Source organism: uncultured Microbulbifer sp. (assembly GCF_947489355.1).
GTDB lineage: Bacteria > Pseudomonadota > Gammaproteobacteria > Pseudomonadales > Cellvibrionaceae > Microbulbifer.
Genome location: NZ_CANLDD010000009.1, coordinates 1 through 57,262, shown reverse-complemented (window position 1 = coordinate 57,262; position 57,262 = coordinate 1). Strand labels below are relative to the sequence as shown.

Below are 57,262 nucleotides of genomic sequence, written 5' to 3'. Positions count from 1 at the left end.
TCTGGCCAAAATCGACAAAATCAAACTGCCAAATACCAAGATCAAGCTGTTACAGAAATTGTTGGAAAAAGCCATCGGCGAGGTGGCCAAAACCAATAAGATGCAAAGCGTCGACTTTTCCAAGAAATTCAAGGCGCTGGTAGAAAAGTACAATGAGCGTAAGGAAGAGGATGTACTGGTCAGCAGTGTACTGGAGGACTTCTCCAACGAGATTATCGATCTCTACCGGGATCTGAAAACCGAAATGACCTCCTTTGCGGATATGGGGATTGATTATGAGGAAAAAGCGTTTTTCGATATCCTGAAATCGCTCTCGATCAAGTACGATTTCTCCTATCCAAAGGACAGGATGATCGAGCTTGCCAAGCGGGCCAAACAGGAAGTCGAAAGCGTTGCCAGATTTCCAGATTGGAACCGGCGGGAGGATATTAAGGCCAAACTACAAGTAAAGCTTATTCTGTTGTTGGCCGAGTTTGGCTACCCGCCTATCGCCAATGATGAGGTTTTCAAGGATATTTTGGAGCAGGCGGAGAACTTCAAAAAGCATCAGGTGGCTTAGGGGGTGTGATTTTTCGTACTGGGAGCCTTGCGGGTATCATCCACTGCGAGGCCAGACAAGGATAATACTATTATTCGCGGATCACTCAAATGCGAGAGGGGCAACCCCTGTGTATTCACTGGCACAAGCGTGCAGAGTGCATCAATGGCATTTTTACCTGGCTGGGCATGGCCCAACAATCGGTAACTGTAGGATCAAGCCTGAACGACATACTACCCGCTGCGCGGGTGATTGCGGATTGCCGTATTCATACTTTTCTCGATATCGTTGTCTGGTTCACGCCTACAAGCTCCGTAATCCCTGTTTGTATAAAACCGCTTTTCTTGAGTGCCTCAATCTGGCATCTTTGTTTATAGTTCAGCTGCTTGCAGTGTCTCATGGCATATCTCTTGTGGGAGAAAAAGCGCGCAGCCTGCGGGCAACTGCCGCCTTTTCGAGCAGTATTAAGCTATGCACTCACAAGTTGAATCTAGGGATTTATATAAAAAGTCATAAAGGGAAAATTAGCAATGAAGCATCTAATAGGCATTACCTGTACTTTAGCCATGGCAATGAGTGCCCAGGCTGCTGATCGTATCCCCGTCATCCCGGATATGCTCCTACCACAGGCTCTGACAGCGGTTGCAGGGCCTGATATGGCGCTTGTGAAAGTGCATGAGCGCACTCTCGGAAATGGCACAACCGTCGCCCGCTACCAACAGACCCACAGGGGTATTGCTGTTTGGGGCCAGACGATAACCAGCTCTAGCCAGGGCCTGATGACTGAAGTCCATAACCATGTTCTCACCGGGCTTGAGCTCGAAGTCCCCAATGTACGCGCAGGCATCAATGCCAGCAATGCTGTTAGGCGTGCTATGAGCCATCAGGTAGCCATGCGAGCCCAGCAAGGGATGATCCAGGGCGCACGCTCACTTCCTGCCATCAAGCTCGGCGCACAGAACCAGGAACAAGCGCTGTATGTCTACATCAATGAGCAGGATGAAGCGCGCTTGGCTTATCTGGTGAACTGGGTGGAGTACGGAGAAGCGCCAACCCGTCCGTTCTACTTTATCGACGCCATGACCGGTGAAGTGATCAAGCACTGGGACGGTCTGGCTTTCCGGGATGGCTTCGGCCCCGGCGGCAATGAAAAGACCGGGCGCTATGAATATGGTATCGATTTCCCTGCGATGGAAGTAACCAGCAACTGCCGCATGGATACGGTGAATGTTGAAACTGTAAACATGAATCACTCCACTAGTGACGGCAACGTTTTCGACTTTCCCAAGTGCTTCACCACACATCCAGCCCGCAATACCTTCAAGCAAATCAACGGCGCCTATTCTCCGCTGAATGATGCCCATTTCTTTGGCAATGTTGTCTTCGATATGTTTGACGACTGGTATGATACTTCACCGCTGAGCCAGAAGTTGCGCCTGCGGGTACACTTCAGCAAAAACTATGAGGGCGCCTTCTGGGATGGCAGGCAGATGACCTTTGGCGACGGTCTTACCACCTACTACCCACTGGTCAGCCTGGATGTTATTGCCCATGAAGCCAGCCATGGCTTTACCGAGAAAAATTCAAACCTCATCTATCATGACCAGCCGGGGGGGATCAACGAATCTTTCTCTGATATTGCCGGCGAGGCTGCAGAGTATTTCTTAACAGGCAGCAATGACTGGCTGGCTGGCGAGCAGATTAAAAAAGGCAGTGGCGCCCTGCGTTACTTTCAAAACCCCACTGCCGATGGCTACTCTATCGATCATGCCAGTAACTATCGAAGTGGCATGAGTGTGCACAACAGCTCCGGTGTCTTCAACCGGGCTTTTTACCTGCTGGCCAACACGCCTGGCTGGAATACTCGCACAGCGTTTGATGCCTTTGTCCTTGCCAACCAGATGTATTGGAGCCCAGTCACCGGATATAACCAGGGTGCCTGTGGCGTAATCTCTGCGGCAGGGGACTTGGGATACAATACGGCAGACGTTACTGCCAGCTTCAATAGAGTGGGTGTTACCTGTCCATAGTGGCCCCATTTATCGAACCCGGAGTTTGCACGACTTCAGAGTCAAAACGGCGGAAAGTCTTATCATTGCGGGTGTTTAACACCGTTGAATAAGAAATTCCGCCGTGCCAAAAGGCTGCCAGCTTGAACTCAGTGTTTCATCCCTTTCCCGCCGCTAAATCATCGTAGATTCCACTGGTGGTAATTTGACCTCCAATGCCGGCCTGCTACCCCTGAGAGAGTGCGACCAGCGCCTGGGCTTGGCTCGCTCCAAGGCAGAGGTTGCCCATGATCCGCGAGACCCTGCCCGGGTTGAACACAGCACTGAACAACGGGTGCCACTGAGACTGCTGGCAAAGCCGCTTTGTTATTTAAGGGCAGAGGTTTTGCTGTTTGTATTACCAGGTGCGGGTTTGCATTTTTTGTGCGCTTTATGCCCGGATGCCGATGAGGTCTTTATTTGGCGGATTGGTGCAGTGACTTTTTGCAGGGTGTTGCTGTAAAGTATCTGTGTGCAATTTGAGCACTGGAAATTTTGGCGTTGATGCCCCTGATGGAAGCGGGGATGGAGTGATGTTGATAGGTTCGTGAAGGTTTGCCTGTTACTACCGGGCCGGAAGGAAAGAAAACCCCTCTCCCAGGACACGCTGTGATTACATCCTTGTAGGCTCGTAATCGGCATCCATGCCTCATACGATCCTGGGAGAGGGGTATTCTTCCCTCCTGCTTTACTAGTATGCTGGCCAGAACTTGTGTCGAGGTGTTTTGAAAGGGTAGGGGGAATTGATGAGAGTGCTCTTAGCGGCTGTGTTGGCAGTACTGGTTGCCGCCGGAGGTGCTTTGGCTTTTGCAGGTGAGGGTGAAGGTGAGACTGTCACTGTTGTCACACCTGAGGGCTATAAGGTGGCATCCACTAAGCAGGAGAAGGGGCTGATCGTTCATCAGATGATTCCGGAAGGGGAGACCCTTGACAACTGGCAGGAAATGCTGGTTGTGCAGATTTTCCCTTTTGGCGGAGTCGAGATGCTTGAATATGAGGCATTTTACAGGCAGCGTAAGCTTCCCATGTGCGATGAAACCAGTACCACGCTTGTGCAAAAGGGGCGGGAATATGGCTATGATTTTGCGCTGTTTAATACCTCCTGCAGCACTGCCCCCGCTGCCAGGCGCGAGACGGTGCTGATCAAGGCGATACTCGGGAAGGACAGGACCTTCGTTGTCGCGAAGACCTGGCGCTTCGCAGCGGGTGAGGCGGAAATGGCTACCTGGACCCAATATCTGGAAGGGGTGTCCCTGTGTGACAGCCGTATTGCCGGGGTGGAGTGTCCAGAAAACGGAATGGGTGGCAGCTAACGAGTGTCCCGTGTGCGTTGTTGCTGAAAGCAGGTTCAGCTACTCGCCCCTGCCCGCCAAACTCAACGCGGATTCTACGGCGTTTTATAGCCGGCAAGTCGGTGGGTTCTTGGTACACTTTCGTCACGGCGGTTCTTTTTTGTGTTTTTGTGTTTTTGTGTCGCGCTTGGATTTTAAGGAAAAGAACCGCCATTCTGATTTCGGTGAAATCTTCGGACTAGCCAGGTGATGCGCTTCAGATTGGAGCCTAAGCCAGTAACACTACGCGTGTTACGGATAATCACTTTTAATGATTTTGCCATTTTCTATCTCAACGTATTCACCGTGCTCTTCATCCCAGGCGCACCGAAATTCAAATATGGGGCCGTGCTGCCGGGTTGGTATCACGATGCTTTCCAGGCACAGTAAGCGGGTCATAAATGTTCTCTGGGTAAAGCTCTTTTTCTCAAGCAATTCTGCCGTCTGGAGTGCATAGTTGTAATGCTTGCCCTCTGCATGGGAGCCGCCATCCCCGAAAGTATAGTGTATAAAAAAGTCAAGCAGCTTTTCTTCATAAGAGGCCGCATTCTGGACTAAATCCATCAGACTTGAGGCGTCAAGCAGATCCTCTTTTTTAGCCCGGTAATCATGACAGACTGAAATAGTTGGTGTGTGGGGGAGCGGCTTTTCAAAGCGGTGAAGATGTTCGGAGTTATCTAAGCCATACTCAGTATATTCTGGACTTTCAGTATCTTCAAAATTTTCAGGATTGCCCAGGTCATAATATTGCTTCCAGTTTTTGCAAATAAAATTCTCTATTTTCGCTTCGTCATCCAAGTCTTTTTTGATTGCGGCATCCAGTTTCATAAAGAAATCGGGATCAGTTGTCAATAATGTTTCATTCATTGGTTTTTCCTATACAAAATCGAAAAACACGGGTGCTGTGCACTGACTAGCATGAACTGCTTCACGCGGGTAAACTGCATGATAACAAATTGGTTCCCTGGAGGCAGTAGCGCGAAGGCAGAGCAAAGGAGGTATGTGTTGTATGCTCCAGTAAAAGTGGAGGCTCTTAGGTAGACTCTGTTAAGGAGCTTAGGAGCCGTCCGGTTGAGATGGATTTGGGTGATCATGCATAGTGCCTGGAAGCCCTCACGTCGGGTGGTGCGGTCTATTTTTTGAGCAAAATAGCGTACTAAGCCTGAAGTCTGTACATTGTTTTAAACAAAAGGGCAGGCTTCCTGAGCGCTGATCAAACAGCAAAAGCTTCATGCAACCGCCCGAGCCGCTCTGTTACTGCATAAGAAGGAATTGTACCTAAGCCTTTTCAATATGATTGCTCAGACAAAGTCGGAGCATTTGGTTGAGAAGCGCCCTTTTGCCAAGTAATGACTTCCACGATGGCTAAATTAATCGCCATGGCAATGAGTCGGTCATAATTATGATGAAAAGTCAGTAAGATTTCATAAATTCCCTCCCACGGGCTAAACACAAGATGTAATAAGGCACCAGTAAACAGTGGTGTGACTGCTGCTAAAGAAAGTGCTACGGCACGTATCATCCATTTTTTATGCAGTGCAATACGCCTTTTTTTCACATGCACAATGGCAACACAAAAAGCGGTGCAAATAGCTGTACTCATAATGAGCAAAAAAACAAAACGCCCGCCTAGCTCATGTGGTGAAAGCATCCAGTGCATCCACACCCCTGACACAGCCATAATACAGCCCGAGGTAACAGCCAGTTGCCCGCTTACTTTATGCCATACCGGTCGACGCACTCTAAAGCGAGGTGAAAACTGCCAAGGCATAGTCAAAAAGAATAATGCGCCAGCCGTGGCATGCGTCAGTATCGCCGCAGGTGTGGCAAAGTACTGTGCATTGATGACATCCGACACCCCCGCCACAGCACCGCTGCCAAGCAGGACCAAAGCCAGGATAAACATTGCAGGGATACCAGGTATGGCAGCTATCAGTAATAACCCGGCCACTACGGGCCAGTTGAACTTAATAACCTGTTTAGTATGCTGAGTTTGTGCTGTCACTGGTTACTCTCTTTTCCGTTTGATGAAGCTTGAGCACAGTATGTGGCAAGCCTGAAAAGACATCGTCCAACCTTATTGGCAAGGACCATTTTCGCCTGAATAGCGCACTCAAAAAGCACCATAAATTCAAGAAAGGACTTGTAAAATAAACTTATTTCAAATATAAAAACAAAACCAAGGAGCCCACTGATGAGTGACCAGCCGATTCTCTTTTCTCTCAATATTGCGACGCTTTGCATCATCCTTTTTAGCACTCATCAACTGGTTTTGCGTGCACGTAGCAGACAAGTGTACTGGCCACTGGCACTGTGCTTAATGTCTATTGGTATGGTCATTTGCATGCCTTCAGTTCAGCGACTGTTACCGCAGTTTCAAGTGACCAGCTTGATACTTTCATTGCCTGCACTACTGTTGATTGCCCCTTGCTTATGGCTGTTTACCAAGGGGCTGACCAGCCACATACCATGGCAACTTAAACCAAAGGACGGTAAGCATTTAGCGCCCGCAGCTTTTGGTTGTTTGATTGCTTTGGTCGCGCTTTGCTTACCAGTGCAGTACTTAAATGCGATATTAGTCACAGAAGAGCTCAGTGCTGTTGAACAAGCACCCAGTCTTGTTCGCAATACCCTCTATGGCTTGCTGATCTGTGCGTTTCTGAGTGTGTTAGGCTGGGTATTGCAGTCTACTTGGTACGCCTACAAAATCGTCGTGAGGCTACGAGTTTATCGCGCTCAACTTCAGGATGTATTTGCCTCTACCGAACAAAAAGAACTGCGTTGGTTAAACTGGCTACTGATAGTAGTGGGCGGAGTTTGGATGTTTACCGCGTTCAACTTAGTGCTCGACAACCTTTTCAGTCCAATACACTTTGATGCTCGGCTTTATGCCTTGATGATTTTTATGGTGATCTATAGCCTCGCACTTTGGGGGCTAAGACAAAAACCAGGTTTTGCAGAACTTTATGCCGCATCGCCCCCTGCCGACAGCAACTCTATCGAACTAAAATCCATCAGTGGAGGATCGGATAACGCCGAACAAAAATACCAACGCAGTGCTTTGAGCGCGACACAGGCGACTAAAATTGCAGAAAAAATAGAGCTTGCCATGAAGAGTGATCACCTCTACCTTGATGCAGCTTTATCACTCCCAAAACTCGCTGCACATATCCACACTTCACAAAACTATATATCACAAACGTTAAACGAAACGTTGGGCATGCGTTTTTTCGACTACGTAAATCAGTATCGAGTATCAGCAGCTAAGGCACAGCTAAGAGACACGGACTCCACGATACTCGAAGTAGCCATGGCAGTTGGCTTCAACTCAAAGTCGGCATTTTATGCCGCGTTTAAGAAGCACGCCAAAATTACGCCCAGCCAATACAAAAAGCAATATCAACCAGCCAAATAGTAAAGCAGGCGGGTATGTTTTATTTAAGCCAGCAGTGTTAAAAAATGCCCATCCCCTTTTGGCAAATGGTCGACTAAGATTAATTATTATTAGATTTCAAAAAAGTGGATAGCTTTTCAAGTAAACCAATAACATTCCAGGAAAATTGGAAAATTGGAAAATTGGAAAATTGGAAAATTGGAAAATTGGAAAATTGGAAAAATGCGGATACACTCAATTTGTGATCACCCCGGAAGACACGCTCAGGAGGTCAGAACAACAGTGGGCAGCCCTGCGCGCGCAGTGGTTTGGTGCTGTGCATAGCCCGGGCAGGATCTCGCGAATCATGAATAACATCGACCAGGGCGTGGGACAAGACCAGGTGGCAGTCACACACTTGCAGGAATATCGGGCCGGTATTGGAGGTCAATCCACCGCCAGTACAACCTGTGGGTCTTATACCGTGGGTGTGGGGTGAGAAATGGCATTTGGGCGGATAACCGTTTGTCGCGGTTCAAACTTGATATTAGGTTGTTTTAAGTGCCAGTCATAGTACGAGCTTCCCCGGTTCCCGTATCGGTTGCAGTGAACAACCCTGGTTGAAGTGCGATTGTTTTCATTATCGTGGTATCTTTGCATCTACTCAGCAGACCTCCAATTCTGAGATTCTACATTCGGAAAAACCAGTAAAATCAGGAGCAGTTATGAAAACTTATATCATTGCGATACTACTTATTTTTATTCCAACAGCAGGATTTTCATCGGCAGAACTCACAGGTAATCCCGATGAGCTGAGAAGGCTTCTTCATCCAAAAGAAAAAGTGATAACTTTATATGCAAACGCCAAAAAGAAAGCCTATACCGATAAGGCAACCGTGAGTTTGATTGTCACAACAGAAGATAAGCTCCTTTCTGTTGCCATCACAGAAAATGCCGACTTAAGGGCCTCCATCTCCGAATCCCTGATTAAGGCTGGCATATCCGGTGATAGTATAAAAAGCGCTAAATTCTCCACCTCTCCCCAGTACGGTTGGCTTGGGAAAAAACCCAGTAGTTATAGCGTTGTGAATCGTATGGCTGTCAGCATTACTGATGAATCCCAGCTGAGGGAAGTTGCGGCGGTTGCTGATGCCAAAAAAGAAGTTGAATTTTCCAATACATTCTTTGAGCATACCAAAAAAGAGGCGTTCGAACAGCAGGTAACCGAGTTGGCACTTCAAAAACTATTAGATAAAAAAACGTTTTTTGAAACCAATCTTGGCATGCAGCTGACTCCGGTTGATATTAGGCTGTTTGAGATTGAAGAAGAAGAGGTGATTGTCACGGGCAGCAGGATTGGCAGCGCCAAACAAGCGGGTGAAGTTAGCTATACCAGGGAAAGTTCCTTTGATGAAATTGAATATGAAGCCGGTATTTCAATTGATTTTATCGTAGATAATGCTGCCAACCATTAATCTGGTAAAAAATATGGGTGGATTAATCAGGAGGTATAAAGCAGTGCTGCCAATGAAGTTGGGATGGCGATAGTCGAGGGAAATCAAGCAGCGATACGTAATATGGGCTGGGTTTTCTTGGCTGGCGTTTAAATATACTGAAATGCGGTGTTTGATCTCCGGGTTGGTGGAGGCACAATTTTCAGAGTTTCGGTATTTTATCCCTCTCTCTGGGGGCTGATTCGGATGTGGCATCAATTATCAGGCCCAGTGGGATATTATTTTAGCGGCTTGTGATTCATCTGAGTATTGCGGAAGCGGGTTGCCAGCAGGAAAATCTTGTTTACGCACTGGAGGCCAAAGCGATTGACTAATGAGCTGTTCCTTCCGGCCCGGTAGTCTGTGTCAAATATCGGGAAATATACTATTAGCCCGGGAGAGCCTGGGCTGGTGTCGGGTGGCTCATATCAAGCCCAGCAAATACTGGGCTTTCGCATTGAGACGACGTTTACTCTTCGGTCGTCTCTTGGCTATTACAGTGGCACGACCTTGTTTGCGCAAGGACCTTTCTGGCCTTGTCCAACTTCGAATTCAACCTTTTGGCCATCGGCCAATGTTGCGTATCCACCGCCCGCTTGAATTTCTGAATGATGAACAAACAAATCTTTACTACCGTCATCCGGTGTAATGAAGCCGAAGCCTTTGTCGGCATTGAACCACTTAACGGTACCTTTTCTCATTCTCTCTGCTCTTGATTGTTGCTAAAAGGCCAATTATACCCGAATTCACCGGCTATAAATATACCTGCGAGGTATCGTGGCGAGGGAATTGAGTGAGCGTTTTTTGAGCAATAAGTTCGCTTTTAAGCCTGTTTGTTAGCACAAGGAAGAGGTAAAGACGGCGATCATGTGAATATCGAGCGGTTTTTGGGCTTATAGGGGAAGGGAGGGATCTCAGGGGGTGCTTAACGCAAATTTCATGCCAAACCTGTCTTGCGTGCTTACCACAGGTGGGATTTCCGGGTGGCTGGCGATCTGGTTACCGGGCTGAGTCACTTTTACTGGTCCATCATGGCGTCCTGCCTAACTGAATTAACCGTGCCTCTTTTCAGCCGTTCGCTACCTGCCACAGCTCAGCTTAACAGCAGCATTCAGCTCCCGCTCTGCAGGCTCGAATTTGGCGCAGAGAGCACCCACAACGTGGCAGTTTTGTCTGCTATGAAATTTCCAGCCAGGATATGTAATGGTTTGCTGTGAATGGCGACTAAGTTAGTGATGTAACCGATGACGGTTGAGTGGTCTCCCGCCCCTTTATATTGAGGATATGATTGGTATGAAAGTTCTCCACTGGTTTCTTCCCGCACTACTTGTCACTTCACTACTGCTAGTCGTACCCCAGGTATCAGCGGGGGAGGCATTTTCCAAAGCGCGCTTCACGGAACTGCAGCTTGCCAAGCAGCCGGTTTTGATTGATGTGCGAGCAGACTGGTGTCCTACCTGCAAAAAGCAAAAGCAGATTCTCACGCAGTTCCAGAAGGAGAATCCCCAGTGCGGTTTGACAATTCTGGAGGTGAACTTCGACCAACAGAAAGAATGGGTCAAGCATTTCCGCGCGCCTCGGCAGTCGACCTTGCTGCTTTACCGGGGGGCGGAGCAGGTTTGGTTCAGCGTTGCTGAAACACGCCCCGATGTCATTCGCCAGAATATCTTTAATTCCGTGAAGGCCTGCGCCAAGCATGTTTGAGTTCAGTGCGATTCCGCTGGCCCTGCTTGCGGGTACGCTTAGTATTCTCTCGCCCTGTGTCTGGCCCCTGGTGCCAATGGTGGTTGGCGCCTCTAGCAGTGCCGGGCGCTGGGGCCCTTATGCGCTTGCCACAGGGCTCAGCCTGTCGTTCGCTCTGGCAGGCACAGTGCTGAGTTTCCTGTTGGTCTCCCTGGGATTGGACCCCGAGCTGTTTCGCTATATTGCAGCGATTCTGCTTATTGTTGTTGCTCTTGTGCTATTGATCAAGCCACTTTCCGATTGGTTGACATTGCGCTTATCGAAGATCACAGCCGGTGCGGGCATTGCCGGTGACGGTGCCTGGGCGGGGCAATTTGGTATTGGCTTTCTCACGGGAATGATCTGGTTGCCCTGTGTTGGTCCCACTCTGGGGGCTGCTATTGCGCTCGCTTCCATGGGGCAGCAATTGGGTCAGTCGTTTATGGTGATGTTCTCTTTCGGGGTGGGTACTGGCGCAGCACTGCTTATCGCCGGAGGCCTGTCACGGAAAATCTACAGTCGCCTCTCGCCGTCGATTGGGGTATTTGCAATCGGCGGCAAGGTGCTACTCGGCATCATACTGTTGCTGCTTGGCATCATGGTGCTGAGTGGATTTGACAAAGTACTGGAGACTTGGGCATTGAATTGGATGCCCGAGTGGACGCTGAGCCTGTAACAGCCCCTCATCTTAGGCCGAAGTTCAAAACCGCTGGCTTGGCAGTTTTGAATTCGGCAGTCGCGGAATCAATCTACTCTGTGGGCATGGTTACGGTTGTTCTGTTGCCAGTTCACTCAGCCACTGAGCTACGGGCACGGGGCGGGTAAACAGGGTTTCGATCAATTCGCGCTGGGCGGGGGCCTGGCGCACAAGGGCATTGACAAAATCCACAGAGCTGGCGGGTGGGGCAGGGTAGCCATGCTTTTTGTTCAGCTCGCCAAGGGCGGCGAGGATAGGGGTATCACCCACGGTCTGGCGCAGCCGGGCAAAGGCCAGGGTAGCGCGGGCATACTGATCATGGGGAGAGTCGGCGCTGACCAGGCTGAGCAGGGCTTGGCGGTTATGGCCCTCGGCAGTTTCATAACGTGCGCGCTCATAGGCGACCAGTGCCAACATGGCAGCCTTGCCCCGATAACGTTCCAGCATCACCAGCTCTACGTACTTGGCCAGGGATTCCACCAGGAAGGCGCTGTCTTGCGCAATACCATTGCCAAACCAATGACCGAACCATTGGTGCGCGGTTTCATGCACGGCGCGCCGATAGGCCTGGCTGTAGGGCAATTCCGTATTCTGCAAGGCGCGAAAGCCGACCCCACTGCCGATAAGCAATAATTGCGGCAGGGCGTAGCCGGTGGGGCCCATATCCGGCTTTTCTACCAGGGTCAGGGTATGGCCATTATAGGGGCCAATATGTGTGGATAAAAAACTGACTGTTTGCGCCATGGCATCCAGCGTCATTTCCACATTGGTCTGGTGTTGCGGCAAATAGGCCACTTGTAATTTTGCCCCGTCCAAGTGCCGGGTGCTCAGTTTCAATGGCGCGGCGATAAATCCCTGCAGGTTGCGCACCGGCTGCTGGGTGACGAACCGGCGGAACTGGCGCTTATCCTGCTGCCAGCTTTTCACCAGCTCGCCCTGGGTAAAACTCTGATAACCCAAGGGGGTCGAGATCTGAGTTTCCATTAGCGACCAGTCGTAGCCATCCTTGTTTTTATCCCTTGAGGCCAGGGCCAGTTCCACAGACTGCTGCGGTTTTTCCGGCAGATCAAATTGGCGGCGCAAGTCCTCGCTGCCAAGTTCGCGTATTGGCAGATAGCCGATAACCGGGAAGTAGGGAATAGCGCGCAGATAGCTGAAATCTTCAGTGAGTATCTTATGCGTGGGCAGCGGCTGATAACCGTTTTGTACCAGCACCAGGCTGAAATCCAGACTCAGGGATTGCCCCGGGTGCAGTGGCGTTGCCAATTGATATAACCGCTGGCCCAGCTTGCGGTTGTATTCCAATTCGGCTTTTGCATCCAGGCTGATATGGCTTAACGGGGTTTGCCAGTATTCACCGATCAACAGGGTTCGTACAGCCTGGGCGTGCGGGTTTTCCAAATGATATTGCCCACTAACCCGCACTTGGCGCTGCTTGGGAAAGAAATCCACCCGGGTGTTGACCCGGGCAATTACCGGCATGGGCAGCTCGGCAAAAGACCGATAACCTTTTTCGTAGTCAGCCAGCATGGCGGCGCGGCTGTCCGGGTCCAAGTTGCGACCATTGGCATCTAGGCCGGTCTGGATGTCTGTCCCTTGCTGCACCAGCAAGCTGGCCAGTGCGGCAAGGCCCAGCAAGGCCGGAATGTTTCGCCAGTGAACGCCGCTTTTTCGGCCCTGCCGGTTTGCCAGAATGGCGGTGAGCAGCAGCAGTGCTGCCAGCAGCCACCAGAACAGGGTAAAAGCCCGGAAACCGTCCAGATTGGCACTATAGCCAATATACCCATCTGCAGGCATCAGCGGTGTTGCAAACGGGCGCAGCAAAGGGTGATGCAGACCCAGCAGGTCGGCAAGGGGGGTAAAGCGCAGGATCAACAGCAGAAAACAGAGTAACAGTGCAGCGAGCCGGTTCTGTATAACCGCCTGAATGGCCACAAACACCGTCCCCAGGGCTGCCAGTGGCAGTCCCGCGTAGAGGATAAAACGCCCGTAGTCACCCAGCCCGATGGGGCTTTGTTTCAGCCATTGGCACACTATGGATGCCAGGGCGGTCAGCAGCAAAAATGCCAGGAGCAGGGTGAGCAGGCTGACCACTCTGGCCGGGAGCACGGCAGATGGGGAGAGGGGCAGGGCATGAAGAATACCCGTGAAATGCAACCGCTGATCGCGCCGGGTAAGCCAATCACTGAAATACAGCAGCAGCATTGAGCCAAACAGCGGCACCAGATCCCACATAAAACGGTTGATGGCATCCAGACTTAGCCCGGCCAGCAGTGCGCCTGGCTCTGCCTGGTTGAGAGACGGGTAAGTTTCACCAAGGACCACAAAACACCAGACCAGGCCCAGTAGCCACACCATCGGGCGCTTAAAAGCTTGCGCACATTGCAGGCGCGCCAGGGCTGTAAACTGTACAAAACCCTGTGGTTTAACCGCAGTAAAGGCAAACACGGCTGGCGTGCGCGCGCGCTGTTGGGCTGGACGCTGTGATGCGGGTTTTGCCCAAGACGTGAAACAGCGCCCGGCCAGGTGAAAAGCGGTAAAGGCTATGGTGAAGGCGGCAAGCAATACCAGTATCCTGTTTGCCCCAAGCAGGATCAAATCAGGCTGTTTGGCCATCAGCACCGAAAGACCAAACCAATCCAGGTACCCCATCGTGTTTAATAACCAGGGGGTGGGGGTTTGGGAACTCGCCATCAGCGGCGAGCCGCTGGCACTGGCCAGCAGCATATAACTGATAAACCACAACAAGCCGCCCAGATAAACCAGCAGCGGCGATGGGCTTAGGTTGCGCAGCAGCCAGAAGACTGACACAAACAACAATACTGCCGGTATACCGATCAGCAGTTGCAAGCCCTGTAATTTTAATCCCGCAATCAGCAGGCCAAGTATATCCGGCAGCTTTTCGGCGCTGCTGATCAGGCCAGCTTGCACACCAAGCGCTGCCAGTATGCCAAGCAGGATCAGCACCAGACAGAGGCCGGTGGCCTGAATGGCCTGCTGCCTGGCCTGTGATAGCGGAGTCGCGAGGGTTAACTCGTACATCTGATGGCCAGTGGCGCGATACAGGGCGAAACCGGCCAGCAGGCAGGTTGCCCAGGGCAGCGCCATCATGCACAGGGCCCCCACCAGATGTAGCAGGTGTGGATCACTGAACAGTTCTGCCTGGCGAACGTGGATGCCCCGACCGACAAAAAATCCGAACAGCCCCGCCAATGGTGCCAGTATCCAGCAAAGCGGTTGACGCAGGTTAAGTTGCACCTCGTTGATAATGCGCGCGCCAGCCATCAGGCAATCTCTCCCGTGTGCTTTTGCAGAGTCAGAAAGTAGCGGTCCTGCAGGCTGGGCGGAACGGGTTCAAATTCCGCAGCCGGGCACTGCTCGCTGAAAAGGCGCACCACCGGCCTGCCATAATGCAGGCGCTGGCTAAGCAGTTGCGTATTGCAGGGCAAGGGGTCTTTGGGCGGGCCCTGCCAAATCTTCCCGTCCAGGTTGCTAAATAAGGCGCGGGTATGACCGCTGGCGACAATCGCACCGCCGAGCAATAGGGCGGTGTGCCCGGCCAAATGCTCGATATCTTCAACAATGTGGGTGGAGAACAGCACCAGGCGTGTTTGGGCAATATCGTGCAATAGTTGGTGCAGGCGCAATCGTTCGGCCGGGTCCAGTCCTTCGGTGGGTTCATCGAAAATCAGAATCTGCGGGTTGCCCAAAAGGGCCTGGGCTACGCCGAAGCGCTGCAGCAGTCCACCGGAAAAATGGCTCGGCTGCCGGGTTGCATGTCCGGTGAGGTTAGTCAGCGCCAACACCTGATCAATCTGTCGGCGGCGCTGTGGTTTGTCTTTCACGCCTTTCAGCATCGCCAGGTGCTCGAGCAGGGCGTAGCAGGAAATATGCGGGTAGACACCGAAGTGCTGGGGCAGGTAACCCAGCCTGCTGCGCAACAGATGCGGTTCTTGACCCACATCCCGCCCTTCAAACAGGATATGGCCGCTGTCCGGCGCCTGTATGGTGGCAATAGTGCGCATCAGGCTGGACTTGCCCGCCCCGTTGGGACCGAGCAGGCCCAGCATGCCTGTGCCCAACTGCAGCGAGATGTTTTTAAGGGCCTGGGTGCCATCCCGGTAGGTTTTGTGGATATTGTGGAGCTGTAGCATCACTTCATTCCGCGGCTTTTTTATCAGGCTAAATCTCGCCGTATACGGCATAAAGGCTTTGATGATGAAGCGGATGGTTTTTGTGACATAATGGATTCAGCAGGGTAAATTGTCGTTTATCAGTAAAAACGACGGGTTTGTCATAATTTGACTGACAGGCCCTGACAGCCAGCCAAAAATTGGCATTTACGCTTTGCGAGCAGGTTTCCCCAGCATGGCGAGATTGGTCAGTTCCCCCGCGCGCCGGCAAGCCCTGTTGCCACTGTTGCCGGTATTGGTAGCGGTCTTGGCGGAAACGGTAATCCGCCTGCACCGCGAAACACTACAAAACCACAGCTACTACTTCGGCGTTCACGATGTTTGGAGGCTCTATTGGTCGCCGGCACTGCAACTGCTGGTAGAGAGCCTGCCGCTGTTGATTGCGCAGTTTCTCATGCCGTCTTTATCTGGCTGGCGGCGTTACCTGTATTGGTTATTGGGATTTGTTGCCTATCCGGCTTGCAGCCTGGCGGTGCAGGAAAGGCTGCCGGGAAATGGGGAATTGATGCTGGGTGGACCGTTTTGGAGCTTGGCAGCGGGGCTGTCGCTGATGTATTGGTTGCACCAGGCCTACCAGCGAGCACCGGGCACCCGTGGCGGGCCATCCTGGTGGCGCAATCTGCTGTCGCTGGATGCGGCCCTGCTGCTGTGTCTTGGGGGTTGGGTCATGCTGATGAGCGGTATCTTTGTGTATAACCCTGACCCCATGCACAACCAGCCGTTGGAACCCAGATTCGATATTGGCCAGATGCTCAGGCAATGGCCGCTGAGTCTGTATTACCTGTGGCAATTTTTGCTGATGGCATTGGTGGTGTTTACCTACTATTGGGTCAATCGTTATTTGCTGGTCCGAAAGGTGTTGGCGGGCCAGGGTATCTATTTATTTTTGCTATGCAGTGCTGGCTGGTTGTTATTGTCTTATCCGCTGTTCGGCGCTCTGGTATTGCAATTGCCCTTGAATATTGCCGAACTGAGCCTGTTGCCCTCGGAAAACCATAACCCCTTCGATACCCTGAATCTGCTTGTGGCGACCATTATCTGGGCGGTCAGTTTGCCTTTGATTCTGGCCTTTGAACGCCAGCAAAGCGCCCGTGAACTGGCCGAACTCACCCGGGAACAGGCCCGGGCTGAGCTTAAAATGCTGCAACAGCAGGTTAACCCGCACTTTTTGTTCAATACCCTAAACAGTCTGTATGCCCTGTGCCTGGCACAATCGGCCCAGGCCGCGCCTATGGTGTTGAAACTGTCTGACCTGCTGCGTTATGTGGTTTACCAGGGGCAAAAACCCAGAGTGTCGCTGGAGGATGATTTGGTCTATTTGCAAAACTACCTGGAATTACAGCAGGTGCGGACAGGGCGTCGCTGCCGAATCGAAACGGATTTCCAGGTGCCTGATGGCAAGTGGCAGATTGCCCCTTTGCTGTTGATTATGCTGGTGGAAAATGCCTTTAAACACGGGGTAGCGGCCAGCCGGGATGAGTGCTATATCCGGCTCTCCCTGCGGATGCAAGACACTGAGCTGGTGTTTGAATGCAGTAACAGTCTGCCCGGGCAGACTGCCAACCAGGATTTGGGCGGCATAGGCCTGGCAAACCTGAAGCGCCGCCTGCAATTAAGTTACCCGCAGCGCTTTACCTTGCTAAGCGAAGCACAAGGGCAGCACTGGCACGCCCGTCTTAGGTTACAACTGTGAACACCCTGATCATTGACGATGAACCCCTGGCCCATGAAGTGCTGCTGCACCATAGTCGCGCCCACGCCGATATTGAAATAGTGGGGCAGTGTTATAACGCCGCTGAAGCCCTGGCTTTTCAGGCCAAACTGCCGGTGGATCTGATCCTGCTGGATATCCATATGCCGGTGCTGTCTGGCCTGGATATGCTGAAGGTACTGCTTGGCCGGCCACAGGTGGTCCTGTGCACTGCCTACCAGGAGTATGCGCTGGAAGGCTTTGAATTGGATGCGACCGACTATCTGCTGAAACCCGTCAGTGCCGAGCGCTTTGCCCAGGCGCTGGATAAGGTGCGACGCCGCGCTGGAGAAACGGCAATACCCGTGGAGCCGGTCGCGCCGAGCCATATTGTGATTCGGGTGGATAGGGCGTATCGCAAAATCGAACTGGACAAGGTGCAGTGCTTTGAAGCCTACGGCAATTACGTCAAGGTCTGGCTGGAGGATTCTTGCCTGCTTACCGCCGCCACCCTTAAATATTTTGCCGAAACCCTGCCCAGCGACCGGTTTATACAGGTGCATAAATCCTTTTTGGTGAATAAGGACAAGGTAGTTGCACAGGACAGGGAAAAAGTCAGGTTGGCGGGCGAAAAGCTGGTGAAGATTGGTAATGCTTTCCGGCGGAATCTTGTGGGACTATGGCAATAGTGTCTTGTTCTCCTGCAAACAGACGGCTCAAATCAACAGGGAAACCAGGTAGAGAGTGCCGCGATTCAATCTGGAGCGAGTTTATTCACCAAGTACACCGCTTTGTGTTGCGCATTTGGTGCCCGGTCTGCAATCTCTCAACCCTTGTGAACATAAGGGGCCCCTATTTTGGGCACTGTTGGCGATACAGTCGTCAGTATTGTGTTGCCGAGGGCTGGATAAGAGATAGCTATTTTTGAAAAACACAACCAGCATGGCACACAATCGTATACGCCTGGGCTGGCGGCTGTTGGAAACGAGTGGGCAGTGTTCGCTGATGCCACGATATTGACCTTTCTGAATACGGCTACCAGACACCGGGACAGGCCCGGTTAAGCGGATTGGTTTTTTGTTGGAGTGTTGTATGGATAGAGATACAGCCTGTAGCCAGAAGGCCAAACAGGACAAGCCATTGGCTGAAGCAATGTGTCAAATTGCCAAGGCAGAGACAGGGGTATTCTTTTTGTCGCAAAAAAGGACATTATGGTATTGAAAAACAATCTGTATATATTTACAGTATTCAGCTCTGTGGTCTGAACTGATGAATGTGCCGGTGTATTGCGTGATGGACACTCTATATAATCCAGGAAGCTCTGTATGAGAAGACTGAAAGCAAACCTACTATTGTTACTCTCGATACAATTTGGTTTCAGTGCATTTGCCAGCGATTTTAAAAGTAAGGAGCAGGTTATGTCAGCGTCAGGAGAATTTGAGATCCAACTGGACCCCCAAAAAGAGGATGCTGTCCCGGCAGGGAGGATGATTCTCTCAAAAAAATATACAGGTGGGCTTGTTGGTAACGGTGCCGGGCAAATGCTGAGCAAAAGAACGGATGGTGGTATTGCGGTATATACAGCCATTGAGGAATTTAATGGCAGTCTGGATGGACAGAATGGGTCCTTTACCCTTGTCCACAATGGGTATATGTCTGGAGAGACGCAACGATTAGAGATTAATATTCTTCAAGGCTCCGGGAAAGGCGCATTGAAAAATATCTCGGGTTCTATGCAAATAATTCGGGAAAAAGATCAGCATAATTATGTGCTCACCTATCAGTTGTAATGCATATGCTAGGATAACGATGGGCGTTTATTCTGAGTTTTCTCCCGGGAAATGGCAGTAAAGATAATAATGATTCTGGTAATCACCAGATCAAGTGAAACAATCAGGAGATATATCGATGTTTGACCATTTAAGCACGTACTCAACCGATTATGCGGCAACCAAGGAATTCTACGAAGGTGCCATGGCCTCTCTTGGCTATGCAATGCAAATGGAATTTGTAGCAGAGTGGAATGCAGAGTTCCCCATGCAAAGAATGTGTGCATTTGGCCCAGAGGGGAAGCCTGCCTTTTGGATTATTGAGGTGAAAGAAAACTACACGCCAAGACACATTGCTTTCTCGGCTGCCAATAGGGAGGCAGTAAATTTATTTTATCAGGCAGCCATTGAAAGTGGCGGCAAGGATAACGGTAAGCCCGGCTTACGCCCTACCTACCATGAACATTACTATGGCGCTTTCACGATAGACCCTGATGGTAACAATGTTGAGGCAGTGTGCCACCTACCTGAATAAATCGTTGAATTGGGGAAAAGACCCTGTAGTCTCCCCCTCCTCCAGGGGTAAAGCCGAGATGATTCATTCCAGGCCATACGTCTAAATTTGATCGGAAAATCCGCCAACACCATACAAATGGGCACAGAGAGCAGCGTTTTCTGATTCCAATATTGGAATCACTGTGTCCGAAGATCTCGTACAGTCGCCACCACAGCAGCACATTTTCTTCCATTGCGTTCCTATGCTTGATGTCGCCAAGGTCGAGGATTTGGCTATCCCTACAGCCGAATTCGTTCAGCAGTTTTTTGGTGAGAGATTTGACTGCTTCATCATTACTGCTGACAAATACAGTATGCATGTCTTCATTTGTTCACTCAGTGCGTCAGTATTTATAAAATTCTGAAAAATTACATAGAAGACAGAAATATAAAACGGAGGTATAAAAGTCTGACACCAGTCCATGCAATAAAAGTGAATAGTTCACTTCCAGTTAGACTTCACTGAAGTTCTAAAGTAAGCCAACACTAGTGGCGGCAACAAGGGTATTGGCCGTAGGAATGGTTACACTAATGACCCAGGCAGCATCGCACTGACTTCCGACTTGCTCGGACGCATCACCCGCCAGAGCGATCGCATCGCCGGGCACGGTTTAGCACCAGCCACCGTTAGGACAGCGAAGAGCGGGTGACTGAATTCCTGTATTCCACGATGGGTACCCGTCTATGCTGTTAGAGTTATTGCCGATAGGGGTCAGGACTACTATGCTGAGCACTATCTGATTTTGGCATAGAAATTGGTGAGCACATAATAGTAGATTTTTTTGGCATTTCGCCACAACATCGCAGATTTTCTTGAATTTGATGAACGAAGTGTCTTCGAATGAAAAATGCTATTCCGGTCATAAATAACCTCAGTGGCCAGTTCGGCTTCTGCACTTCAATGACTTCTGAAATTAAATGAGCTGGTTATGATTGAGCGTCTTTTCTTTGGTGTTGTTGGTGCGCTGCTGTCCTCCATAGGGTTGGCCACTGAAATTAGTAATGCTAAGTTGATGACGAGTTATTGGGTGGATGACAGCGAGGGTCTGGGTATTTCTGGTTTGAGCTTTTGTGACGGCAAACTACTCACTGTTTCCGATAAAAAATCAGATACAATTTATACCCTTGAGCTGGAAAATAAGCGTGCCAAGGTGGTGCCTTATCTAGAGATTTCTGGGCTCAGACCGCCAAAGAAAGACAAGCCCACAAATCTTTGGTACTTCTTCTTGGATTTAACACGGCTGCCTTCCGTAATGGACTTTGAAGGAATCAGCTGTAAAGATAACGCTATTTATATACTGAGCGAACGCTTCAACCGTATTGCCAAAGTAGACAAGCAGGGCAAAGCCCATTGGCTGGAAAAAAACTGGTCGATGGAGGCAAAAGCCCAGGGTTACCTGCGTGGGTTCAATCTCTCCAGCGAAGGAATAGTCAAAGTGAAGGATGATTTTTGGATAGCGTTAGAGAGAGAACCCCGTGGCTTGGTAAAGCTCAGCCCCAATGGGAGTGTCCGGATTTTTAAGTTGCCGCCTGTCGCGGGGCTTAAATTTCAAGGGGGCTCCGAAGATCTGACGGCCTTGGATTATTTTAACGGGGCCCTGTTTACCTTGGAGCGCAGCGCCCACGCCGTGTGCAAAAGAACTCTGCCCAGCCTGCAAGCGGAATGGTGCCTGGATTATCAGGCATTTGAGGAATCGCCGGAGCTAGGATATGAGGGGGCTCACACCGGTGGGATGGGCGATGGATTGGCTGTCGGCGAACAGGGTATTTTTATATTGTTCGACAACAACAATATCAGCCGTATCCAGGACCCCGACGATCGCCGTGCGCTCTTGTTGCAACTGGCCTTCCCTGAGAGTGTTCATTAGTGAGTTGAGTCCTTGGTGTTCCACATGGAAAGGTAACAGACTGGCTCACGAAGTTTTCCACCCATTCAAATCAGCCGAGAGTAAGTCCTGGCTAACAACACTCAACTACTGGCTTCTTCAATATACATAACGATTGGAGGCTATCGCGGCAATCCCAATCCATCCACTTTATCGAGGACGACGGCCTGTTTATCACAGGCTCGAAGGGGACAGGAGTGTAGTGAGTGCCATTTTTATGGCATAATTCAGGAGTATCTATTATTCAGCAATGCCCCATAACTAGGACTATCGGCCGCTCCTATTGGCAAGCACTATGCCTTTTTGTTTATAATTTGTACAGATGTCGCACATAATTCGTACAAATGTCGCAAGAATGTCGTAACTAATTAAGGCTGATCCACTGAAAATATAGGTTCAATTTTCAGAGGACAGAAAAATGGAAGTGAAAGTAAATACAAAGAAAATCATCAGCCTGAGAACTACGCGGGCATGGAGCCAACAGCAGCTGGCTGAAGTAGCATCAGTGAGCTTAAGAACCATACAGAGAATTGAGAAAAGTGGAAATGCTTCTCACGTCAAATCAATTTCTTCTGCATTTTCTGTTAAGCCTGATGATATCCTTGTTCAAGAGAAACAAAAGTTTTCCGTCACAAAGCGGGTTAAAAAATATCTCTCGGCAATGCTGGCATTTGGTAGTGCATCATTACTGTATGCGTCCCTCTCCGTAGCATCACCAATAATGCTCAAGGTGGATGCCAGTTCAAATAACGAACAGTTAGCATCTATTCACCTTCTGAATGAAGAGGGCGGTGAGAGCGAAATGCGTATTGATAATATGCTTAAATTTGAGGTTTCTGCTCAACAAACTCCAAAGAATCAAATTCGTTTAAAAACTAAAGTATATGAGTTCAAAGGGGCTATCGGCTTTGTGCACGTCTCAAGCCCGATTTTACTGACAGAATTTAATAAGTCCGCGGGTATTAAATTTACGACCTCAAATGGGATTCCCCTTGAAATCCAGGTCACTCCAGAGAACTAGGCCTAATCGGGTAAAGGCCGGTTTCTAGCCCGCCCTCCCTCATCTTCTGTGCAGTTACACTGGGTTGTTTACGCAACCCATGTGCTCGTGGCACATAGTCATCTGCGTAATGGGCAAACTACGGCTGACAGCCTGCTGGATCACGCGGTCGTGTACCGTGAGTATCCTCATAAGGTAGTAATGCCTCACTCTTTGTTGAATGTCCGGGCCAGCTGACATTATGTCCTCCCCAGTCAGAGTCTTCTCTTGCTGTCGCATTTAGCACTACAATTATCTTTCTTATACCCGCCCTCTGCGCGACCTCCTGTGCTTGCCCTCGTTGACCAGGTAGCTATAAAAACTCCGGATAATCCGGCTGTGAATTGTCCCCGAGAGTGTTGCCATATACAGGGTGGCCTTGATCTGCACACGACCTCCCTGGATTCGGCGCTTGCCCCTTAATATCCCTCTGTCGCACTTGAAGGGTGTAACCCGATCAAGGCAGCTAGTTCTTTAGGGTTGAGGTTTCCCGGCTCGGGAAGCCCTGTGATCAACGCAGGGGTCAGTAACTTGCCGGCACCTGGAAACCATTGTGCAGAGAGAACCATGGCCCAGTATGCGCTGACATTTAAACCGAACTACTTCGGAGGGCTGATCATCGGGAAAAGGTCAAAAGTCCTGTCTAATTGCCTGGCAGCGGCAATACAAAAAACCCCGCTGGAGGGCGGGGTCACAAGGGTTGTTGAAATCAGCTCTGCTTACTTAGCCGGTTCAAAAATGATTTTCAGCTTTTTCTTGCCCCAGGCACGGGCTTTCTTGATATCTTTTTCCATCCACACGTCGATGCGGTTTCTGAATCGCTTGTTCATACGGTCGCGCACAGTATAGGTACCCGGCAGTCCTTCAATCTTTACCTTGGCACCGTTGGTCAGGCCGTGTTTTTCCAGATCACGGGATACGGCGATCACTTTATCACCCGGGCGCAAGCGGTTGTTCCAGGCCGCTACCCAGGGGTCGCTGTCGGTCTGGCCGGGTACGGAATTGTAAGCGGTTGCGTCCACGACCATGGTTTTCTTGATCGCCGCCGATGCATTGACACTCATACCAATGGCGAGAAAAGCAGCCACAAAGAAGAAGGTATTACGCAGAGTCTGTTTCATCATGTCCCCTCCAGGAGTAAAATGATCACAAGCCAAAAGGTGCTTATGAAGTTTAAGTATCCTTAGGAATAATTGATCAATATTTAATCAACGCTGGTTATATTACAGGCGGTGGCAGACCGATCAACTTTTTCTGTAAAACCACAATAACCCGTATGAAATGGCTTTTTTTTTCTCAAAAATAATCTTAAATACCTTTTCTTCGTTTTTTTCCGCAACAAGTTTGCGCTGTATGCTTTTTGTGCAGTTGAGGTTGGCGCTGACCCGCTCGCCCTTGGTAAATGATTTCCGGCAGAGAAAAAAAAGATGACAGCGATGTCATCCTAAGAGAAGGGAGTCCCCCGTCTGGGATGGACTGCTCGGACACAGAGGAGAAAGTAAAAAATTTCTCCGTAATTATTTGTGACTGGCCATTCAAAGCTGCTGAATCACTGGGGAAATTGCCTGGCAGGACGGAGAAACCATGTAGTCACAGGCTAGCTGGTAAACTCACACTGCGTTCAGAGGGAGGTTTCCGTATGCTGCACAATTGGCTGGATCTGCCGGCGCAGTGCAGAAAGGTAGTTGCTATCCTCTTCCAGGTCGGGAAACCCGTACCGAAAATCCAATTGTACAGCCTTATCCAGCCAGGTGATGGCTTCCGGAAGGTTGCCCTGCCATTCACAGACCTGGCCCAGATTGAAATAGGTAATGGCGAGGTTGTGCCATTCCCCCTGTTCCACCAGTCCAGCCACAGCACCCTTATAGAGGAGGTAGGCTGTGTTCAGCAGGTGAGTGCGCTGGGTGGTTGTGAGTTCGCTGGCGGCCTGCTGATGATAGGTGTGCGCCAGGGCAGAGCGGACCCTGGCGGCCGAGTGCTGTAATTTGGCACCGGAATCCAGATAGTCGAGTACGGATTGAAACTGGGCGCGGGCCAGCAAATACAGGTCTGGACGTGATTCGGCGCCCAGGGCATTCAAAATGATGCCATAACGGTAGCGCAGGGGCTGCTGCCTGGATGGATATGGCGCTAGGGCAGCAATGGCTTTTTCATAGAGGGGCAGAGCGTCGTGGTAGTTGCCGCTGCGGGCGAGGGCTTCGGCCTTATTGACCCATGCCATGGGGTTCTGGATACCGTTCCTGCCAAGTGTCGCGTCTTTGCGCCAGGCGTTTTGCACTGTAAACATAACAAGAAGCAGTATCGCCATGCCGAGGAGCACGTAAAAAAAGATCGGTAAATTGGCTGGGCCTTTGTGCACTGGGACTTCCCGCGGGCTGCTTTGGGTGGACGATTCAGGGGCGCACTTTTGCCGGCCCCTTACGTCAGTTAATCCCTAATTTTTGAGTTGTGCCAGCAGTCCCTGCAGAGGGTGGCGCAGACTAACACCCGCAAAGCGGTTTGCCTGGCAGCGGCAGGAGTAGCCGGTGGCGAGTTGGTTGCCCTCACCGCGGCTGAGTTTGGTGGCCCAGGACTGCTGGAAGATCACGCGCGAGGTCTCCTTGTGTACAGCCTCGTGACCGTAGGTGCCGGCCATGCCGCAACAGCCAAGGTTTTCGGTTTGCAGCTCAAGGCCAAGAGCGGAGAATACTGTTTGCCAGTCTTTCAACGAGGCGGTGGCAATGGTCTGCTCCGTGCAGTGCGGCAGCAACTGAAAACTGCCGGGACGCACCCGTTCGCGTTGTTGTGTCAGGTGATCCTGCTGCTCAGCCAGCCACTCTTGCAGCAGCTGGACTTTTGGCGCCCGTTCACCGAGGAGTTTTTTGTATTCCGAACGGTAGGTGAGGGTCATGGAGGGGTCTATGCCTACCAGGGGAATGCCACGTGCCGCCAGATCGTTGAGCATTTCGCTGTTGCCCTGAGCCACCCGCTGGAACTGGCGCAGGAATCCGTATACATGTAGTGGCTTGCCGTTGGCCCGGTAGGGCGCCAACAGGGGTACGAAATCCAGATGCTTGAGCAGGCGCAGTATGTCCGATACCACTTTGGCGTCAAAATAACTGGTAAAGGCGTCCTGCACGATAATCACTGCGCGACTGCACTGGGTGGGGCCCAGGGCCTCCAGGCAGGCTTTGCTGGCGGTGGGCACACCCAGTTCCCGCACCCTGGCCTTCAGTGTTACCTGTGAGAGCCGCGGGCTGTCCACCATGCCGAAAGCGCTCTCCATCAGGGCGGTTACCGGCTTCAGCTGCAACGGCCAGTTATAGAGCTGCGGCAGCTTTGCCAATTGCGGCATCAAAAATTCCAACCCGGCCACGGCATAGTCCCTCAATGGGCGCAGGTAGCGGCTGTAATACAGCTCGAGGAACTTGCTGCGAAACTCCGGCACATCCACTTTGATAGGGCATTGACCCACACAGGATTTACATGCCAGGCAGCCCTGCATGGCTTCATTCACTTCGTGGTTGAAATCGTACTCGCCACGCATTTTGGCAAGGGAGTTCACGATGCGTTTGGGCAGGCCGACAAAAAAGGAGCGTTCCCGGTATTTGCGTGCGCTGGCTATCGCATTCACATCGTGCCCGCTCAACAGACGCAGCCATTCCCGCATGAGTGAGGCGCGCCCCTTGGGTGAGTGAATCCGGTTGCGTGTGGCTTTGTAGGAGGGACACATGGCGTCGTCGGGGTTCCAGTTGAAACAGGCGCCATTGCCGTTGCAGTGTACCCCTTCGCTGTAGCCCTCCCATACCTGGGCGGGAATCTGCCGGTCGTATTCACCGCGTATCGCCACCGCGTCAATTTTCAACAGGTTGGTGCTGTCGTCGGGCGTGGCAATTTTGCCGGGGTTTAGCTGGTTGCGCGGGTCGAATGCGGCTTTGATTTTTTGTAGCTCGGGGTAGAGTTCCCCAAAAAATTCCGGCGCATATTCAGACCTGACTCCCTTGCCGTGTTCACCCCACAACAACCCCTGGTATTTCTGCGTGAGGGCCACCACCCGATCAGTGATGGGGCGTATGTGTGCCGCCTGCTGCGGGTCTTTCATATCGATGGCTGGGCGCACGTGTAATACCCCTGCATCCACATGGCCGAACATGCCGTAATCAAGGCCCGCTTCATCCAGAATCGCACGAAATTCGGCAATAAAGTCCGCCAGCTGTTCCGGGGGTACCGCAGTATCTTCCACAAACGGAATCGGGCGCTTTTCCCCCGGGGCATTGCCCAGCAGACCCACTGCCCGTTTGCGCATGGCCCAGATGCGATTGACCTCTGCGTGGCCGCGGGCGATGGAGTAGCCGAAGCTCTTGCCCGGCTGACCGATCACTTCGCCTATTTGTGTGGTGAATCTTGTCAGTGCACTTTCCAATTCCTCTTCGGAATTCGCTGCGTACTCCACCAGGTTGATTCCTTTGACCGGCCTGTCCTCTGTGGGGAAAAACCCGCTCACGCTGTGCCACACGATATCCTCCATGGCCAGCTGCAGTACCTTGCTGTCCACCGTTTCGATAGACATGGGACCGGCGTCCATCAAGTGCTTGGCGTCGCGCAGGGCATCCCGGAAGTGGTCGTATTTCAGGTTCACCAGCGCTACGCACTCGGGAATCGGCAGCAGGTTGAGTTTTGCCTCTGCCACAAAGCCGAGGGTGCCCTCGGAACCGCACAGCACACTGTTGAGGTTAAAGCACCCGTTCTCGCGGATATGGGCCAGATCGTAGCCGGTGAGGCAGCGGTTCAGCTTGGGAAATTTCTGCTCGATCAAATCTGCCTTTTGTCGCGCGATTTCGTCGCAGGTTTTGTGCACTTTGGCCGAGCGCTTATCGCCACCGCTGATTTCCCGCAACCGCGCTTCGTCTATGGATGAGGATTGCCACAGTTCGCCGCCTATGAGCACGGTATGCAGTTCCAGCACGTGGTCGCGGGTCTTGCCGTAGACACAGGAGCCCTGGCCCGAGGCATCGGTATTGATCATACCGCCAATAGTGGCGCGGTTGCTGGTGGAGAGTTCCGGGGCAAAGAACAGGTCGTGGTGTTTGAGTGCGGCATTCAGCTGGTCCTTGACGACGCCCGCCTGTACGCGCACCCAGCGTTGCTCCACATTGATTTCCAGAATCTGGTTCATATGGCGGGAGATATCCACCACCAGTCCGTCGCTGAGGGACTGGCCATTGGTGCCGGTACCACCGCCTCTGGGGGAGAGTACCACGGAGTGGAAGTCCTCCCGGTCGGCCAGTCGCGCCAGTAACTGCAGGTCACGATTGTCGCGGGGGTATACCACTGCCTGGGGCAGTACTTGATAAATGGAGTTGTCTGTCGCAAGAACCATGCGGTTGGCATAACTGGGGGTGATGTCACCGCGAAACCCCGCGTCTGCCAGCGCCTGCAAAAACTGCAAATACAGCGCCTGAACCTCGTCAACTTCGCGCAATGCTGGAATCATGGGCTAATCCGTAGTTTCGGGTAGGTAGAGACCGCACAGATGACCGGTGGAAGCGGTGAAGTAAAGCCTCGCTGCCCAGCTGCCTGGTAAAAATGTGACCCCGCATTGTAGCTGTGATGTGGGTGGGCGCAAGCGCGGTGTAGCCGAAGCCCTGGTGCCAGAAAGCTGTACAAAAGTAGTCCTTGTATAACTAAACGCGGCAGGCTATAAAAAAGAAACAGGTATTTTCCGCGCCTTAAAACCATGCATATCCAGTTGTTGCCTCACAAGATCCCGGTGGGAATCAGCCGTTGCGCGGTGGGTGATCCGGTGCGTTACAACGGCAGTCACAAGCACAGTAAAGTCTGCACCGAATTATTGGGCCACTGTTTTGACCTGCGCGCCTATTGCCCGGAGGTGGCGATTGGCATGGGCGTGCCGCGACCACCCATCCACCTGATTGTGAGCGACCGCCTGCGGGCGGTAGGGCGGGAGGATTCCGCTATAGAGGTTACCGAGGCATTGGAGGCTTATGCGGACCAGATTGTGCCAGAAGTGGAAAACCTGCGCGGTTTTATTCTGATGCAGAGGTCCCCAAGTTGCGGTGTGCGCACCACACCGCATTACAAAGCGGATGGAAAGGGCATTCTGGCCCACGATTCAGGGCTGTTTGCTGCGCGTCTGCGTCATCATTTCCCGCACCTGCCCCTGGAGGAAGTGGGGCGCCTGAATGCCAGCGGCCTTCGTGAAAACTTCCTCACCCGTGTATTTGCCTACGATGCCTGGCACCGCTATGTGGCCCCCGATCTGCGTCCGGCGCGGGTGATCGAATTCTATACTGCCTACAAATATCTTCTGCTCGCACACAGCCAACCCCTGACCCGCGCGCTCGGCCAGTTTATCGCCAATGTCCGTGTGTTGGGACCGAAGCAATTTGCCTGTGAAGTGCGGGGGAAAATGATGGAAATTCTTGCGCACCAGGCCAGCCGCGAGGACCGAACCAATGCCCTGATGCACAGCCAGGGGCACTTGAAGGGATATTTAAACAGGGCAGAGCGGGCGGAGCTGGCACAACTTATTGAAGCATATCGCCAGGGGCATAAACCCCTGTCTGCGGTGCTCACCATGCTGCGCCACTATTTGCCGCGCAGCCCGCACCATTTTATTCACAGCCAGGTTCTGCTCGCCGCGGAGCCGGCCGAACTGGGTTTGTGCGAATTCCGCTGAAAGCCACTATGGTTGACACTGCAATTCCTAAAGCGGCCCACCTGCCACTTCGCGAAGTGGCTCACCACGCGGTTCACTCGGTGACATTACGGGACTGAAAGCGCTGCCAGGGCCTGCTGTCCCCGCCTCGTATTTGCAAAGGCTACTGGGCATATCCACAACACTTTTTCGCAAAGGGGTTACCGAATTCGACACAGAGGCTTGACAAACCCCTCTGGCTGAGAGGAGGATTTTATTGAAATGCAGCGCGCTGGTCCGGATGAATTGGGGAAATTAGCCATTTTCGCTGTACTGCCGGTCGCCAAAGAGAGCGCGATTGCGCAACTGCGGGAGCCGCTGAAATAATGCGCCGAAAACTGTCCCTGGAGCGCGGTTTGGTATGGCTTCGCAGTGACCTGCGTATGCACGATAACTCGGCGCTGTACCACGCCAGTCAGTGTTGTCAACAATTGGCCGCAGTCTTTATTGCCTGCCCCGCCAGTTGGAAAAATCACGATGAGGGCAATACACTGGTGACCTTTCGCATGGCCTGTCTGCACGAATTGCAGACCCGGTTGCAAACCCGCAATATTCCCCTGTATTTCCTCCATATTTCCACCTTCTCCCAGGTACCCAAAGCCCTGCAGCATGTTGCGCTGCGCCTGAAAATCGATGGTGTATTTGCCAATGCGGAGTATCCAATTGATGAACAGCGCCGGGACACTGCCGTGCGGGATATATTGTGCGAGCGTGGTATTCAAGTCGAGTACTATAGCGACCGCACCCTGCTGTCGCCGGGATCGGTTAGAACCGGCAATGGCGAACCCTATAAGGTGTTTACCCCCTTTAAGCGTACCCTTATTCAATTGTGCGCGGAAAGTGCGGTTAATCCTTTGCCGGTGCCGCGAAAAATGCCTGTGCCCGAAGGGGGCTCGCATTGGCCAAAATGGCTGGAAATGGGAGGGGGGGCCAGGCTGACCCAGAAAATACCCGGCCAGTTGCCGCACTATTCAATCGATAGCGCCGTGACGGGGGTGGTGAGGGGTTGGAGGGCTGGGGAGAAGGCGGCGCAGAAGCGTCTGAAGGTTTTTAGTGAGAGGATCACCAAATATCAGGCCGAGCGGGATTTCCCTGCATTCGACAGCACTTCTCGATTATCCCCCTATTTAAACAGCGGAGCCATTTCCATTCGCCAGTGCACCCATATGGCCCTCAGCTTAAATGATGGTTGTTGGCAGGGAGGCAGCGAGGGCATTGCCTGCTGGATCAGTGAGCTGATTTGGCGTGAGTTCTACACCCATCTGTTGGTGGACTTCCCTCGCCTGAGTATGGGACAGCCCTTTAAGGTGGAGACAGAGGGGGTTCCCTGGGTTTATAACCAAGATCTTTTTAACCGTTGGAGTCGCGGCGCAACCGGGGTCCCTATTGTGGATGCCGCCATGTGCCAATTAAATGAAAGTGCCTGGATGCACAATCGCCTGCGCATGATTGTGGCCTCATTCCTTAGCAAGAATATGCTGATCGACTGGCGTTGGGGCGAGCGCTATTTTATGCAGCACCTCATCGACGGCGATTTCGCCTCTAACAATGGCGGCTGGCAGTGGACGGCCTCCACAGGCACCGATGCCGCCCCCTATTTCCGCGTCTTCAATCCCTACAGCCAATCGCAGAGATTTGATCCAGACGGCACGTTTATCCGTCGGTATATCCCGGAGCTGGCCCCACTCAATGACAGGGAAATTCACAACCCACCTCCTGTTCCAGGTTATCCCCAGGTCATTTGTGATGTGGGGGCTGGGCGCAAGCGTGCGATTGCGGTTTTTGCCAGTCTAAAATAGGCATGGGGGTTTGGTTCCTCCAAACACTTGGGGGCTGGGAGATTAGATACTTGGCAGGGTGGGTGCTGGAAGGGCAGCCCACTTTCCAAAAAAATCCGCGTTTTATCCCCAAAAACAGATCCAGGCTAGTTGTTATACTGGCTCCGGGGCTGGACTGTCGGTCTCATCACCTGTCCAGCTCCCAAAGCTCCGGTATCCGGTTATGCCAGTAATGCTAACCTATTGAAAAAACCGTTCGAGCGCCATTAAACGTCAGTAGAATCAGTGGAATGTTGGATAAAAGGAAAACGAAAAAGCGCAATTCAATTTTATTGCCCAGTGCCTGGATCAGGCTGTGCAGAATTCTCAAGGCAACATAAGTCCATGCGGCAAGAATATTGATAGTAGCCGAATCACCAATAACAGCCAGAGAGAGCGCGATGGCATAAAATATCGTTGGCTGCTCCATCAAGTGATTGTAGTTATCCGCTTTCCAGCGGACCTTCGCCGGTAGTTTTGACATCTGATCGCCGGCTGGGGCATCGGGGTCCATCGGCATTTTCGCTGCTGCAATGGCTGGCAGGCGGGTCACATACATCCATGCCCACATTACCAGTGACCAGATAACCAGCGCAACAACGGGTTGAATCATTAGCATTTTGGTATCCATATCTGCTCCCAAGACTATCCAGAATTATTATTTCTTATTCAACAATACCACACCAGGGCGGGTATGAGGGAAGTGCATCGTTAAAGCAGGGAAGAGACATTTACCCGGTGATGACTGAATCCCCAGTATCAACACCACAGGCGCGCTCAACAGCAAGGTTTTATCTCTATCTGAGCTTGCCATAATAGGGCATCCCAATTGGAATGCTGGAACGATGATGCCAGAAGCCCTCTATTTCTATTGTATTCATGCCAGGCTGAGTGCCGAATCTGCACTATAGGCGTGTACACAGTTTGGGATGGAGATAGAGTATGCCACGCATTATTGTTTACGCGCCTCGCCTGTCCAGAGAGAGAAAAGTTGCCTGTATCGCGGTACTAATCCGGGCTTTTTAAGAAAGTACAGAGCTGGGTGCCAACCTGCTTACAATCCATATTGAAGCGCATCCCTACGATAACACTGGTGTAGGCGGGCAACTGTTAACCGATACCTGCCCTGAAATTTCGGAACGTGAAAAACAATTTTTGAATATCGGTGCTTAACCTCCCATAGGAAAAGGTATTTGGGGAGACAGGCGTCTACTCGCGAGATCAGTTGCACCGCTGCAATTGCAGGCAGGATACTGAATTCAAGGATCATTTGGCTATTGCAGAAGCGGTTGGCCATATCAGAAACTTAACGTTTATTGAACGCGGCTTTGGTTCTACGGGAAGCAGGGCGCCCGGTCAACGGGGATAGCCTCTTTGATCGCCGCTTCGGCCAATAGGCAGTTGGAGTTGAGTGTTGGAATTGATGAATTACTATTGTCGATAATTAATGGAATCTCTGTACAACCAAGAATAACGCTATCGCATCCCGCATCTTCCAGATCATTAATGATCTCCTGAAAGTATCGAACAGTTTCTGGCTTGAAAATTCCATAGACTAATTCGCACATAATCAGTTGGCCTATGTTTTCTATCGCTTTCTTCGGCGGGCGCTGCCAACTGAGCCCGGCAGTTGCTATCTTTGCCGGATACACATCGCTTTCTACCAGCCACTGGGTGCCCAGTATGCCGAGTTTTTTGTATCCGAGTGCCTGTGCTGCCGCAACCACACAATCGCTGATATGGAGCCAGGGCAGGGGGGATCTTTGTGCAACATAGTCGAAAGCCTGGTGGATTGTATTGTCCGGACAGGCGAGAAAGTCTGCCCCCTGTGCTTTGAGCTTGTTGGCAGAAGAGAGCATCAGGTCGCCAACCCCCCGCAGGTCATTTGCCTCAAGGCATTTCACATAACGGGCCAAAGAATGGGTGTGCATGGAGATCTCGGGGTGGGCATGTTCACCGAGATATTTTCTGCTCTCTGTACAGATAGTTTTATAGCAGAGAGCTGCGCCTTCGGCGGAGCAGCCAACAATGCCAATATGCTTTGTGTTCCGCTGATCTTTCACAGTCTATTTCTTTTGAAGGTGAAGGGTTTGGTTATTGTTGAGATGGCTGTGTTTTTCCGTCAGCTGCCTCAATTTTTCATGAATTTCTTTCAGTTGCTCAAGGTTTTGGGTGGATTTCTTTAGTTGCTCCAGGGATAACTGATACGCAGTATTCAATGCATCCCTCCTTGGAACCTTAATATCCGGCAATACCCCGACACCTTCCCAATTACCTTTAGTGATGGGATTTACTGCCTTTGCAATGGGGATCGAGATTTTAAACCCCATGTCGATGTTCAGGAATTGTATGGGGTGTGCTCCTCCTTTAGTGGTTTCGCCAACGATGGTGGCTCGCTTAAGATGTTTCAGGTAGTAGGCGAATGACTCGGCGGCAGAGAAGGTGTCTGCGCTGGTAAGAATATAAACGGGCGTATTTGGTTTTTTCTTGCCGTTGATCTGTTCGAGTGTCCAGAATTCCGTAGTGTCATCGGTAAATTTCCAGTAAATACTATTTAGATGGGTGGGTTTGTCAAACAGGTAGCTGCTGATCAACTGCCCCATATTGCCATCACCGCCGCCATTGTTTATGAGATCAAAGATAATGGCATCGGTATCTTCAATCAAAGTCATTGCGGCCTCGACACGTTTTTGGGATTTTTCGTTGACATGATCGAAACCCCAGAAATCGATATAGCCAATATTCCCCTCCAGGACTGAGACCCGCGTAAACCCTGAATTTTTTCTGCCGAGTTTGGTGAACCAGCCCTCAGGGCTGGGTCGGGCCTGAGAGGACTTAGGGTCATGCCATCGCACACCGAAATGCTTATCGTGCGGCTCCAGCACGGTTGTCAGTAGCTCTGCGATTGCTTGGGGCGTATTGGCTTCTCGCATCGCATCCGACTGGGAGGCCTGTTGTAAACTTTCTCTAATAGCGGGAATATTTTCAAGAAGCACGTAGCGGGAGGATATTTCCTTGTCGATGGCGCTGATCAGAATATTTTTCTGCTCAGCTGAAAAGGTTGCGGTGAAACCGAAAGTTGGGATAAGCAGTAACAGAGTGACAAGGTGTTGTTTCATAGCATCTTAAGCCTAATTTTTTATTGATCTGTAGATGATGTAGTTCCATCTTCAAATGGCGATTGTGCGGCTTCCCGTCACAGCATGGTTGGCTGAACTAACTTATTTAAGTGGGGTGCGCAGCCGCATAAAAAATGGTAGACAATTTTTTATGCACTTGGATATCAGGCGCAACCTGTGACATTTCGATGTCGATACAGGTGGGGTGTGGAGCGGGCCTGAACTTCAAAACCTGTATCGGGTTTGCCCTGAAAAACCTGCCTTGCCAGTCAGGGCTGTGACCGTGCTGGCTGAGCCGGGGGTTTTGTCTTCAAAAGTTATCCCTCGTTCCACACTACCCACTGCGGATCAGGTGTCAATCCCTGGCCGGAGACTGCCATAGGGCGAACGCCCACAGAATTTTCTGCGGTAATGGACCCGAAAACTCCTGGGTAATGCGAAATCTACGCTGATATAGAGCCAACGATTACCTCTGTGGCCGCTATCTTAGCGGCATAAATGGAAGAGAAGTAGTGGAAAACGTGACAGATTTTACTCCCCGATTCAGTCTGCAAAGCGAAGCCCTGGCTTGTGAAGACTCCAATGTCTGGGCCGTCAGTGATCGGGCCCACAGTTTGGCCAGGAAGGGGGAAGATGTCATCTTTCTCTGTGTGGGGGACCCCAATTTCGATACCCCCGAGCCCATTCTGGACTTTGCCCGTGCCCGCCTGGGCGTGGGACGCACGCACTATTCACCCGCCGCCGGTGAGCCCATGTTGCAACGCGCTATAGCGGATATTGAGAGCAGGGTGTCGCCACATCCCTGCAGTCCCGATGATGTGGTGGTGTTTCCCGGCGGGACTAACGCCATTTATGCTGTGCTCTCCTGCCTGCTCAACCCCGGTGAGGAGATAGTGATCCCCGAGCCGATGTATATCGGTTATGTGCCCATCTGCGACAATCTCAGGCTATCGGTGAAACGGGTGGCCTGCCCGGCAGAGAAGGACTTTGCCTTTGATGTGGAGGGGATCAAGGCGGCCATCAGCGAGCAAACCCGGGTGGTGATGATTAATACTCCGGTCAACCCCACCGGTGCCATGGCGACACCGGCGCAGCTGCGTGCGCTTGCGGCCTACTGTCGCAAGCGGGCTATCTGGCTGGTGTGCGATGAGATGTACTCCATGATCACCTTTGCTCGCCGGCACACTTCGCTACGCACGGCGGCGGAAGCGCTGGACAATATTGTCGTGATTGATGGCCTGTCCAAATCCCACGCCATGAGTGGTTGGCGTCTGGGTTGGGCCGTGGCGCGGGGGCCTTTGGTGGATCGACTGGCACAGTTTGCCGGTGCCACTATCTTTGGCTGCCCGCAGTTTATCCAGGAAGCGGCCGCGTTTGCCCTGGAGTTTGACAGTTACTTTGTCAAGCAGATGTGCGATGCCTACGAGCGGCGCCGCGACCTGATTGTGGCACGCATTGGCAGGATACCGGGCCTCGGCTGCTATAGCCCAGAGGCAGGTATGTTCGTGATGGTGGATGTGTCCGATGTGGCCGCCTCGGGGCAGGAGTTTGCCGAGGCCCTGCTGGATGCCGAACGGGTTTCCGTGCTGCCCGGCGCGCCATTCGGCCAGAGTGCAGTGAACCATGTGCGCCTGACGCTTGCCGCAGATGAGGTAGTGTTGACCCGTGCACTGGACCGCATTGAGCGTTTTGTTACCCACAGGTGCCGCCAGGTCGGCTGAGCGGACGACTGCTCATTTCCCCCGGCCACCCTTGCCGAGGCGAGAAGTTCTACCCGACCACGGGGATAGAGTGTTTCAGCCACCGGCGAATACCGCTATCCTTGCCTCCTTTCAGACTCAAAAGAAACCAACTTCGTGAAAATTGACCGGCATAATTTGCGTATTTTGCAAGCACTGCAAACTAACGCCCGTATTAGCAACCTGAATTTGAGTGAACAGATTGGATTGTCAGAGAGTGCCTGTCTGGCCCGGGTGAAGCGCCTGACCAGTGAGCGTTATATCCGCGCATTCCTTGCTGAGATAAACCTGGATAAGGTGCGCCATGCTGAATTTTATGTGAATGTGGCACTGAAACGCCAGGATGCGCGGACCAGTGAAAATTTCCGCCATATTATCAATGATATCCCTCAGATTGTTTCCTGTGTGAAAATGTCCGGGGAGTTTGACTATATGCTGCGATTTATATGTCCGGACGCAACGGACTTCAATTTAGTATCTGAACAACTGCTGGCCAATGAAGCAGCGGCCATATCCCGTATGACTTCGCATTTGGTGATTGAGAAAACCCAGCGGTTCACCGGATATCCCCTCGAACTGCTCTTCAAAGATTAAATGTTATTTCAGGTGCCGGCACAGAATCCGGTTTTTTGTATCAACCGGGGACACATGATCATCCGGTGAATATTAGGGCTTTTGGCGGCTGGAGCCTCATATATACTGTAGTCACACTCTAGTCGAGCCGTAGGACCTTTGGGGCCGATTGCAAGAAATGTTCGATTACTACGGTTGGAGGGGAATAAGCGTTGAAATACTTTGGAAGGATTTACCTGGCTTGCAATGCGTTGATTTTTGCGTTTGTGGGTCTGGGGGCATTACTTAACCCGCAAGCTTTCGCCGCTGTGATCGGGATCACATTCAATAACCCTGCTGCAATGCCTGGATTTCTCGCTACTTACGGCGGTTTTACACTGGCAATCGCTGTAGTTCTGCTGATTGCGCAGGCATTGCGGCGGTATCGCAGGGTGGCTTATGCGGCACTTTCGATCGCCTATATCGGCTTTGCGCTCGGCCGGTTGTACGCCATGCTGTTCGTCAGTGGATTTGACGAGCGCAACCTGCTGTTTTTCTTTTTGGAAGTGGTAATGGTGGCCTGGGGGCTTTTTTGCTACCGCGAATCTCGCTGGCTGCCTCTCCAGCACGGTCATTAGTTTACCCCCGGCAATCCTATAGAAGGCTATAAACTGTCCGCTATTGCCTTTGAGGTACCGCTGCAATTGCGTATGGCCGCCCCGATTCCAAAGGCTTGTGTCAGCCTATGGCCAGTGGCGGTCCCCGCCTGTAGGGATTAGCAATCAACTTTCGCTTATGAATGTTGCCCACAGCTAACGGGTTGCGTCCTGGTGCGTTTGGCCAGCTGCGGGCCGGATGGGTCAGGCCGGTATATTACCGCTAGGGCTTAAGTTAATATGGGTGCCGGATGCCTTCTCTTGCGCTGCGCCATACTGCTTCCCGTCTACCGCCCGGCGAAAAGCGAGTTTGTAGTCTTTGAATTCCGTACCCATCCAACGGTCCCACCAAGTAAAGTAGAAGCCGTAGTTGCCCTGGAAACGCTGGTGATGTAGGTCGTGGTGGGTGGTGGTGGTCATATTGTCCAATGGGCCGTCCACCCAGCTGCGCGGATGGAACTCGCAGCCCGTATGCAGCATGGCGTTGCGGAAAATCATGATAAACACGAAAGAGAGCCAAATAGTCGGGTGTAAGGGAATCATGAGGACGATCAGTGGGGAGAAGAGTCCATTTAGTGCGGCCTCACCCACGGAAAAGCTGTAGGCCGTCCAGGGCGTGGGGGTTCGGGACAGGTGGTGCAGGCGGTGGAAGTGCTTGAACACTTTTGGGTGGTGCATTCCCCGGTGAGTCCAGTAAAAGTACGCATCGTGCAAAAGGATTAGCACCGGCAGGCTGGCGATATTCCACCACATGGGGTAGTCGCTCCATTGCCAATATAATTTTGTCAGCCCCATCTCTTCAAGCAGGCTGACAATGGTGCCGATTACGGTAAAAACACACACGGTCAGCATGGAGAAGCTGACCTCGCGGCGTATATCCTTCCACCCCGCACGGTGCTTTTGAATACGGCGCCGGTGCATCCAGGTGCGAAACAACCAGCCTGCGCAGATACTCATGACAGAGGCTGCCAGCACATAGCGAAACAGGGTCAATTGAAAGTGTTTGGCTCCGTATTGGGCCAGGTCCATTAGAAAATCCATACACTCACCATCAATTTTGTATTGGGAATGGAGACGTCGTATCCCTGCTATATAACCCGGCAAACGGATCGGTTTGTCATGACCATTGTTAATGGTTGCCCTTAAAATACTGGCGAAACGTGTACCAAATTGCCTGAATCTCAAAGGCGCCCGCCGCCCTGTGATTGACGGTGGCACCATTCCGTACAGCACTGTCGCACAAACCTGTTTGGTTGCCGTGACAGCATATCGGGATACCGTGTACCACCCTTATCAGGGTGCTACTTGCAGTGGTGCTCCCAGTCTGGAGAGATTTCCATGGCGCGGCTTGCGGAAAGTGAAAAACTTCTAACGGATTTCGAACCCGCACCGATTCAGGTAGGTAACTTTTGCCGGCGGTACTCAGTTGGGGTCAGGTTGTGACGGCGCTTGAAGGCGGCGTTGAAAGGGCTCAATGAACGGTAACCAATATCCAGGGCGATGGTGAGTACCGGCAGGTGGGCTTGCTCGGGATTGGCCAGGCGTGCGCTGGCCTCATCGATACGGAACTGGTTCAGATATTCGTTGAAATTGCGATAACCCAGATGGCGGTTGATCAGGATGCGCAATAGATGCTCGCGGGTATCCAGTTGCTCAGCCAATTCACGGATAGTGAGCCCTGTCTGGCGATAGCCCCCGTTATGCATATGTGCCCGCAGCTTTCTCATTTGCGCCAGCTGTTGTTCATCCGGAGAGGGCACTTGAGTTGGAGCGGGAGCCGCCTCTTCGACGGGGGCGGCCGACGGGGGCAGGGACTCCCCCAAAGCACTGGGTGACAGTGCCAGCAACCATAGGCAGGCGGCGAGGGAGAGCAGGCTGGCGAGTAGCGCATGCAGGGTTGGCACTCCGTTGGGTACGGGGCGGTAGGTAAACAGGGATTCGGCGCCGATCACAATCAACATGTAGACACCCACTGCAATCAACAAAATGGCGCGCAGCCGCCGGCGTTCCTCTACCAAGTCCGAGTGGAATTGCCCCAGCAGCGTCAGCATGCCGGCGCCAACCAGGCCCATGCTGAGTAGCTGGGATAGGTTAAAGAGCAAGGCCTGGATCCCCGAAGCCAGGGAAACTGGCGCGTACCTTACAAAAATACTCGATGCAATAGAGAGGCCGATAGGTATCCAGCCCCAGCGCGGGAAGGGCTCTTCCTCCCGGCAAAGCAGGTGGGTAAAGAGCCAGAATGCTGCGGGCACAAGGATAACCGGCAGGTTGACCAGGAACGCGCCTGTCAAAGGCATTGGCGGCAGTGTCGGCCACAGCAAATAGCAGATGACGCCAACCAGCACCAGTATCAGCCAGCGTCCGGCGGCCAGTCGGTGGTGATTCAAAGACACTTTTGCCGCTGCCAGCACTAGCAGTGCACAGGCGCCGCCGGAGAAAAATAAATAACCGGCGGTCATGGCTTATCTCCAGCGTGTTGCCCAGGCATCCAGAACCTTGCGGCTATAGGTATGGCGACCGTAGCTGCCATTGTAATAGGCAAGGGCGTTAGCGAGGTTGCCTTTGGCCTTTTCGATATAGTGCTTGAGGATGGTGCAGCCATAGCGCAGGTTGGTATCCATATTGATCAGGTTGTCATCCGGGCGCCCGATTTCCTTTTTCCAGAAAGGCATGACCTGCATCATGCCCCGGGCACCGACACGGGAGACTGCGTAGGGATCGAAGGCACTCTCTACCTGGATTACGGCGAGTACGATCTCCGGGCGCAGGCCGGCCCGGGTGGCTTCCCGGTGCACTGCCTTTAACACCTGCATACGCTCTTTCGGGTCTTTGATATAGCGGGAAAGTGGTTGGGATTTTGACATCAGCCACACTTCGGCATCGAAGCGATCCACAAAGCTGCCCGCCTGGGTGATGGCTTCCTGTAACGCGAGGCGCAACTCAGGGTCGACCTCCACAGTGGGACTTTGGGATTCGGCACTGCTCCAGGCCAGGCAGAGCAGCAGAGCAGCAGTAGCTTTTCTCATCATGCCAGGGATTTTACGAAAAGCCTGAGAAAATGGGCAGTCCCTATTTTGACGGGTGGTATCACCCACTTTGGCTACCGCTTCCCCGGTAAGCGGGACCTCCGGCCCAAACTTCGGCGGACCGGAATACGGGGTGTCAGTAGTCAATTTTCTCCAGCAGCACGGCCTCCAACTGAGAGAGGGCAAATTCTTGGGCCTCAATATCGGCGCGGCCCTTGTACTCTGCCACGCCCTTTTCCAGGCCGCGATCGCCAATAACAATGCGGTGGGGAATACCCAGCAGCTCAATATCCGCCAACATGGCGCCGAGGCGCGCCTTGGGCTCGTCCATCAGCAGCACATCAATGCCTCTACTGCGCAGGGATTCGTACAGGTGTTCGCACTTGTCCCGGACCGCGTCGCTCTTGTGCATATTGATGGGCACAATTGCCAGTTGGAAGGGGGCAATGGCGTCGGGCCAGAGAATACCGGCACTGTCGTGGTTCTGCTCGATGGCTGCGGCCACAATACGGGACACACCGATGCCGTAGCAACCCATGGTCATCCGCTGCTCTTTGCCGTTCTCATTGAGGATGGTGGCGTTCATGGCGCGGCTGTACTTGTCGCCCAACTGGAAAATGTGGCCCACTTCGATACCGCGCTTGACTTCCAGGGTGCCCAGGCCATCCGGGCTGGGATCACCGGTGACGATATTGCGCAAATCCTCGACGCGGCCGAGTTTCACATCGCGGCCCCAATTTACGCCGGTGTAGTGATAGTCGTCGCGATTGGCACCACAGATAAAGTCCGCCAGATGGGCAGCGGACCTGTCCACAATGGTTTCAATCTGCATACCCACCGGGCCCAGTGAGCCGACAGTACAGCGCAATTCTTCAGCGATACGCGGCTCGGGGGCAAACTGCAACGGGCTGGCGACACCGGTCAGTTTTTCCGCCTTGAGTGTATTCAGGTCGTGATCACCGCGCAGTATCAAGGCAATGAGCGGTGCGCTTTCGCCCTGTTCACATTCACCCAGAACGATCAGTGTTTTCACGGAGTGTGCCGGGTCTGCCGTGAGAAAGTCACTTACCGCAGCGATGGATTTTTGACCCGGGGTATACGCCTCCCGCATCTCCCGACTGGGTTCGGGCCGGGCCCCGGCAGGCGCGACGGCTTCCGCCAGCTCCACATTGGCGGCGTAGCGGGAATCCGTGGAGAAGGCGATATCGTCCTCACCGCTCTGCGCCAGGACGTGGAACTCGTGGGAGCTTGAGCCACCGATAGCGCCGGTATCCGCCAGCACCGGGCGATAGTCCAGGCCAATGCGCTCAAAAATACGGCAGTAGGCGTTGTACATAACATCGTAGGTCTCCTGCAGGGAATCCGCGCTGGCGTGGAAGGAGTAGGCATCCTTCATGGTGAATTCACGCGCGCGCATCACGCCGAAGCGGGGACGAATCTCGTCGCGGAATTTGGTCTGCACCTGATAGAAATTGGCCGGTAGCTGCTTGTAACTGTTGATTTCGTTGCGGATCAGGTCTGTGATCACCTCCTCGTGGGTTGGCCCCAGACAGAATGCATTGCCGTGGCGGTCGCGGATGCGCAGCAGCTCGGGGCCGTACTGCTGCCAGCGCCCGGACTCTTCCCACAACTCGGCCGGCTGTACCACCGGCATCAGCACCTCGAGCGCGCCGGCGCGCTCCATTTCCTCGCGGACGATGCGCTCGACCTTGCGCAACACGCGCAGTCCCGTGGGCAACCAGGTGTAGAGGCCCGACGCCAAGCGGCGGATCATGCCCGCGCGCAGCATCAGTTGATGGCTGATGACTACGGCATCGTTGGGTGTTTCTTTTTGGGATGCAGTGAGATAACGGGATGCGCGCATAAGGATTAACTGGGGTGTATTAGCTGTAAACCGGGTATTTTACGCTATTTACCGCACAATAAATATTCCTGCGGCGGCTTTGCGGTATGGGGCGTTGCCAGCGATAGAACGCGGCGGTTGTTGCCGGTGGCACGGGCAAGTCCGCCTGGTGATATCCCGGCAAAAAAAACCCCGCGTATGCGGGGTTTTCAGCTCTGGGGCCGGCGGAGGATCAGGTCTCGGCCATTTCCTTCAGTTTTTTCAGCGGGCGGACTTTCACCTGAATGCTCGCCGGCTTGGCCTTGAACATGGTCTCTTCGCCAGTGAAGGGATTGATGCCTTTGCGGGCCTTTTTAGCTGGTTTCTTCACCGTGGTGATTTTCAGCAGACCCGGCAGGGCAAATTCGCCAACAGCGCGCTTCTTGATGTGGCCTTCGATGATATCACCTAATTCATCCAGAACGGACTGGACCTGTTTGCGAGACAGTTCGGTATTTTCAGCAATCTGGTTCAGAACCTGGGTCTTGGTGTACTTCTCCTTGATAGCCTTTACTTTCTTGGCCGGTGGTGCGGCTTTCTTAGCCGGAGCCTTTTTGGCAGCGGCTTTTTTGGGAGCAGCTTTCCTGGTAGCCATGGCTGGTTTCCTTCTTTGTTGTTCGGTGTAAGTCCGGTAAGTGTGTTTCTACTCCCGCTGCACTGCGTCCAAAAACGGTGGTCTCAGCGGGTGCTAACGGGAAGTATATATAGTTTTTGCAAGATCGTACGAGGAAATACTGGAAAAATAGTGCTTTTCTGTGTTTTTTAACCTTTGAACCGGTCCCTGGGAGCCTCTTGGCTGGCCGATAGGGCGGAGCCGCTTCTTCCCTCTGTAGGGCTCATGTATACTCTCTTCCCTTTTTCAAGCACCGGGTACTGAGTAATGCCGATCTATGAATACCAGTGCAATGCCTGCGGCCACGAGATGGAGGCCCTGCAGCGCATGAGCGATGACCCGCTCAAGGATTGTCCAGTTTGCAGTAAGGCCGAGTTGAGCAAGAAAATTTCAGCAGTCGGATTTCGCCTAAAGGGAGGTGGTTGGTACGAGACGGACTTCAAGACGGGCAAGAAGAAAAACCTGGCCGGCGATGCGGCCAACAGCGGTAAGGCCAAGGGCGACAAAGCCGCGAAAGCGGCTGGAAAGACGGCCTAGGCCCGCGATGTGTACGCTCAGTTAACCATTTCACCATCGATAACGGGAATTTTTATCCATGCGCAGCGACTACTGTGGCGTTCTTCGTTCCGCGGACATTGATCGTATAGTAACCCTTTGTGGCTGGGTCGATCGCCGCCGCGACCACGGCGGTGTGATTTTCATTGATCTGCGTGATCGGGAGGGCATCGTTCAGGTGGTATTCGACCCGGATGCTGCCGAGTATTTTGAGTTGGCTGATCGCGTGCGTGGCGAGTATGTGCTGAAGGTCACAGGCCGGGTGCGCGCCCGCGCTGCGGAGGCCTTGAACCCCAATATGGATACCGGTGAGGTGGAGGTCTACGGGACCGAGCTGGAGATCCTCAACAGTGCCGAAACCGTCCCCTTCCAACTGGACGAGCACACCGAAGTGGGAGAGGACGTTCGTCTCAAATACCGCTACCTGGATTTGCGCCGCAACGAGATGCAACACAATCTGCGCTTTCGTTCCAGGCTTACCACAGCGATTCGCAACTACCTGGATGCGCACGAATTTCTGGATATCGAGACCCCGATCCTCACACGCGCCACGCCGGAGGGCGCGCGCGATTATCTGGTACCGAGCCGCACCCACGAAGGCAAGTTCTTCGCCCTGCCGCAGTCCCCACAGCTGTTCAAGCAGCTGTTGATGGTGTCGGGTTTTGATCGCTACTACCAGATTGCCAAGTGTTTTCGCGATGAGGACCTGCGTGCCGATCGCCAGCCGGAGTTCACCCAGGTCGATATCGAAACCTCTTTTCTGGGGGAAGAGGAGATCATGTCCATCACCGAGGACATGGTGCGGGCGCTGTTTAAGGCGTTGAAGGGTGTGGAACTGGGAGCCTTCCCCCGTATCACCCACTACCAGGCCATGCTGCGCTATGGTTCCGACAAGCCGGATCTGCGTATTCCCCTGGAGATGGTGGAAATCAAAGACCTGATGACCGAAGTGGATTTCAAGGTGTTCTCAGGACCCGCCAGCGACCCCAAAGGGCGAGTGGCCGCAATCAGGGTGCCCGGTGGTTGCGACAAGCTGACCCGCAAGCAACTGGACGATTACGGCAAGTTTGTCGGTATCTATGGCGCCAAGGGGCTCGCCTATATCAAAGTCAACGCGCGCGCCGACCTGGAAAATGGCCTGCAGTCGCCGATCGTCAAATTCCTACCTATAGAAACCCGCGCCGCCATTCTCGACCGTCTGCAAGCGGAAGACGGCGATATCATCTTCTTCGGTGCGGACAAGGCCAGGATTGTATCGGAAGCCCTTGGCGCACTGCGCTGCAAGCTGGGCCAGGACCTGAACCTCTTTACCAGCGAGTGGGCACCCCTGTGGGTGGTGGCTTTCCCGATGTTCGAGGAAAATGACGACGGTAGCCTCACCGCGCTGCATCACCCCTTCACCGCACCTTCCTGCACCCCCGAAGCGCTGGAACAGAACCCGTTGGGCGCACTCTCCCGCGCCTATGATATGGTGCTAAATGGCACCGAACTGGGTGGTGGTTCCTTGCGTATTCACGATCAGGTGATGCAGCAGGCGGTATTTCGTATCCTCGGTATAGATGAAGAGGCGCAGCGCGAGAAGTTCGGCTTCCTGCTCGATGCCCTCAAGTACGGCGCGCCACCCCATGGCGGTCTCGCTTTTGGCCTGGATCGCCTGGTGATGCTGATGACCGGCAGCGATTCCATTCGCGATGTGATCGCATTCCCGAAAACCCAGAGTGCCGCCTGTGTCATGACGGATGCCCCGGGTTCGGTTGACGCCAGGCAGTTGCGCGAGCTGAATATCCGCCTGCGCCAGAAGGAAGAGATTATCCGCTGATTTTCCCCGGTGGGCTCAGCGAAGTGAGCCCATCAAGCTCATGCTGTGGGCAATGTGTGTTGCCCACTGCCCACTCCGCGCACTGATGGAGAGAGACGAGGATGGCCGGACATAGTAAATGGGCCAATATCAAGCACCGCAAAGCGGCCCAGGATGCCAAACGGGGCAAGGTTTTCACCAAGATCATCCGCGAGTTGACCGTGGCCGCCAAGGGAGGAGGCAACCCCGATGATAATCCAACCCTGCGCGCCACTATCGATAAGGCACTGGGTGCCAATATGAAGCGCGACACCATTGATAAGGCCATTGCCCGCGGCGTAGGCAATACCGATGGTGAACACTTTGAGGCGGTGGTTTATGAAGGTTACAGTGTCGGCGGTGTGGCGGTACTGGCGGAGTGTCTCACCGACAACCGCAACCGCACCGTGGCAGAGGTGCGTCATGCTTTTTCCAAACGCGGTGGCAACCTGGGTACCGATGGCTCGGTGAGTTATCTCTTTTCGCGCAAAGGACAGTTGTACTACGAAGCCGGGGTCGATGAAGAGGCGCTGATGGAGGCGGCTCTGGAGGCCGGTGCCGAGGATATTGAGACTGACGACGACGGCAACGTCGAAGTGACCACGGAATTCCAGGACTACCTCACCGTCAAGGATGCACTGGTTGAGGCCGGCTTTATGCCGGATAGCGCCGAGATAGCCATGATCCCCTCCACCACCATAGCGTTGGATAAAGAGGCAGCGGAAAAAGTGCTGGCACTGGTCGAGATGCTGGAAGACCTGGACGATGTGCAAAATGTTTACACCAATGCGGATATTCCCGTTGAGGTGATGGAGGCACTTGGCTGAGGATTCGTTCCCTCCCCCAGGGGCAGGCGCCGTCCTGCCCCGGCTTTTACCGCTGCACCCCGCGTTCACCCTTGACGCCTTCCCCCCGCCTTGGGACACTCCCATTACTATATAAACATACAGATATTGAGGGAGCTGCCTTTTGACCCGGATACTGGGAATTGACCCCGGTTCACGCAAAACAGGCTACGGCATTATCGATGTCAAGCGCGGCAGTGCCCACTATGTGGCCAGCGGGGTGATTCGTATCCCAGAGGGCCCTTTGCCACAGCGCCTGAAATTGATTTTTGATGCAGTAAGCCAGATTGCCGAGCAATACCGGCCTGTGCAAATGGCGATAGAAAATGTTTTTATGGCAAAGAGTGCCGGTTCCGCCTTGAAGCTGGGGCAGGCCCGTGGCGCTGCCATTGTGGCCGGTGCCAACCGGGGCCTTGAGGTGGCCGAATACGAGGCGCGCAAGGTCAAGCAGGCAGTGGTGGGCAACGGCGCTGCAGACAAATTGCAGGTGCAGCATATGGTCAAAACGCTGCTGTCGCTGCCAGCCTGTCCGCAGGAGGATGCCGCAGATGCCCTTGCCGTGGCGCTGTGCCATATGCATACGGGGCGGCTCCCAGCACTTGCTGGCGGCGCCATGCCCAGTCGCTTTCGCAGGGGCCGTCTCAGTGTTTAGGTGCGTTTATAGGCAAAGCCATACCTCCACGGGTGGAAAATCAGAAACCTGGAAAAACACATGATCGGAAGACTGAGCGGTACCCTGGCTGAGATGCGGCCGCCATTATTATTGGTGGACGTGCACGGGGTTGGCTACGAGGTGCTCGCGCCCATGACCACTATTTTCGAGCTGCCGGCTTTGGGGCAGCCGGTGCAGTTGCACACCCATCTGGCGGTTTCCGAGACAGTGCAACAGCTATACGGCTTTATCCGCGACGCCGAGCGCAAAGTGTTTCGCACCCTGATCAGGATCAGTGGTGTGGGCCCCAAGCTGGCTTTGGCCATTCTGTCTGGCCTGGATGTCGCTGCCCTGGCCCGCTGTGTGGCGGAAGACAATGTGACGGCACTGGTGAAAGTGCCCGGTGTGGGAAAGAAGACCGCCGAGCGCCTGATTGTCGAATTGCGTGATAAGTTGACACCGGAAGTGAATGACGCCGATGGTATTCCGCTGGTGCCGGCCACTACGGCACCCAGAGTGGATCATGCCGGCGAGGCTGAAAGTGCCCTGGCAGCATTGGGCTATAAGCCTGCGGAGGCCAGTAAAATGGTGGCCTGGGCCGGTAAGGCGCAGCCGGATGCCGACAGCGCGACCCTGATCCGTCTGGCACTGAAGGGTATGGCGCCCGCTTAATCTGGAGTGGTTTTCATGATCGAAGCCGATCGCCTGGTGGCGCCCCAACCCGTGGGGCCTGTAGGCCAGGAAGAGCAGTATGATCGCGCTGTACGCCCCAAAACCCTGGCGGACTATGTGGGCCAGCCGGTGGTCTGCGAGCAGATGGAGATCTTTATCCAGGCGGCCAAGCTGCGCAAAGAGGCCCTGGACCATACCCTGGTGTTCGGTCCGCCGGGCCTGGGCAAAACCACCCTGGCCAATATTATCGCCACAGAGATGGGCGGCGCCATCAAGGCTACCTCCGGCCCGGTGCTGGAGAGGGCCGGTGATCTGGCGGCTTTGATGACCAACCTGGAGCCGGGAGATGTTCTGTTTATCGACGAGATACACCGCCTGAGCCCTCATGTGGAGGAAGTCCTGTACCCGGCCATGGAGGACTACCAGTTGGATATCATGATTGGTGAGGGTCCGGCGGCTCGCTCTATCAAGCTGGATGTGCCGCCTTTTACACTGGTTGGCGCCACAACCCGGGCGGGTCTGCTCACCTCTCCCCTGCGGGACCGTTTCGGCATCGTGCAGCGGCTGGAGTTCTACAGCGTTGAGGATTTGACCCATATCGTGCGCCGTTCTGCGGGCCTGATGGGGGTAGGTATGGACGAGGGCGGTGCCCTGGAAGTGGCGCGGCGTGCCCGCGGCACCCCGCGCATCGCCAACCGCCTGCTGCGCCGGGTGCGCGATTACGCGGAGGTGCGGGGCGATGGCTCGGTCGATTCGGCGATCGCCGACGCCGCTTTGAATATGCTCAATGTGGATGCCAGGGGCTTCGACCAGTCGGACCGGCGTATGTTGCTGGCCATGATCGAGAAATTTGATGGCGGCCCGGTCGGTGTGGACAGCCTTGCTGCAGCAGTGAGTGAGGAGCGGGACACGCTTGAGGATGTGCTGGAACCTTACCTTATCCAGCAGGGCTATATTGCCCGCACGCCGCGGGGGCGGGTGGTGACCGGGCTTGCCTATGAGCACTTCGGTTTGCCGAAACCCGATAAATAAAACGGAAAGGGGGAGGGGTGAAAGCGGTTTTCAGTATTCCTGTACGGGTCTATATCGAGGATACGGATGCGGGCGGTATCGTCTACTACGTGAATTATTTGAAGTATATGGAGCGGGCGCGCACAGAATTGCTGCGCTCTCTCGGCTATGATAAGCCGGCAATGCCACACCAGGGGCTGCTGTTGGTGGTGCACTCCGCCGAGATCCGGTACCGCCGCTCTGCCAGGCTCGATGATGCATTGCGCACTACTGCGACGATTGGCAAACTGGGGCGTGTTGGGGTGACTTTCGAGCAAAAAATCTGGCGCCAAAATGAGCTAATTTGTGAAGGTGTGGTCAAAGTTGCCTGTGTCGCTGACCACAACCACAAACCCTGTGCTCTGCCGGGGCCCATTTATTCAGCATTAAAGGCAGTAATTTAGAAGATGAACGCCGGTGAACAACTTTCCCTTTGGGGACTCATTCAGAACGCCAGCCTGCTGGTACAGCTTGTGATGTTGCTGTTGTTGCTGGCCTCGGTGGTTTCCTGGGTCATGATTATCCAGCGGGGTCTTTATCTGTCCCGGGCCAAACAGGCTCTCAATAGTTTCGAGCGCCGCTTCTGGTCCGGTGCCGATTTGAACAAGCTGTTCCGCGAGGGCAATGAGCGTGCTGAACGGAGCAAGACAGACGGGGTAGAGTCCCTGTTTCGCGCCGGTTTTACCGAGTTTACCCGTCTGCGCCAGCAGGGCAGCAGCGGCCCCGAAGCGGTGATGGAGGGAACCGAGCGGGCCATGCGTGTGGGTATGTCGCGGGAGCAGGAGAAAGTAGAGATGAACCTGCCGTTTCTCGCTACTGTGGGCTCAGTCAGCCCCTATATCGGTCTGTTCGGCACTGTCTGGGGCATCATGAACTCTTTCCGTGGCCTCGCCACTATGCACCAGGCCACCATTGCCACGGTAGCGCCCGGTATCAGTGAGGCCCTGGTGGCCACGGCCATGGGCCTATTTGCGGCGATTCCGGCAGTGATAGCCTATAACCGCTATTCCGCCAAGGCGGAGTGGCTGCTGTCCAGTTACGAAACATTTGCCGAGGAATTTTCCTCGATCCTGCACCGCAAAGTGCATTCCGGCTAAGGTGTGAGCAGGCGAATCCTATGAGTGTGTTTCGCAAGGGCAGCAAGAAAAGGCTGGTATCTGAAATCAACGTGGTGCCCTATATCGATGTGATGCTGGTGCTGCTGATTGTGTTTATGGTCACGGCACCATTGCTGATGCAGGGGGTCAAAGTGGACCTTCCCAACGCGCCCTCGGCGCCGATGGAGGAGTCGGACGAGGAACCGTTGATTGTCTCGGTGCGTGCTGATGGCACCTATTACCTAAATCTGGGTACAGATGAGAAAGCGGCCAAGCCACTTCCAGAAATCAAAGAGACGGTGGCCAAGGTATTGCGTCAAAAGCCAAAAACCCCGGTTCTGGTATGGGGTGACAGCGATGCCGATTACGGTTTGATTGTCAATGCCATGACTGAATTGCAGCAGGCCGGAGCCCCCAGTGTCGGCTTGGTTACCGAGCCACCCCAAGGGTAGGTGCTGGTGAATAAAGGCGCATACCCATTGGCGATTGTGATCAGCCTCCTGTTGCACGGGGTTCTGATTGCGTTTATTGCCTATGGTTGGGAGGCCAGCCGTACGCATGAACACAAGCCCATGCCGCAGTTTGTACAGGCCAGGCTGGTGACGCTTGAGGCGGTTACGCCCAGAAAGAAGCTACCCAAAAAGGTGGATAAGATACAACAGCGTGCCCAGCGCGAAGCACAGCAGAAGCGCCAGGCAGAGACTGAGCGCAAACGCCGCGCTGCACTGGAGCGCAAAAAGAAACAGGAAGCTGAGAGGAAGCGCCAGGCGAGCATTGAGGCCGAGCGCAAGGCCCGGGAAGAGAAAGCGCGCCAGGAAAAAGACCGCAAAGAGAAAGAGCAAAAAGAAAAGGAGCGCGAAGAACAGCTGGAGAAAGCGCGTCAGAGTTCCTTTGATGAAGCGCTACAGGAGGAAGAGGATCTGCAGGAGGCCAGCGAAGGCGAACGGGCGGTAATGTCCGTGGCCCAGGCAATTCAGCAGCGTATAGAGTCGGTATGGAGCCGTCCGCCGAGCGCTCGCAACGGTATGCGCACCTTGGTGCAAATCAATTTTGTACCCACCGGAAGGGTGGTGGCCGCCAATATTCTGGAAGGCAGCGGCAACGCGGCACTCGATCGCTCGGTGCTCACTGCCATTCGCAAGGTGGAGGTTTTTCCCGAAGTGGCCGAACTGGCCCTGGAAGAACCGGTCGTATTCGAGCGTGAAGTACGCAAAACTATGTTGAACTTTAAAGTCGAAGATCTTCGCCAATGATCAAGAGCTTATTAAAAACCGTCGTCGCTATTGTTATCACATCCGCTTGCCTGCAGGCACGTGCCCAACTGGTTGTGGATATCACCAGCGGTATTGACGACCCCACCCCAATCGCGGTGTCCCCATTCAGCTGGTCCGGCAGCGGTGTTTTGCCCGAGGATGTGTCCGGGATTATCTCTGCCGACCTACGTCGCAGTGGCTTGTTCGCCCCGGTACCCAAGGCGGATATGTTGTCCTTCCCCAAGTCGCCGAAAGATGTGGTGTTTCGGGACTGGCGCATTTTGGGCACTGAATACATCGTTACCGGTCGCATTGAACCCCAGGCGTCCGGTTATCTGCTGACTTTCGACCTGATGAATGTCTTTGGTCAGCACAAGATGTTTACCCGCCAGGTGCGGGGGGGGCAGACTCAGCTGCGGGATATCGCGCACCGTGCGGCGGACGAAATATTTGAGGCGGTGACCGGCATTCGTGGCGCCTTTTCCACAGAAATGGTGTACGTACGGGAAGAGACCCGTGGCGGAAAGCCCAGCTATGTGCTGATGCGTGCGGATATTGATGGTGCCCGTGCCCGGGCGATCCGCCGCTTTGAGGCCCCGGTGATGTCTCCCATGTGGGCCCCCAACGGCCAGGAACTGGCATATGTCTCCTTTGAGACCGGACGCCCGGCGATCTTCCGCGAAAACCTGCGCACCCGCGAGCGCCAGCAGCTGACAAACTTCAAGGGTCTAAACAGCTCCCCGACCTGGTCCCCTGATGGAACCAAACTGGCGATGGTACTCTCCAAAGATGGCAATCCGGAAATCTACGTACTGGATTTGGCAAGTGATCAACTTACCCGTATGACCAGACATTTCTCCATTGATACCGAGCCAAACTGGATGCCTGATGGAAAATCGCTGGTTTTCACATCTGATAGGGGAGGAAAACCACAAATTTATCAATTGACTCTTGCCACTGGTCAAGTGGACCGCTTAACCTTTGATGGCGACTACAATGCGCGGCCACGTATTTCTCCTGATGGGAAGACGCTGGTTATGGTGCATCGCAATCGGGGAACCTTTACCATCGCTACGATGGATATCGATTCGGGCAGAATGCGTGTCCTCACGGAGACCACATTGGACGAATCACCCAGCATTGCGCCAAATGGGGCTATGCTGATGTACGCGACCAAACTTGGCGACAAGGGCATTTTGGCTGCGGTGTCGCTGGATGCCGGGGTAAAATACAACCTGCCTTCTCAGAGGGGCGATGTCCGCGAGCCGGCATGGTCGCCGTACGTTGATTGAGACGGGGTGTCGGGCGCGCTGGTGGTGCAGGGTGTTTAAAGACCATAAAGACTTTTCAGGATCTTTGAAAATATTAAAAGTGGAGTAGCTTCTTATGTTGAAATCAGTAAAAACAGGTCTTGGCTTGGCCTGTGTTTTGGCGGTAATGGCTGGCTGTAGCAATACCGACACCACAGGAACGAGTGGCGAACAGGTGACCGGCAACGAACTGGTGGAAGAACCGACGGTTGTGGTGGATGTTGAAGAGGAACAGGTGGCGATTCTGGAGAATGTGGTTTACTTTGACTTCGACCAGTCCCTATTGAAGCCGGAAACCCGTGAGTTGCTGATCCTTCACGCAGACCGTATGCGCGGCAGCATGGGTGCTGTGCGCCTGGAAGGCCACGCCGATGAGCTTGGCACCCGTGAGTACAACCTGGCGCTGGGTGAGCGCCGTGCCAATGCGGTGCGGGACTTTTTGGTGCTGCAGGGCGTAGACGGGGCAAATCTGGAAGTGATCAGCTATGGCGAGGAACGCCCCGCTGAAATCGGCTCTAGCGAAGCTGTCCGTGCGATGAACCGTCGTGTTGTCATTAACTAATCGTAAATATGGATGCCAATGGCTTTAACGATTAGAAAACTGGCGATTGCCGCAACGGCGCTATTTGTGGTATCGCCAGTATTCTCCCAGGTTCCGGTAGTGGATTTGTCTGCCAGTAGGGGGGAAGATTCTTCATCCTCCTATGGCAGCAGCACTGAAGGGGCACAGCTCGCCCGTAGCACCGCCGCAGGCTCCCGGGCCAAGACCAACCCCCAGGCCGAAGTCTACTACCAGATGCAGGTGCTGCAGCAGGAAGTGCAATCATTGCGCGGCACAGTGGAGGAGATGCTCCATGAGATTAAACGTCTCAAGCAGCAGCGCACCGAGGATTACATGGATCTGGACCGGCGTATCACACGCTTAAGTGGTACGACGCCATCGACATCGCCGCCGACCAAAGCCGATGACGCCACTTCTGCTCGGGATGACTCTCCAGTATCCCCGATTCCCCAGGAGCCCAAAACTGATGGCAATGAGCGCGATCGCTATCAGGCCAGTTTCGGTTTGGCGCGCAATGGCGATTACGGTGGTGCCAGTGCAGAATTCAAGCGACTGCTGGAAGACTACCCCAACGGCCAATACGCCCCCAATGCCAACTACTGGCTGGGCGAGATAGCGTTGGTCCAGGGTGAGCTGGAAGAGGCCCGCGCATGGTTTGTGGCACTGCTCGACGGCTACCCCAATTCCAACAAGGTTTGGGATGGCCGTTACAAGCTGGGTACTGTGTATCACCAGTTGGGCGATCAGCAGAAGGCCCGCGCCCTGCTTGAGCAGGTGGCCGCCAGCGATGCCAGGGCTTCGAACCTGGCGCAGAAATACCTCAAGGAAAACTTCCAATAGCGGGGGGTTAGAGCGCCCATCACCGCTGGTTTTTTGAACAGAAAAAGCCTATGATCCCGCGCCCGGATGGCACCTGCCCCTCGGGCGTTTTTGTGTTGGGTGTGTATGACCAGTCTGTCCAAAGAATCACTCAGGGTTAGTGAAATTTTCTACTCTCTCCAGGGGGAAGCCCGTGATAGTGGGTTGCCGACGGTATTTGTGCGCCTGACCGGTTGCCCGTTACGCTGCACCTACTGCGATTCCGAATACGCTTTTTACGGCGGCGAGCGTATGGCCCTGCAGCAGATATTAGAGCGCGTGCAGAGCCACCCGGCACACCATATCTGTGTAACCGGGGGTGAACCCCTGGCCCAACCAAACTGTTTGCCACTGCTGCAAGCCCTGTGCGATGAGGATTATTCCGTCACTCTGGAAACCAGTGGCGCCATGCCGGTGGGTGGTGTGGATAGCCGTGTTTCCAGGGTGGTTGATTTGAAGACGCCGGCATCTGGCGAACAGCACCGCAATCGTATGGAAAACCTACAGGTGCTCACTCGACACGACCAGGTTAAATTCGTGATCTGTAACCGGGAAGACTACGGCTGGGCCAAGTTTACCCTGGACCAGTATCGATTGTCAGAGCGTGTGGGGGAGGTGCTCTTCTCGCCCAGTTATAAGCAGCTGGAGGGGCGACAACTGGCAGAATGGATACTGGAGGATGGTTTGCCGGTGCGTTTGCAGTTACAACTGCACAAAATATTGTGGGGAGACATCCCGGGGGTTTGATGGGTCCGATGACCCTCGTGGTGCTACTTGTGCATAGAATAATGGGGAACAGATGACAGCAAAAAAAGCGGTAATTTTGCTTTCCGGTGGCCTGGATTCTGCCACCGTGCTCGCAATGGCGCGCGCTGATGGTTACGAATGCTACGCCCTGGGCTTTAACTATGGTCAGCGCCACGCCTCTGAGCTACTGGCGGCCTCGCGGGTGGCAAAGGACCTTGGTGCACGAGAGTACAAGATGGTGGAGCTGGACTTGCGTGCCATTGGTGGTTCTGCCCTGACCGATGACGCTATCGCTGTTCCCGAAGAGAAGGCCGCAGGTATCCCGGTCACCTATGTGCCTGCGCGCAATACCGTGTTTCTTTCCATCGCCCTGGGTTGGGCCGAGGTTTTGGGGGCACAGGATATTTTTGTGGGTGTAAACGCCGTGGATTATTCTGGCTATCCGGATTGCCGTCCTGCTTACATCGAGGCCTATGAAAAGATGGCCAATCTGGCCACTCGTGCGGGCGTGGAGGGGCACAGATTATCCATCCGGACACCATTGATGAGTATGAGCAAGGCGGATATTGTGCGAGAAGGCATGCGCCTCGGGGTAGACTACAGTTTGACGGTATCCTGTTACCAGGCGCGTGCCGATGGTGCAGCCTGTGGGCGCTGTGACAGCTGCCGCTTGCGCGCGGCGGGCTTTGCCGGTGCGGGTCTTGAAGACCCGACAATCTATGCGCAGTGATGGCCGCTTGGCGCCATTTTTACATGAAATGCCTAACCTCTTAAGTTTGTTGGTTTTTTTTAAATTGGGTATTGTCTTTTTACAGGAGATCCGTAAGATACGCGTCTCCTTGTGAGGAGACACGAAAAGGGTCGTTAGCTCAGTTGGTAGAGCAGTTGGCTTTTAACCAATTGGTCGCTGGTTCGAATCCAGCACGACCCACCAAATAAAGTCTTGTAAATCAGAGAGTTGCAAGACAAGAAGAGCGGCATCAACCTAGTTGATGCCGCTCTTTTTCGTTAAAGTGTCAACAAAGTGTCAACGCAAATTCAGCAAATCCGGCTCTGAACCTTAGTTTTCTTTCTGTCTGTATCAGGAATAAAGATCAGTGTTGATGGCTGGAGAGCCGGTCTCGTAATGCCCGCAGGATGCTGAAAAGGCCGAGCTGCATTTCCGGGCTCAGCTCCATGTGCTCTCCCGGCGTCAGGAGTACGGAGAGGAAGTCAAGCTGATGAACAGCTTCATCCAGGCTTTCCATTAGCGACAAGTGCTCAGGGTCATGCCCGAGGCGGTGCTCGTCTTCGTGCAAAAAACGGACAGTTTCACCAGTATCCGAATTCTTCAGAAACAGACCTTCGCCATTATCGTAGTAGTGCAATAGCTGCTGCTGGGTGACCCACAGGATGTGGTCGTCGTGCTCGTTAAATACGGGTTGGGAATTGGAATTAGCCATGATGGCCTCCTTGGTTTCATTTCTACATGAATGGTTAGGGCGCCAAGAGGGTAGAAACCTGTCCAAGGTCAGGCCCGGTTGATTCCCTCGAAAGGTATTGTATTCCCCGGCCTCTCGGCATTACTGGTCAAATTTCGGGCACAAAAAAGCCGCTGTAACGGCAGCGGTTGATACCCGCCCTGGACTTGAGGTTTCTACGCCTCAAGATCGACTGTAGCGGTCTGTTTGAAGGCGGTCAAGCGGATACGGGCAACAAAGCGCAATAGAGGGCAGCAATAAGGACATTTTTGGTAGGCACAGCCCAAACCTTAATGGCTACTAAATCATTGAATCGCTGGTTCGAGCTCAGCAGACGGAGCCAAAAAACTCCGAGAATCATAAATTTACAGGGCCACGCAGAGGGCGACATCAAACAATTTGGTGTTGCCCTCTTTCGTTATAACTCCAGGTTCGCAACGTGCTACATCTATAAAACGCACTACTTTAAAAATACTTGTGACTGCCTATTTAGGCCAGAGCGCCCACAAAGCATCCACCAAAGTTGTGTAGCCTGGAGCTGAAACTTTGATTTCCATCCATCAAAGAAAGCAAGGCGGTCATCAATACCTGGGGCCCAAGACACCTTCTACGCTGAAACATTCAAAGGCGTTGGATGTGTATACCTGCAGACCTACTCCGATACCTACGCAAAAGTGGCGTATTGCAAGCTGCACACAACTAAGACGCCAATCACTGTAGCGACCTCCTGAACGACCGTGTGTTGCTATTCTACGCTTCGCATGAGTTATCAGTGCTGCCTATCCTCACTGATCGCGGCACTGAGTACTGTGGCAAGCTGGAGCAGCATTTCTATCATGCTGTATCTGAGCGTAAATGAGATTGAGCATACGAAGACGAAAGCCTGACACCACAAACGAATGGTATCTGTGAGCGATTTCATAAGACCATTCTGCAGGAGTTTTATCAGCCGTCACCACGACGCAATATTTATAGTTCACCGGAGGATCTACAGATGGATCTGGACGAATGGCTCAATTATTGCGTTAAGGAACCCGCCAGGGCCGGAAGTGCTGTGGCCGTACGCCTGTACAAACGCCTGAAGATGGCAAAAAGATCTGGATGCAAAAACTCGTAAGCTGAACCTGACCTGACAGAGCATCGTTAGAAAAACCGGCAACTGTCAGATCAAGTCTGAACTACTAAAGCTTAGCCTGATCGAAGTGTGTCAACATTCCGGCTCGTATGCAACCTGCGGACCAGCTTGAATATCAGTTTCAACAGACATAATATATCTCCTTTTTTTACGTTTTTAAGTGCTATAACCAAACGTTGTTCTTTGTATTGGAATAGCTGCTTACATATACTAGATATATACCTAAACTTCCAGTAATTTTAATACTTTGTACAATAGTGTTCGGCTAGCATTCCCTAGGGCAAACTGTACAAGTAAGAGCAGCCATTGCATGCCCTTTGCACGAATAAAGCGCATACGCATCTTTTCAGAAGTGCTGCTCAGTGGATCTTTTTCCACATAGCCTATTTTGATGCCATCTGTGCTCATCAAAGGCATGGTCCCACTCTCTGCCAAGTAATCTAATTGTTTTTGGTAAGCAATATCTCGTTACTGGTATCTAGGCAGTCATCTAAGCTGGTTTTTTCATGCAAATGAAAAAATGGGATTAAACACCAGGCTGTAGACGGTGGCAATCAGCGGTTGGTGACTCCTCTACATGCTGAACTTCATGCCACTCTACCAGCCAAAAAAAATCAGACACCAAACTCCATCACCGCCGGGAAAACCCCATGATTACTGGCTTTCAGCCATTTTGGCCTGTGAAAAATCTCTTCAATTCTCTTCATTTTTCTTCAATTTGTGAAATCCCGAAAATCGCTACAGCCCACGGCTGGCGGGGGTTTGCGGTGTTTTCCAATTTCACTGGCTAAGGA

55 protein-coding genes, 1 tRNA gene and 1 pseudogene (1 of these 57 cut by a window edge) are annotated in these 57,262 nt (G+C 53.1%); 39 read left to right on the top strand and 18 right to left on the bottom strand.

Going from position 1 to position 57,262, the window contains the following annotated elements; translation table 11 throughout:
• The 4 genes from Q1A48_RS06275 to Q1A48_RS06265 form a co-directional block, all read left to right on the top strand.
• Positions 1–559 carry the 3' portion of an HsdR family type I site-specific deoxyribonuclease gene (locus tag Q1A48_RS06275; protein WP_299942528.1) on the top strand. It extends 2,747 nt beyond the left edge of the window, so the window shows 559 of its 3,306 coding nt (coding positions 2,748–3,306); its start codon lies off the left edge, out of view; it ends in the stop codon at positions 557–559.
• 509 nt (positions 560–1,068) lie between these two features.
• Positions 1,069–2,568 carry a M4 family metallopeptidase gene (locus Q1A48_RS06270; protein ID WP_299942526.1) on the top strand — a complete coding sequence of 500 codons (1,500 nt, stop codon included), beginning with the start codon at positions 1,069–1,071 and terminating at the stop codon, positions 2,566–2,568.
• A gap of 157 nt (positions 2,569–2,725) precedes the next feature.
• Positions 2,726–3,049: a transposase gene (locus tag Q1A48_RS21755; protein ID WP_366523385.1), complete on the top strand. Its 324-nt coding sequence runs from the start codon at positions 2,726–2,728 to the stop codon at positions 3,047–3,049.
• A 283-nt stretch (positions 3,050–3,332) separates the two neighbouring features.
• Complete coding sequence (locus tag Q1A48_RS06265) at positions 3,333–3,899, top strand: hypothetical protein (RefSeq protein ID WP_299942524.1); 567 nt, start codon at positions 3,333–3,335, stop codon at positions 3,897–3,899.
• Between the two features lie 270 nt (positions 3,900–4,169).
• Here Q1A48_RS06265 and Q1A48_RS06260 read toward each other — a convergent pair whose 3' ends face one another.
• Positions 4,170–4,784 carry a hypothetical protein gene (locus Q1A48_RS06260; protein WP_299942522.1) on the bottom strand — a complete coding sequence of 205 codons (615 nt, stop codon included), beginning with the start codon at positions 4,782–4,784 and terminating at the stop codon, positions 4,170–4,172.
• Positions 4,785–5,205: 421 nt separating this feature from the next.
• On the bottom strand, positions 5,206–5,922 hold the full coding sequence (locus tag Q1A48_RS06255) for a DUF2306 domain-containing protein (RefSeq protein ID WP_299942520.1): 717 nt from the start codon (positions 5,920–5,922) through the stop codon (positions 5,206–5,208).
• A 189-nt stretch (positions 5,923–6,111) separates the two neighbouring features.
• On the opposite strand from Q1A48_RS06255, the gene Q1A48_RS06250 reads away from it, so the two are divergent.
• From Q1A48_RS06250 to Q1A48_RS06240, 3 genes are all read left to right on the top strand, one after another.
• On the top strand, positions 6,112–7,332 hold the full coding sequence (locus Q1A48_RS06250) for a helix-turn-helix transcriptional regulator (RefSeq protein ID WP_299942518.1): 1,221 nt from the start codon (positions 6,112–6,114) through the stop codon (positions 7,330–7,332).
• 325 nt (positions 7,333–7,657) lie between these two features.
• On the top strand, positions 7,658–7,789 hold the full coding sequence (locus Q1A48_RS06245; protein ID WP_299942516.1) for a hypothetical protein: 132 nt from the start codon (positions 7,658–7,660) through the stop codon (positions 7,787–7,789).
• Between the two features lie 226 nt (positions 7,790–8,015).
• Positions 8,016–8,765, top strand: a complete 750-nt coding sequence (locus tag Q1A48_RS06240; RefSeq protein WP_299942514.1) for an SIMPL domain-containing protein — start codon at positions 8,016–8,018, stop codon at positions 8,763–8,765.
• A gap of 512 nt (positions 8,766–9,277) precedes the next feature.
• Here the strand turns inward: Q1A48_RS06240 and Q1A48_RS06235 are convergent.
• Positions 9,278–9,484: a cold-shock protein gene (locus tag Q1A48_RS06235; RefSeq protein ID WP_299942512.1), complete on the bottom strand. Its 207-nt coding sequence runs from the start codon at positions 9,482–9,484 to the stop codon at positions 9,278–9,280.
• A gap of 592 nt (positions 9,485–10,076) precedes the next feature.
• Here Q1A48_RS06235 and Q1A48_RS06230 point away from each other — a divergent pair.
• A complete protein-coding gene (locus tag Q1A48_RS06230; RefSeq protein WP_299942510.1) occupies positions 10,077–10,487 on the top strand; it encodes a thioredoxin family protein in 411 nt (136 codons plus the stop codon).
• Entirely contained in the window at positions 10,480–11,181 is a 702-nt protein-coding gene (locus Q1A48_RS06225; protein ID WP_299942508.1) for a cytochrome c biogenesis protein CcdA, read from the top strand. Before Q1A48_RS06230 ends, Q1A48_RS06225 begins: the two co-directional genes overlap by 8 nt.
• A gap of 90 nt (positions 11,182–11,271) precedes the next feature.
• Here the strand turns inward: Q1A48_RS06225 and Q1A48_RS06220 are convergent, their stop codons facing one another.
• Together Q1A48_RS06220 and Q1A48_RS06215 are read right to left on the bottom strand one after the other, a co-directional pair.
• Positions 11,272–14,487 carry a hypothetical protein gene (locus tag Q1A48_RS06220; protein ID WP_299942506.1) on the bottom strand — a complete coding sequence of 1,072 codons (3,216 nt, stop codon included), beginning with the start codon at positions 14,485–14,487 and terminating at the stop codon, positions 11,272–11,274.
• Positions 14,487–15,356 carry an ATP-binding cassette domain-containing protein gene (locus tag Q1A48_RS06215; protein WP_299942504.1) on the bottom strand — a complete coding sequence of 290 codons (870 nt, stop codon included), beginning with the start codon at positions 15,354–15,356 and terminating at the stop codon, positions 14,487–14,489. Before Q1A48_RS06215 ends, Q1A48_RS06220 begins: the two co-directional genes overlap by 1 nt.
• A 214-nt stretch (positions 15,357–15,570) precedes the next feature.
• Here Q1A48_RS06215 and Q1A48_RS06210 point away from each other — a divergent pair, with 214 nt between their 5' ends.
• The 8 genes from Q1A48_RS06210 (at position 15,571) to Q1A48_RS06175 (ending at position 22,316) form a co-directional block, all read left to right on the top strand.
• Positions 15,571–17,088, top strand: coding sequence for a histidine kinase (locus Q1A48_RS06210; RefSeq protein ID WP_299942502.1), 1,518 nt, complete (start codon positions 15,571–15,573; stop codon positions 17,086–17,088).
• A complete protein-coding gene (locus Q1A48_RS06205) occupies positions 17,085–17,774 on the top strand; it encodes a response regulator transcription factor (RefSeq protein WP_299942500.1) in 690 nt (229 codons plus the stop codon). The genes Q1A48_RS06210 and Q1A48_RS06205 overlap by 4 nt, the downstream gene beginning before the upstream one ends.
• A 403-nt stretch (positions 17,775–18,177) precedes the next feature.
• On the top strand, positions 18,178–18,306 hold the full coding sequence (locus tag Q1A48_RS06200) for a hypothetical protein (RefSeq protein ID WP_299942498.1): 129 nt from the start codon (positions 18,178–18,180) through the stop codon (positions 18,304–18,306).
• A 104-nt stretch (positions 18,307–18,410) separates the two neighbouring features.
• The gene (locus tag Q1A48_RS06195) at positions 18,411–18,875 is read left to right on the top strand and encodes a DUF3224 domain-containing protein (RefSeq protein ID WP_299942496.1); all 465 of its coding nucleotides are present in this window, start codon (positions 18,411–18,413) and stop codon (positions 18,873–18,875) included.
• A gap of 118 nt (positions 18,876–18,993) precedes the next feature.
• Complete coding sequence (locus Q1A48_RS06190) at positions 18,994–19,389, top strand: VOC family protein (protein WP_299942495.1); 396 nt, start codon at positions 18,994–18,996, stop codon at positions 19,387–19,389.
• A gap of 163 nt (positions 19,390–19,552) precedes the next feature.
• On the top strand, positions 19,553–19,774 hold the full coding sequence (locus tag Q1A48_RS06185) for a hypothetical protein (protein ID WP_299942494.1): 222 nt from the start codon (positions 19,553–19,555) through the stop codon (positions 19,772–19,774).
• A gap of 564 nt (positions 19,775–20,338) precedes the next feature.
• Positions 20,339–21,277, top strand: coding sequence for an esterase-like activity of phytase family protein (locus Q1A48_RS06180; protein ID WP_299942493.1), 939 nt, complete (start codon positions 20,339–20,341; stop codon positions 21,275–21,277).
• A 436-nt stretch (positions 21,278–21,713) separates the two neighbouring features.
• The gene (locus Q1A48_RS06175; RefSeq protein ID WP_299942491.1) at positions 21,714–22,316 is read left to right on the top strand and encodes a helix-turn-helix transcriptional regulator; all 603 of its coding nucleotides are present in this window, start codon (positions 21,714–21,716) and stop codon (positions 22,314–22,316) included.
• A gap of 737 nt (positions 22,317–23,053) precedes the next feature.
• Here the strand turns inward: Q1A48_RS06175 and Q1A48_RS06170 are convergent.
• The 3 genes from Q1A48_RS06170 to Q1A48_RS06160 all read right to left on the bottom strand — a co-directional run bounded on the left by Q1A48_RS06170 (position 23,054) and on the right by Q1A48_RS06160 (position 27,807).
• A complete protein-coding gene (locus tag Q1A48_RS06170; protein WP_299942490.1) occupies positions 23,054–23,458 on the bottom strand; it encodes a hypothetical protein in 405 nt (134 codons plus the stop codon).
• A 497-nt stretch (positions 23,459–23,955) separates the two neighbouring features.
• Positions 23,956–24,693, bottom strand: a complete 738-nt coding sequence (locus Q1A48_RS06165) for a tetratricopeptide repeat protein (RefSeq protein ID WP_299942489.1) — start codon at positions 24,691–24,693, stop codon at positions 23,956–23,958.
• Positions 24,694–24,768: 75 nt separating this feature from the next.
• A complete protein-coding gene (locus Q1A48_RS06160) occupies positions 24,769–27,807 on the bottom strand; it encodes an FAD-binding and (Fe-S)-binding domain-containing protein (RefSeq protein ID WP_299942488.1) in 3,039 nt (1,012 codons plus the stop codon).
• 258 nt (positions 27,808–28,065) lie between these two features.
• Between Q1A48_RS06160 and Q1A48_RS06155 the strand changes: the two genes are divergently transcribed.
• Together Q1A48_RS06155 and Q1A48_RS06150 are read left to right on the top strand one after the other, a co-directional pair.
• Positions 28,066–29,013 carry a DUF523 and DUF1722 domain-containing protein gene (locus Q1A48_RS06155; RefSeq protein ID WP_299942487.1) on the top strand — a complete coding sequence of 316 codons (948 nt, stop codon included), beginning with the start codon at positions 28,066–28,068 and terminating at the stop codon, positions 29,011–29,013.
• Positions 29,014–29,357: 344 nt separating this feature from the next.
• Positions 29,358–30,830 (top strand): FAD-binding domain-containing protein, encoded by a 1,473-nt coding sequence (locus Q1A48_RS06150; protein ID WP_299942486.1) that lies wholly within the window; start codon positions 29,358–29,360, stop codon positions 30,828–30,830.
• A 214-nt stretch (positions 30,831–31,044) separates the two neighbouring features.
• Here the strand turns inward: Q1A48_RS06150 and Q1A48_RS06145 are convergent, their stop codons facing one another.
• The 3 genes from Q1A48_RS06145 to Q1A48_RS06135 form a co-directional block, all read right to left on the bottom strand.
• A complete protein-coding gene (locus tag Q1A48_RS06145) occupies positions 31,045–31,479 on the bottom strand; it encodes an MAPEG family protein (protein WP_299942485.1) in 435 nt (144 codons plus the stop codon).
• A 703-nt stretch (positions 31,480–32,182) separates the two neighbouring features.
• Positions 32,183–32,911, bottom strand: coding sequence for an amino acid racemase (locus Q1A48_RS06140; protein WP_299942484.1), 729 nt, complete (start codon positions 32,909–32,911; stop codon positions 32,183–32,185).
• 3 nt (positions 32,912–32,914) lie between these two features.
• Positions 32,915–33,967 (bottom strand): S41 family peptidase, encoded by a 1,053-nt coding sequence (locus Q1A48_RS06135; protein WP_299942483.1) that lies wholly within the window; start codon positions 33,965–33,967, stop codon positions 32,915–32,917.
• Between the two features lie 512 nt (positions 33,968–34,479).
• On the opposite strand from Q1A48_RS06135, the gene Q1A48_RS06130 reads away from it, so the two are divergent.
• The 3 genes from Q1A48_RS06130 to Q1A48_RS06120 all read left to right on the top strand — a co-directional run bounded on the left by Q1A48_RS06130 (position 34,480) and on the right by Q1A48_RS06120 (position 36,896).
• Complete coding sequence (locus Q1A48_RS06130; protein ID WP_299942482.1) at positions 34,480–35,688, top strand: aminotransferase class I/II-fold pyridoxal phosphate-dependent enzyme; 1,209 nt, start codon at positions 34,480–34,482, stop codon at positions 35,686–35,688.
• A gap of 135 nt (positions 35,689–35,823) precedes the next feature.
• Complete coding sequence (locus tag Q1A48_RS06125) at positions 35,824–36,300, top strand: Lrp/AsnC family transcriptional regulator (protein ID WP_299942481.1); 477 nt, start codon at positions 35,824–35,826, stop codon at positions 36,298–36,300.
• Positions 36,301–36,491: 191 nt separating this feature from the next.
• Complete coding sequence (locus Q1A48_RS06120) at positions 36,492–36,896, top strand: DUF4345 family protein (protein WP_299942480.1); 405 nt, start codon at positions 36,492–36,494, stop codon at positions 36,894–36,896.
• A 222-nt stretch (positions 36,897–37,118) separates the two neighbouring features.
• Here Q1A48_RS06120 and Q1A48_RS06115 read toward each other — a convergent pair whose 3' ends face one another.
• The 5 genes from Q1A48_RS06115 to Q1A48_RS06095 all read right to left on the bottom strand — a co-directional run bounded on the left by Q1A48_RS06115 (position 37,119) and on the right by Q1A48_RS06095 (position 42,417).
• Entirely contained in the window at positions 37,119–37,955 is an 837-nt protein-coding gene (locus Q1A48_RS06115) for a sterol desaturase family protein (RefSeq protein ID WP_299942479.1), read from the bottom strand.
• Between the two features lie 353 nt (positions 37,956–38,308).
• The gene (locus tag Q1A48_RS06110) at positions 38,309–39,373 is read right to left on the bottom strand and encodes a helix-turn-helix transcriptional regulator (RefSeq protein WP_299942478.1); all 1,065 of its coding nucleotides are present in this window, start codon (positions 39,371–39,373) and stop codon (positions 38,309–38,311) included.
• Between the two features lie 3 nt (positions 39,374–39,376).
• Positions 39,377–39,943, bottom strand: a complete 567-nt coding sequence (locus Q1A48_RS06105) for a transglycosylase SLT domain-containing protein (RefSeq protein ID WP_299942477.1) — start codon at positions 39,941–39,943, stop codon at positions 39,377–39,379.
• Positions 39,944–40,076: 133 nt separating this feature from the next.
• A complete protein-coding gene (locus Q1A48_RS06100; protein WP_299942476.1) occupies positions 40,077–41,804 on the bottom strand; it encodes a proline--tRNA ligase in 1,728 nt (575 codons plus the stop codon).
• Between the two features lie 211 nt (positions 41,805–42,015).
• Positions 42,016–42,417, bottom strand: a complete 402-nt coding sequence (locus tag Q1A48_RS06095) for an HU family DNA-binding protein (protein WP_299942475.1) — start codon at positions 42,415–42,417, stop codon at positions 42,016–42,018.
• A 285-nt stretch (positions 42,418–42,702) separates the two neighbouring features.
• On the opposite strand from Q1A48_RS06095, the gene Q1A48_RS06090 reads away from it, so the two are divergent.
• From Q1A48_RS06090 to Q1A48_RS06015, 16 genes are all read left to right on the top strand, one after another.
• Positions 42,703–42,972, top strand: coding sequence for a zinc ribbon domain-containing protein (locus Q1A48_RS06090; RefSeq protein WP_299942474.1), 270 nt, complete (start codon positions 42,703–42,705; stop codon positions 42,970–42,972).
• A 58-nt stretch (positions 42,973–43,030) separates the two neighbouring features.
• Complete coding sequence (gene aspS, locus Q1A48_RS06085) at positions 43,031–44,809, top strand: aspartate--tRNA ligase (RefSeq protein ID WP_299942473.1); 1,779 nt, start codon at positions 43,031–43,033, stop codon at positions 44,807–44,809.
• 101 nt (positions 44,810–44,910) lie between these two features.
• Entirely contained in the window at positions 44,911–45,654 is a 744-nt protein-coding gene (locus Q1A48_RS06080; protein ID WP_299942472.1) for a YebC/PmpR family DNA-binding transcriptional regulator, read from the top strand.
• A 142-nt stretch (positions 45,655–45,796) separates the two neighbouring features.
• Positions 45,797–46,324, top strand: a complete 528-nt coding sequence (gene ruvC / locus Q1A48_RS06075; RefSeq protein ID WP_299942471.1) for a crossover junction endodeoxyribonuclease RuvC — start codon at positions 45,797–45,799, stop codon at positions 46,322–46,324.
• Between the two features lie 60 nt (positions 46,325–46,384).
• The gene (ruvA, locus tag Q1A48_RS06070) at positions 46,385–46,996 is read left to right on the top strand and encodes a Holliday junction branch migration protein RuvA (RefSeq protein ID WP_299942470.1); all 612 of its coding nucleotides are present in this window, start codon (positions 46,385–46,387) and stop codon (positions 46,994–46,996) included.
• A gap of 15 nt (positions 46,997–47,011) precedes the next feature.
• Complete coding sequence (gene ruvB / locus Q1A48_RS06065) at positions 47,012–48,028, top strand: Holliday junction branch migration DNA helicase RuvB (RefSeq protein WP_299942469.1); 1,017 nt, start codon at positions 47,012–47,014, stop codon at positions 48,026–48,028.
• Between the two features lie 17 nt (positions 48,029–48,045).
• Complete coding sequence (gene ybgC, locus Q1A48_RS06060) at positions 48,046–48,450, top strand: tol-pal system-associated acyl-CoA thioesterase (protein WP_299942468.1); 405 nt, start codon at positions 48,046–48,048, stop codon at positions 48,448–48,450.
• A 3-nt stretch (positions 48,451–48,453) separates the two neighbouring features.
• A complete protein-coding gene (gene tolQ / locus Q1A48_RS06055) occupies positions 48,454–49,143 on the top strand; it encodes a protein TolQ (protein WP_299942467.1) in 690 nt (229 codons plus the stop codon).
• A 20-nt stretch (positions 49,144–49,163) separates the two neighbouring features.
• On the top strand, positions 49,164–49,595 hold the full coding sequence (tolR, locus tag Q1A48_RS06050) for a protein TolR (RefSeq protein WP_299942466.1): 432 nt from the start codon (positions 49,164–49,166) through the stop codon (positions 49,593–49,595).
• A 6-nt stretch (positions 49,596–49,601) separates the two neighbouring features.
• Positions 49,602–50,396, top strand: a complete 795-nt coding sequence (gene tolA / locus Q1A48_RS06045; RefSeq protein WP_299942465.1) for a cell envelope integrity protein TolA — start codon at positions 49,602–49,604, stop codon at positions 50,394–50,396.
• A complete protein-coding gene (tolB, locus tag Q1A48_RS06040) occupies positions 50,393–51,688 on the top strand; it encodes a Tol-Pal system beta propeller repeat protein TolB (RefSeq protein ID WP_299942463.1) in 1,296 nt (431 codons plus the stop codon). Before tolA ends, tolB begins: the two co-directional genes overlap by 4 nt.
• 94 nt (positions 51,689–51,782) lie before the next feature.
• A complete protein-coding gene (locus Q1A48_RS06035; RefSeq protein WP_299942460.1) occupies positions 51,783–52,268 on the top strand; it encodes an OmpA family protein in 486 nt (161 codons plus the stop codon).
• 18 nt (positions 52,269–52,286) lie between these two features.
• A complete protein-coding gene (ybgF, locus tag Q1A48_RS06030) occupies positions 52,287–53,108 on the top strand; it encodes a tol-pal system protein YbgF (RefSeq protein WP_299942458.1) in 822 nt (273 codons plus the stop codon).
• 105 nt (positions 53,109–53,213) lie between these two features.
• Positions 53,214–53,873 carry a 7-carboxy-7-deazaguanine synthase QueE gene (queE, locus tag Q1A48_RS06025; protein ID WP_299942456.1) on the top strand — a complete coding sequence of 220 codons (660 nt, stop codon included), beginning with the start codon at positions 53,214–53,216 and terminating at the stop codon, positions 53,871–53,873.
• Positions 53,874–53,925: 52 nt separating this feature from the next.
• A complete protein-coding gene (queC, locus tag Q1A48_RS06020; protein WP_299942453.1) occupies positions 53,926–54,603 on the top strand; it encodes a 7-cyano-7-deazaguanine synthase QueC in 678 nt (225 codons plus the stop codon).
• Positions 54,604–54,731: 128 nt separating this feature from the next.
• A tRNA-Lys gene (locus Q1A48_RS06015) sits at positions 54,732–54,807 on the top strand.
• Between the two features lie 160 nt (positions 54,808–54,967).
• On the opposite strand, the gene Q1A48_RS06010 is transcribed toward Q1A48_RS06015, so the two are convergent.
• Positions 54,968–55,315: a hypothetical protein gene (locus Q1A48_RS06010; protein ID WP_299942451.1), complete on the bottom strand. Its 348-nt coding sequence runs from the start codon at positions 55,313–55,315 to the stop codon at positions 54,968–54,970.
• 608 nt (positions 55,316–55,923) lie between these two features.
• On the opposite strand from Q1A48_RS06010, the pseudogene Q1A48_RS06005 reads away from it, so the two are divergent.
• Positions 55,924–56,455 (top strand): annotated as a pseudogene (locus Q1A48_RS06005) (integrase core domain-containing protein); the annotation flags it as partial.
• Between the two features lie 235 nt (positions 56,456–56,690).
• On the opposite strand, the gene Q1A48_RS06000 reads toward Q1A48_RS06005, so the two are convergent.
• Positions 56,691–56,885 carry a hypothetical protein gene (locus Q1A48_RS06000; RefSeq protein WP_299942449.1) on the bottom strand — a complete coding sequence of 65 codons (195 nt, stop codon included), beginning with the start codon at positions 56,883–56,885 and terminating at the stop codon, positions 56,691–56,693.
• Positions 56,886–57,262 lie beyond the last annotated feature (377 nt).

Excerpts from the sequence above, each read along its gene's own strand:
- Q1A48_RS06090 (WP_299942474.1), top strand. The coding sequence starts at position 42,703 with ATGCCGATCTATGAATACCAGTGCAATGCCTGCGGCCACGAGATGGAG.
- Q1A48_RS06215 (WP_299942504.1), bottom strand. The coding sequence starts at position 15,356 with ATGCTACAGCTCCACAATATCCACAAAACCTACCGGGATGGCACCCAG.
- Q1A48_RS06170 (WP_299942490.1), bottom strand. The coding sequence starts at position 23,458 with ATGATGAAACAGACTCTGCGTAATACCTTCTTCTTTGTGGCTGCTTTT.
- Q1A48_RS06150 (WP_299942486.1), top strand. The coding sequence starts at position 29,358 with ATGCGCCGAAAACTGTCCCTGGAGCGCGGTTTGGTATGGCTTCGCAGT.
- Q1A48_RS06145 (WP_299942485.1), bottom strand. The coding sequence starts at position 31,479 with ATGGATACCAAAATGCTAATGATTCAACCCGTTGTTGCGCTGGTTATC.
- ruvB (WP_299942469.1), top strand. The coding sequence starts at position 47,012 with ATGATCGAAGCCGATCGCCTGGTGGCGCCCCAACCCGTGGGGCCTGTA.
- Q1A48_RS06110 (WP_299942478.1), bottom strand. The coding sequence starts at position 39,373 with ATGACCGCCGGTTATTTATTTTTCTCCGGCGGCGCCTGTGCACTGCTA.
- Q1A48_RS06095 (WP_299942475.1), bottom strand. The coding sequence starts at position 42,417 with ATGGCTACCAGGAAAGCTGCTCCCAAAAAAGCCGCTGCCAAAAAGGCT.
- Q1A48_RS06080 (WP_299942472.1), top strand. The coding sequence starts at position 44,911 with ATGGCCGGACATAGTAAATGGGCCAATATCAAGCACCGCAAAGCGGCC.
- Q1A48_RS06115 (WP_299942479.1), bottom strand. The coding sequence starts at position 37,955 with ATGGATTTTCTAATGGACCTGGCCCAATACGGAGCCAAACACTTTCAA.
- Q1A48_RS06225 (WP_299942508.1), top strand. The coding sequence starts at position 10,480 with ATGTTTGAGTTCAGTGCGATTCCGCTGGCCCTGCTTGCGGGTACGCTT.
- Q1A48_RS06260 (WP_299942522.1), bottom strand. The coding sequence starts at position 4,784 with ATGAATGAAACATTATTGACAACTGATCCCGATTTCTTTATGAAACTG.
- queC (WP_299942453.1), top strand. The coding sequence starts at position 53,926 with ATGACAGCAAAAAAAGCGGTAATTTTGCTTTCCGGTGGCCTGGATTCT.
- Q1A48_RS06220 (WP_299942506.1), bottom strand. The coding sequence starts at position 14,487 with ATGGCTGGCGCGCGCATTATCAACGAGGTGCAACTTAACCTGCGTCAA.
- Q1A48_RS06235 (WP_299942512.1), bottom strand. The coding sequence starts at position 9,484 with ATGAGAAAAGGTACCGTTAAGTGGTTCAATGCCGACAAAGGCTTCGGC.
- aspS (WP_299942473.1), top strand. The coding sequence starts at position 43,031 with ATGCGCAGCGACTACTGTGGCGTTCTTCGTTCCGCGGACATTGATCGT.
- Q1A48_RS06100 (WP_299942476.1), bottom strand. The coding sequence starts at position 41,804 with ATGCGCGCATCCCGTTATCTCACTGCATCCCAAAAAGAAACACCCAAC.
- Q1A48_RS06000 (WP_299942449.1), bottom strand. The coding sequence starts at position 56,885 with ATGCCTTTGATGAGCACAGATGGCATCAAAATAGGCTATGTGGAAAAA.
- Q1A48_RS06230 (WP_299942510.1), top strand. The coding sequence starts at position 10,077 with ATGAAAGTTCTCCACTGGTTTCTTCCCGCACTACTTGTCACTTCACTA.
- tolQ (WP_299942467.1), top strand. The coding sequence starts at position 48,454 with ATGAACGCCGGTGAACAACTTTCCCTTTGGGGACTCATTCAGAACGCC.
- ruvA (WP_299942470.1), top strand. The coding sequence starts at position 46,385 with ATGATCGGAAGACTGAGCGGTACCCTGGCTGAGATGCGGCCGCCATTA.
- tolB (WP_299942463.1), top strand. The coding sequence starts at position 50,393 with ATGATCAAGAGCTTATTAAAAACCGTCGTCGCTATTGTTATCACATCC.
- Q1A48_RS06105 (WP_299942477.1), bottom strand. The coding sequence starts at position 39,943 with ATGATGAGAAAAGCTACTGCTGCTCTGCTGCTCTGCCTGGCCTGGAGC.
- Q1A48_RS06190 (WP_299942495.1), top strand. The coding sequence starts at position 18,994 with ATGTTTGACCATTTAAGCACGTACTCAACCGATTATGCGGCAACCAAG.
- Q1A48_RS06250 (WP_299942518.1), top strand. The coding sequence starts at position 6,112 with ATGAGTGACCAGCCGATTCTCTTTTCTCTCAATATTGCGACGCTTTGC.
- ybgF (WP_299942458.1), top strand. The coding sequence starts at position 52,287 with ATGGCTTTAACGATTAGAAAACTGGCGATTGCCGCAACGGCGCTATTT.
- Q1A48_RS06035 (WP_299942460.1), top strand. The coding sequence starts at position 51,783 with ATGTTGAAATCAGTAAAAACAGGTCTTGGCTTGGCCTGTGTTTTGGCG.
- Q1A48_RS06175 (WP_299942491.1), top strand. The coding sequence starts at position 21,714 with ATGGAAGTGAAAGTAAATACAAAGAAAATCATCAGCCTGAGAACTACG.
- Q1A48_RS06270 (WP_299942526.1), top strand. The coding sequence starts at position 1,069 with ATGAAGCATCTAATAGGCATTACCTGTACTTTAGCCATGGCAATGAGT.
- Q1A48_RS06160 (WP_299942488.1), bottom strand. The coding sequence starts at position 27,807 with ATGATTCCAGCATTGCGCGAAGTTGACGAGGTTCAGGCGCTGTATTTG.
- Q1A48_RS06195 (WP_299942496.1), top strand. The coding sequence starts at position 18,411 with ATGAGAAGACTGAAAGCAAACCTACTATTGTTACTCTCGATACAATTT.
- queE (WP_299942456.1), top strand. The coding sequence starts at position 53,214 with ATGACCAGTCTGTCCAAAGAATCACTCAGGGTTAGTGAAATTTTCTAC.
- Q1A48_RS06135 (WP_299942483.1), bottom strand. The coding sequence starts at position 33,967 with ATGAAACAACACCTTGTCACTCTGTTACTGCTTATCCCAACTTTCGGT.
- Q1A48_RS06245 (WP_299942516.1), top strand. The coding sequence starts at position 7,658 with ATGAATAACATCGACCAGGGCGTGGGACAAGACCAGGTGGCAGTCACA.
- Q1A48_RS06265 (WP_299942524.1), top strand. The coding sequence starts at position 3,333 with ATGAGAGTGCTCTTAGCGGCTGTGTTGGCAGTACTGGTTGCCGCCGGA.
- Q1A48_RS06010 (WP_299942451.1), bottom strand. The coding sequence starts at position 55,315 with ATGGCTAATTCCAATTCCCAACCCGTATTTAACGAGCACGACGACCAC.
- Q1A48_RS06200 (WP_299942498.1), top strand. The coding sequence starts at position 18,178 with ATGGATAGAGATACAGCCTGTAGCCAGAAGGCCAAACAGGACAAGCCA.
- Q1A48_RS06180 (WP_299942493.1), top strand. The coding sequence starts at position 20,339 with ATGATTGAGCGTCTTTTCTTTGGTGTTGTTGGTGCGCTGCTGTCCTCC.
- tolR (WP_299942466.1), top strand. The coding sequence starts at position 49,164 with ATGAGTGTGTTTCGCAAGGGCAGCAAGAAAAGGCTGGTATCTGAAATC.
- Q1A48_RS06210 (WP_299942502.1), top strand. The coding sequence starts at position 15,571 with ATGGCGAGATTGGTCAGTTCCCCCGCGCGCCGGCAAGCCCTGTTGCCA.
- Q1A48_RS06240 (WP_299942514.1), top strand. The coding sequence starts at position 8,016 with ATGAAAACTTATATCATTGCGATACTACTTATTTTTATTCCAACAGCA.